This window comes from Burkholderia sp. 4M9327F10 (assembly GCF_005503145.1).
Classification (GTDB): Bacteria; Pseudomonadota; Gammaproteobacteria; order Burkholderiales; family Burkholderiaceae; genus Paraburkholderia.
In genome coordinates this window covers 1-57,671 of record NZ_SCNV01000055.1, presented here as the reverse complement: position 1 = coordinate 57,671, position 57,671 = coordinate 1, and the positions used below count along the sequence as shown (strand labels likewise).

Sequence of the window (57,671 nt, the reverse complement as noted above, 5' to 3'; positions counted from 1 at the left end):
AGCCCGCCACCTGAACTGCATCCCAAAGGCCGGATCGGTGTCCAGCTTCCCGGATGCGGTTCAGGCGGTGGGCTCTTCCCGTGCAAGACAGGTGGGCGGCGCATCCTGCGAGCGCCGCCTCGCCGGCCCGACCGGCGTTACTGCCGCTGATAGATCTCAGCGCCCTTCTTCATGAACTCGATCGACTTCACTTCCATGCCTTTCTTCAAGGCTTCGTCGTCGGAGACACCTTGCTGTGCCGCGAACTCGCGCACGTCCTGGGTGATCTTCATCGAGCAGAAGTGCGGGCCGCACATCGAGCAGAAGTGCGCGACCTTGGCCGAGTCCTTCGGCAGCGTTTCGTCGTGGAATTCACGCGCCTTGTCCGGGTCCAGACCGAGGTTGAACTGGTCTTCCCAACGGAATTCGAAGCGCGCTTTCGACAGCGCGTTGTCGCGCACCTGCGCACCCGGATGGCCCTTTGCCAGGTCCGCAGCGTGGGCTGCGAGCTTGTACGTGATGATGCCGGTCTTGACGTCGTCCTTGTTCGGCAGACCCAGGTGTTCCTTCGGCGTCACGTAGCAGAGCATGGCCGTGCCGAACCAGCCGATCATCGCCGCGCCGATGCCCGAGGTGATGTGGTCGTAGCCAGGCGCGATGTCGGTGGTCAACGGTCCAAGCGTGTAGAACGGCGCTTCGTCACACCATTCCAGTTGCAGGTCCATGTTTTCCTTGATGAGCTGCATCGGCACGTGGCCGGGGCCTTCGATCATCGTCTGCACGTCGTGCTTCCATGCGATCTGCGTGAGCTCGCCGAGGGTCTTCAGCTCGCCCAGTTGCGCTTCGTCGTTGGCGTCGTAGATCGAGCCGGGACGCAGGCCGTCGCCGAGCGAGAAGGCCACGTCATACGCCTTCATGATTTCGCAGATGTCTTCGAAGTGCTCGTACAGGAAGCTTTCCTTGTGGTGCGCGAGACACCACTTCGCCATGATCGAGCCGCCGCGCGAGACGATGCCCGTCATGCGCTTGGCTGTCAGCGGTACGTATTGCAGACGCACGCCGGCGTGGATCGTGAAGTAGTCGACGCCTTGCTCGGCCTGTTCGATCAGCGTGTCGCGGAAGATTTCCCACGTCAGGTCTTCGGCCTTGCCGTTGACCTTTTCGAGCGCCTGATAGATCGGCACCGTGCCGATCGGCACCGGGCTGTTGCGGATGATCCATTCGCGCGTTTCGTGGATGTGCTTGCCGGTGGAGAGATCCATCACCGTGTCGCCGCCCCAGCGGATCGCCCAGGTCATCTTGTCGACTTCCTCGCCGATCGACGAAGTCACGGCCGAGTTGCCGATATTCGCGTTGACCTTCACGAGGAAGTTGCGGCCGATGATCATCGGCTCGCTTTCCGGGTGGTTGATGTTGTTCGGGATGATCGCGCGGCCGCGGGCCACTTCTTCACGCACGAATTCGGCCGTGATTTCCGTCAGACCATTGGGGCCGAACGCGCTCGCGCCGAAGGCCTGGCCGGCATGCTGGCGGCCCATCATCGCAGCGAGCTTTTCGCCGTTCGGGCCGCTCTTCTTCAGCGTCTCCAGATACGCGGCGCGCTGCTGGTTTTCGCGGATCGCGATGTACTCCATCTCCGGCGTGATGATGCCTTTACGGGCGTAATGCATCTGCGAGACGTTCTTGCCCGCGACAGCGCGGCGCGGCGTGCGGTGCAGGCCCTGGAAGCGCAGGTCGGTGGTGGCCGGATCGGCGGCGCGCTCGCGGCCGTAGTCGCTCGTCAGCCCTGTCAGCGCTTCGGTGTCGCCGCGCTCTTCGATCCAGCGCTGACGCAGCGCCGGCAGACCGGCGCGGATGTCGATCCGGGCTTCCGGATCGGAGTAGGGGCCCGACGTATCGTAGACGTAGACCGGCGGGTTCTTCTCGCCGCCGAAGCTGTCCGGCGTATCCGACTGGGTGATTTCACGCATGGGTACGCGGATATCCGGACGCGAGCCGGTGACGTAGATCTTGCGGGAATTCGGCAGCGGGGCGACAGCGGCCGCATCGACATGAGCGTCGGCGGAAAGGAACTTCGGATTGGCGTTCATCTATTTCTCCTGTGTCGACCGGAGTTCGCGTTTTCGGGCGCGACTTCGGTGCCATGCAAAGCTATGTGGGGCGGCTAAGCAGGAGACGAGATGGAAGTTGTCGGAATTCACCAGAGGATAAGGCGGTGCAACGGTGGCGAATTCCGTACGCTTCCCTGCGCTGGCATTATCCAGATCAGGTTCAAAGGGTATTTCTCACCCACGCAGCACAGGCCTCCAACCCCTGTGCGACGCAGGACCCCCGCGTTAGCAGGCCAAACGATACACCGGCTCGCCGGTGCTTGGCAACCAATCTCGAAATCGGCAGCGCGCCTTCACGGCTTACCTTACACGCTGGCAGGCTTATCTCTATTGGGCGGCGCACGGTGACGCGCCGCAGCATGAAAGCTCCAACTTCCCGCAAAAATATTTTCGAAACCGCTGTCATAACCGCCGGCGACGTTCGACTAACGTGCAGATTTCCTCATGGAGCCTGCCATGCCTTCCGTCACCCGCCGCTTTGCCGACTCGCGCCTGTTGCGCGCCGTTGCAGTGCTTGCCGCGCTTGCCACGAGCGGCGTCGCTCAGGCGGCTGCATCCATGTGCACGGCGCACAGCCCGGCTCACCGGGTCGCCCTGGTGGAGCTCTACAGCAGCGAGGGCTGCAATAGCTGCCCGCCCGCAGACCGCTGGCTGAGCCAATGGAAAGACAGTGGCGCGTCGCAGGGCATCGTGCCGCTCGCCTTGCACGTGGACTACTGGAACGGCCTCGGCTGGACCGACCGCTTTTCGCAGCATCGCTTCACCGAGCGCCAGCAGAACCTGACCGATCTCGCCGGCGGCCACACCATCTACACGCCGGAAGTCTTTGTCTCGGGGCGTGAATTGCGCGACTGGTCGCAACCGGAGAGCTTTGACGAACGTATACACAAGGTAATCGCAGAGCCCGCGCAGGCCGATATTGCGCTGGAACTGGCGGCGCCCGCGCAGGGTGTCAAAGGCTTCGGCGTCGACGCGCGCTTTACTGCAAAAACTGCCGGCAGCGGGCCGTTGAACGCGTACGTGGCGGTCTACGAAAACGCCCTCACTTCGCAGGTGCGCGCCGGTGAAAACAATGGCGCGACGCTGCATCACGAGCGTGTGGTGCGGCAGTGGATCGGTCCGGTGCCGCTCGCGGCAGGCAGCGCACAGATTCGCCGCGACATCACGCTCGACGCCGGCGAAGCCGCGGACGCCAATGCGCAACCCGGCAGGTTCGGCGTCGTGGCCTTTGTTGAAAACGCTGCCACCGGCGAGGTATTGCAGGTAGCCGAACTGGCGGCCTGTCATTGATACCTATCGCGGCCCGCAACCGCTTTGCATGGGACCGGAGTCACGCGTCAAAGCGCGCGCTCCGGTCGATAGAGGAGATTCACATGGCCACCCCGCACGCACTAGCCGACACGGCGCCGCCCACCGCGCCGCGTAGCGGCACGATTCACCCGGTCTGGGTGCGCGTCACCCATTGGCTCAACGCGCTCGCCGCAATCGTGATGATGCTGTCGGGCTGGCGCATCTATGACGCGTCGCCGGTCTTCAGGAGCTTTACGTTTCCGCCTTCGCTGACGCTCGGCGGCTGGCTCGGCGGCGCGCTGCAATGGCACTTCGCGGCGATGTGGCTGCTGGTCTTCAACGGCCTCGTGTATCTCGCGCTCAACCTCGTCAGCGGCCGTTTTTTCCGCAAGTTCCTGCCGCTCTCGCCGCGCGCCATCCTGCACGACTTCATTGCCGCGCTGACCGGCAAGCTTTCGCACGCCGATCTGCGGGTCTACAACGCGGTGCAGAAATTCGCCTACGTGTTCGTGGTGTGCGACCTGATCGTGCTGGTGCTCTCGGGACTTGCCATCTGGAAGTCGGTGCAGTTTCCGCTGCTGCGCGAACTGATGGGCGGCTACGACAACGCACGCGTCGTGCATTTTTGCGCCATGTCGCTGATGGCGGCTTTTATCGCCGTGCATCTGGTGATGGTGGCGCTCGTCCCGCGCTCGTTGCTGGCGATGCTGCGCGGCCGCTAAGGAGAGTCCCATGACCCCATCAGACAAAAAGCCGGTCCGCCGCATGCCTGCGGGCAAGCTCGACCGCGAATCGATCCTGATCGACGCACGCCGCGAGCTCGCCTTGCCGTCGCGGCGCCTGTTCGGCAAGCAGTTGCTCACGCTCGGCGGCCTGTCGATGCTGACCGGCTGCTCGCTCTCCGACGACAAATCGGTGAATGCGTTCCTCACGGCCGTCTCGCGCCTGAACGACCGCGCCCAGGCGTTCATCTTCGATCCGCAGCAACTGGCGCCCACCTATACCGAAGCGCAGATCACGCGGCCGTTTCCGTTCAACGCGTTTTACGACGTCGACGAGGTGCCCGAGGTCAATGCTGCGGACTACCGGCTGAACGTCAGCGGCCTTGTTACCGGCCAGCGCACGTGGAGCCTGCCGGAACTGTATGCGCTGCCGCACGCCGAGCAGATCACGCGGCATATCTGCGTGGAAGGGTGGAGCGCGATCGGGCGCTGGGGCGGCACGCCGTTCGCCGATTTCCTGCGCCGCGTGGGCGCCGACACCACAGCGAAGTATGTCGGCTTCAAATGCGCCGACGACTACTACGAAAGCATCGACATGGCGACCGCCCTGCATCCGCAGACGCTCCTCACGTTCGAGTACGACGGCCAGCGGTTGCCGCCGAAATACGGCTTCCCGATGAAGCTGCGCATGCCGACCAAGCTCGGCTACAAGAATCCGAAGCACATCGTCGAGATGTTCGTCACCAACACTTACCCCGGCGGCTATTGGGTCGACCAGGGCTACAACTGGTTCGGAGGCTCCTGACGCGCGCGGGTTGGGCCCGACCCGCGAGGGGCAGAAGCTTCGGAAACACACCGGCATGACCGGTTCTATCAATTCACAACAAATGGAGTGATCCCATGAAGAAGTATGCAATCGCAGCACTGGCAGTCGCGTTTCTGACGAGCGGCACCGCAGCTTTCGCACAGGCGAGCGGCGCCATGTCGAACGACGCCATGTCGCACGACACCATGAAGAAGGACAGCATGTCGAAAGACGCGATGGGCAAGGACACGATGTCGAAAGACGCCATGTCCAAGGACAAGATGAAGAAGAGCGGCGATGCAATGGGCATGAAGCACGAAGCTTCAGGCGCCATGGCCAACTGAAGCGGGTTTTCCTGACCCGCGCCGCTGCGGCAAGGTCAGGCTGGAGCATGGCCCCGGCCTGACCGTGTTGCGGATACAAAATTTACGATTCTTTCATGGACGCCCAACGGCGTTCCTGCATAATGCTGCGGTGCGCGCCGAACGGTTGGCGCGCCGGGGTGTTTTGCCGCGGCTTCCCGGCCGTGCGGCGAACACCCGCTGCCCTCAGGCGGCGCAGGGAGCACAGTGCATCGTGACGGCCCAGCCGCCTTGACCGGGCTGGTTTGCCGTTCCACGTTCTTCTCCCTGTTCGACCACCATGTCTTCCAGCCTTGCCTGTCAGGCCGCATTCGCGCTGCGGCGCCCGCCGTCCGCCCATCGGGCCATAAGCGCAGGCGCAGCCACTCGAACGGTACGGGTGGGCTGAAGACATGCCGCTGTCGCTTCCGAACCGCTTCCCGTTTCGTCTTCCCCGCTCCCGCACCGGCCGGATCGCGCTCGCGCTCGCGGTCGTCTATATCGTCTGGGGCTCCACCTATCTGGCGATTCACGTTGCGCTCGGCTCGTTTCCGCCGCTTCTGCTGTCCGGCTTGCGCAACCTGTTCGCGGGAATCGGCCTGTTTGTGCTCGCCGCGCGCCGCAATCCGGTCTGGCCGAGCGCGGCCGAGATCCGCAACGCCGGGCTGGTCGGCACGATGCTGGTGGGGTTGTCGAGCGGCATGCTGGCCTACGGGATGCGCACGGTGGGCACCGGCACGGCTGCCGTGATGGTTGCCACCGTGCCGCTGTTTGCAACCATCATTGCAGCGTTCGCGGGACGTAAGATAGGGCGCGGCGACTGGTTTGCCGTGGGCCTCGGCCTCGTGGGCATTGCGATTCTCAGTCACGGCGGCGGCACGTCGGGTTCGGCCGGCGGCAGCCTCGCTATTCTCTGCGGCGCGCTTTTCTGGGCCGGCGGCGCGCATCTGGCCGGGCGTCTGACGCTGCCCTCGGACCTGTTCCTGTCCACGGCGCTGCAGATCGGCCTCGGCGGGGCGATGTCGACGATCGTCGCCGTGGTCTCCGGCGAGCGCATGGCCGAGGTGCACTTCCTGCCGGTGCTGGCGTTCCTTTACCTGATGCTGGTGGGTACCATGGCCGCGTATGTCGCGTACGGCTACCTGATCCGCCATACCAGTCCGATCATCGCCAGCAGTTGCATGTACGTGAATCCGGTGGTGGCGGTCGCGCTCGGTGCGCTGCTGCTGGGCGAGCCGGTGACGAGCGCGACCGTGATTGCGACCGTGGTGATTCTCGCGAGCGTCGGGCTGTCGTTCTGGTTTGATTACCGGCGCCGCGGTCTGGCGTGAGCCGCGCACGTGCGGGCGTGGCAGTTCACGGCTGCCGAGGTGTTCTCACCGTTGCTTCAAATTGCCGCCCGCACGGCTTTGCTACAACCGTGCCGCCAGTTCCGCGCCCTCGCGGATAGCCCGCTTCGCGTCAAGCTCGGCGGCGAGCGCCGCGCCGCCGATCACGTGATAGCGCGGGCCGCCTGTAGGCGGGGTGGCCGGTTGCAGATCGCGCAACGAATCCTGGCCGGCGCAGATCACGATCGTTTCCACTTCCAGCCACTGCTCGACGCCTTCACGCGCGATCTTCAGGCCACGCTCGCTGATCTCCAGATACGACACGCCATCGAGCATGCGCACGCCGTTGCGTGCCAGTGTGGCCCGATGGACCCAGCCCGAAGTCTTGCCGAGCCCCGCGCCGAGCTTGCCCGCCTTGCGCTGCAGCAGCCAGATGTCGCGCACCGGCTGCGCGGCGCGCGGCGTTTTCAGGCCGCCGCGCTCGCGTACCGCCAGATCGACGCCCCATTCGTCGAGCCAGGCATCGCGCGGTTGCGGCAGCGGCTCGCCCGCGCGATGCAGCAGAAACTCGCTGACGTCGAAGCCGATGCCGCCCGCGCCGATCACCGCCACACTGCGGCCAACCGGCGCGCCGCGCAGCACCTCGACGTAGGTCAGCACATTCGCCCTGTCAATGCCGGGAATCGCCGGGCGGCGCGGCACGATGCCGGTGGCGAGGATCACCTCGTCATAGCCGCCGGCGGCGAGCAGGGCGCTATCCACACGGGTGGCGAGCCGCACGTCGACGCCATGCCGTTGCAACTGGCTCTGAAAATAGCGGATCGTTTCGCTGAACTCTTCCTTGCCCGGCACGCGCATGGCGAGATTGAACTGTCCGCCAATGGTTGCGCCCGCATCGAACAGCGTGACGCGATGCCCGCGCGAGGCGGCCACGGTCGCTGCCGACAGACCCGCCGGTCCTGCGCCGACGACGGCAATCGAACGCGGCCGCTGGTTGTCCGCGAGCGGCCGGTACACCAGTTCGGTTTCGCGTCCCGCACGCGGATTGACGAGGCAGCTTGCGCGCCGGTTCTGGAACGTGTGATCGAGACAGGCCTGATTGCAGGCGATACAGGTATTGATTTCGTGCGTGCGTCCTTCGGCGGTCTTTACCACGAAGTCCGGATCGGCGAGCATCGGCCGCGCCATCGACACCAGATCGCCCGCGCCCTGGGCGAGCAGATCTTCGGCCAGCTCCGGTGTGTTGATGCGGTTCGACACGATCACCGGCACCTTGACGGCCGCCTTCAGGCGCGCGCTGAGCGGCGCAAAGGCCGCACGCGGCACCGAGGTCACGATGGTCGGCACGCGCGCCTCGTGCCAGCCGATCCCGGTGTTGAACATCGTGACGCCGGCCGCCTCCAGCGCTTGCGCGACCTGCACGGTCTCGTCCCACGTGTTGCCGCCTTCGACAAGGTCGATCACCGAGAGCCGGTACACCACGATAAAGCGCTCGCCGCACGCGGCCCGCATGCTTTCGACAATCTCACGGGCGAGCCGCATGCGGTTCTCGAGGCTGCCGCCGTAGGCGTCACTGCGCTGGTTGGTACGCGGACAGAGGAACTGGTTGAGCAGATAGCCCTCGCTGCCCATGATCTCGACACCGTCGTAGCCGGCGCGTTGCGCGAGGCGTGCGCAACGGGCGTAGTCGCGCACCGTCTTCGCGATGCCGGCAAGCGTCAGCGCGCGCGGCTTGAATTTCGAAATCGGCGACTTGAGGGCCGAGGCAGACACCACGAACGGTTGATAACCATAGCGCCCCGCATGCAGTATCTGCAGCGCGATCTTGCCGCCTTCCGCATGCACGGCATCCGTCACCAGGCGGTGATTGCGCAGATCGAATATGGAGTTCAGCGTGCCGCCGAACGGTAGCAGCCAGCCTTGCCGGTTCGGCGAGATGCCGCCCGTGATGATCAGGCCGGCGCCGCCTTGTGCGCGCTCCCGGAAGTAGGCGGCGAGCTTCGGGTAGTTCCAGAAGCGGTCTTCCATGCCCGTATGCATCGATCCCATGACGACGCGGTTGCGCAGGGTCGTGAAGCCGAGATCGAGCTCGGAAAGCAGGTGGCGGTAAGACATGCGGCGGACCTGGGAGAAGTGGGGTGCGCCCGAACAATACACCGCCGATCACGCCAGGTTGCCGAGGGAAAATTCTAATTGGCCGCGGCGCTCAGGAAGTCGTCACCGGCTGTGCCGGCCGGCGCGCATGATTCCAGCCTGCGAGGCCGGCGAACGCGAGGCCGGCGATACTCACGCCCAGCCATCCGAACGACGGCCAGACCGCGGCGCCCACTGCCGAGCCGGCCGCGCCGCCGATGAAATAGGCCACCATGTAGACCGTATTCACACGGCTGCGGGCTTCCGGCGAGAGCGCGTAGATGCGCGACTGGTTGGAAATCTGCGCGGCCTGCACGCCCACGTCGAGGATGATCACGCCCACCACCAGTCCGGCGATGCTCGCGCCCGACAGGCCAAACACCACGAACGACACGGCGACGAGGACGATCGACAGCGAGATGATCGTGCGCGGCCCGCGCCGGTCGGAGAACTTGCCGGCCAGCGGTGCGGCAAGCGCCCCCGCCGCGCCGACAATCCCGAACAGCCCGGCGGCCTGCGGTCCGAGATGAAACGGCGCGCCGGCCAGCAGCAACGCCAGCACCGACCAGAAGATGCTGAAGGCCGCGAACATGCACGCACCGGTGAGCGAGGCTTCGCGCAGGCCGGGATGCTCGATGATCAGATGCCACATCGACACCATCAGCTTGCCGTAGGGCAGCGTCGAAGTGGGGCGGCTCTTCGGCAGGCGCAGCCAGATCACCAGGGCCAGCACCAGCAGCGCCACCACGGAGGCGCCAAACACCGCGCGCCAGCCGAAATATTCGGCGATCAGGCCAGCCGCGGTACGCGCCAGCAGAATCCCCAGCAACAGCCCGCTCATCACCGTGCCGACCGCGTGGCCGCGGCCCGAGGGCGGTGCGAGTTCGGCGGCGAACGGCACGGCCTGCTGCGCGATCGTGCCCAGCACGCCGATTGCGAGGCTGGCGCCGATCAGCACGGTCAGATTCGGCGCGCTTGCGGCAATCACCAGCGCAACACAGATGCCGGCGATCTGCAGAAGAATCAGCCGACGCCGGTCGAAGCGGTCGCCTAGCGGCGCGAGCAGCAGCATGCCGGCAGCGTAGCCGAGCTGCGTGACGGCCGGCACGACGCCGACCCACGACGCGCTGTGCGGGAACGACTTGCGGAAACTGTCGAGCAGCGGCTGGTTGTAATAGATGTTTGCGACGGACACACCCGCGATGACGGCGAGCAGAAGCAGCAGGCCGCGCAACGTGCGATCGGCGGTGACGGATGAGGCGGAATCGGAGGTGGACATAAGCAGGGCTTTCAATGAGCGGCCTGGAGGGATGCGTCCCAGGCGAGCCGATCATACCGGAGCGTGGCAGATCGTGCTGCCGGGCTGCCAGCCCGCCTGCCGACCGCATGCAGTTTGCGTCTGCCGCAACCTGCCCCGACGGGCACACCGTAAAAATGAGATGGTCGTCCGGTTTCGGTCCGTACAATCGCCCGGCCTCGTGGTGGGGCGATCGGCAACTTTGGGCGCGGCACGGCACAACATGAACAGATATGAACAGGAGACAGGGCGGCAACCCAAGGGCTTCGGCGGCTGGCTGCTGCTCGCGCTGCTTGGGCTCGCGGCCATGGTGTGCGCCACCGTCATCGAGTTGCACGATCCGCTCGAGATGATGCTCGAATGGGAACTGCTCGCCGTGTTCGTGCGGCCCGAAACTCAGGGCTGGTATCGCACCGTGCTTGCGATAGTCGGCATGGACGTGGCGATCGGCGTGTTCATCGTGGCCGGCGCGGGCTGGCTGCTGCTGCTCGCATGGCGCCGCTCGGTGCGCTTTCCCGTGCATCTGCAGGTGTGGCTGCTTGCCATCGTTGTCATGCGCACGATCGCGTGGCTGCTCGGCGACCATATGACCCATGCGATTGCGATCGCCGTCACGATTCCTTGCGATAGCGTTGTGATCGCCGTCGTGGCAGCGGCGCTGGTGATTCCGTATGTCAGGCAATCGCGCCGCGTGCGTCACACCTTCACCGCGCGCTGATCCGCGCCGCGTGCAAGGCGCGGCAAGTCAATTCTTTTCGGCAGGCGCTCTCGTACAATAGCGTCCACTGTTCCAGGTGGACTGCCGATGAAGCTCGCGATGTTCAGGTTGCCGCATGCCGTTCCAGCGCGTCTTGACGCGCCTGCCGTCAGTCCCAGTGCATGGTTGCGCCGCATCCTCCCACGGCGAGCCGCCGTAGCGGCTCTTCTTTGCGCGCTCACGCTGCTGCCAGCATTGCCGGTCCTTGCCACGCCTTCCATCGCACAGTTTGGAGAGCCGCGCTACCCGGCAGGTTTCACCCATTTCGACTACGCGAACCCGGAAGCACCCACTGACGGCGCCCTGAGCTTCGCCAACTACAACGCGCTGCAAAGCTACGATTCGCTTAACCCATTCCTGCTGCGCGGCGCGCCGGCCCCGGACATTCTCAACCTGATGTTCGATACGCTGATGCAGCGCAGCTGGGACGAACCGGCCTCGGAATACCCGCTGATCGCGGACGATGTTCAGGTGCGGGCGGATCTCACGTCGGCGACCTTCCACATCAATCCGGCGGCGCGCTTTTCCAACGGCGAACGCATTACGGCCGACGACGTCAAGTATTCATTCGATGTGCTAACCAGCCAGAAGGCCTCGCCACTCTTCAATTCCCAGTTTGCGATTATCAAAAGCGCGACCGTGCTCGATGCGTCGACGATCCGCTTCGATTTCAACCATGCCGAACGCGACGCACCGCTGATCGCGGGCGACCTGCCGGTGTTCTCGCCGAAGTGGGGCATGCGGCCCGACGGCACGCGCCCGCCGTTCGACCAGATCGCCAACGTGCCGCCGGTTGCCAGCGGCCCCTATCTGATCGAGCGGCGCAGCAACGACAAGACAATCACCTACCGGCGCAACCCGGCTTACTGGGCAGCGGATTTGCCGTCGCGGCGCGGCATGTTCCGCTTCGAACGCGTGACGTTCCAGCTCTTTCTCGACAACTTCGGACCGCTCGAAGCGTTCAAGGCGGGCAATATCGATGTCAATATCGAGGGCAGCGCCACCATCTGGGCGCGCCGCTATGTCGGCCAGAAGTTTCGCAACGGCGAACTGAAGCAGGGCACGTTTCCCAACGGGCCTCCGTATATGCAGGGCATTCTGATCAATGTGCGCCGGCCGATGCTTCAGGACGTGAGGGTGCGCCACGCGCTGACGCTCGCGTTCGACTACGACTGGATGAACCGGATGATGTTCTACGACCAGTACCGGCGCTCGACGAGCTATTTCGATCCGGACACGTTCGGCGCGAGAGGCATGCCTGGCCCGAAAGAACTGGCGCTGCTCGAGCCGTATCGCGCCAGCCTGCCGCCTGCCGTATTCGGCCCGATGCTGACGCAGCCGTCGACGTTGCCGCCCAATTCGCTGCGCGGCAATCTGCGCGCGGCACGCGACCTGCTGGCCAAGGCGGGCTGGCACTACCGCGACGGCGCGTTGCGCGATGCGAACGGCACGGCCATGCGCATCGAGGTGCTCGACGACGAACCGGGTATGGACCGTCTGCTGTTGCCCTACATGCAGGCGCTGAACACGCTGGGCATCCAGACCGAGTGGCGCGAGGTGGATAGCGCGCTGTACCAGCAGCGGCTCGACAGCTTCGACTTCGATATGACCACCGGCGGCTATCTGCCTATCGCGGTTCCCGGCGTGGAACTGCTGCGCCGCTTCGGCAGCGCGGCGGCTGCGGAAGTGGGATCGGAGAACTATGTGGGCGTGCATTCGAAGGTGGTGGACGCGCTGATTCAGGCGGCCTTGTCCGCACAGACGCTCGACGATCTCGAGACGGCCACTCGCGCGCTCGACCGCGTGCTGATCAATGCGTACTACGTGGTGCCGGAGTTCTACGCGCCGAATGCGCGCATTGCCTACAAGACGACCTTCGGCTGGCCGGCTGTTCTGCCGAAGTCCTATCGCGACACGGACTGGGTCATCGACTACTGGTACGTCAAACCGCACGGGGCGGTGACGGCCGCGGCGTCTGCTGCGCCGGGGCCCGCGGCGCACTGAGCAGGTGCCGGCCGCGCGGCTTCTAACTCGCTGCGCTTATCAGACCGAGCGCTTCCATGAGCGGAAAAGGTCGAGCAACGCTTGCGCTTGCCTCGACAGGGTTCCCGAGCGGCACCACACTGCCCCGACATCCATCGTAGGGATGGGCACGCTCAAATCGCGGCGGCTGATGCGGTTTCCTTCCAGCGACCACGGCCGATAAACCAGATCCGAAAGAATGGTGACGCCCTCACCGAGAGCGACGAGACTTCGCACGGCTTCGATGGACTTGCTCTGCATGCGTACGCGAGGCTGAAGGCCGTATTTACCCCAGTACTTTCCGACTGTCTGGACATGTTCATCCATGTCGAGCAGCAGGTAGTTCTCCTGAGCTACGTCTTCCAGCGTGACCCGCTGGGCTTCCTGCAGGGGGTGATCAGGGGGAGTCCAAAGGCGTCGTGGCGAGCGGAGCATCGTTTCGCCCTTTAGTTCGGGCAGCAATGCCGTGTTTGAAACCAGCAGCAGGGCGATATCCAGCTCGCGGTCGACGAGGCCCTGTTCAATGGCCTGCCGCTCGCGCTCGACGATCTGGATCTCGAGGTTGGCGAAACGCTGGCTCATCGTCGATATCAGGGCGGGCATCAGATACGCCGAAATGGTTTCCGTCATGCCGATATGAACGCTGCCGGCAATCTGGCCAGGTTCTTCCTGAGCGGCGAGGACCGCATGGTCGATGGAAAGCGTAGCCTGCTGGACGTGACGCAGAAAGCGCTCGCCGGCTTCTGTCAGGTGCACGCCCTTCGCATGCCGCTGCAGCAGGGGCACGCCAACCGCGTCTTCCAGATTCTGCAGCGCCACGGTCATGGAAGACTGCGAAACGTTGGACAGACTGGATGAGCGGGAAATCTGCCCCGTATTCGCAACAGAAATAAAGTATTCGATCTGGCGAAGAGTGATGTGCGTGGCCAAGATGTCCGCCGCTGTTGAGGAGAACCCAAGGCGCGAATCATAGCACCGCCAAATCAGCCTGAACGGGGCGTGGCGCCGGGAACGCAGGTATCGAAAAAGTATATATCGCGACATGCGAAATATGAATTTGGAATCAAAATTCTGGCCGCATACGATCGGAGCGATCAACAGGAGATGCTGCTGTGATCGAGGTTCAGGAGAAAAAGGGTTATTGCACGTTATGCCGCTCCCGGTGTGGGACGTTGAACACCGTGCGCGGCGACATGCTGCTCCAGGTCCGGCCCGACACGTCGCATCCGACCGGCAGCGCGATGTGCATGAAGGGCAAGGCCGCGCCGGAGCTCGTGCATAGCCCTAACCGGGTTCTCTACCCGATGCGCCGCACGAATCCAAAAGGCGCGGCCGATCCCGGATGGCAGCGCATCAGCTGGGATCAGGCGCTTTCTGAAATTGCCGCGAAGCTCTCGTGCTTCAAGCGTGAAAGCGGGGCGGAGTCGGTGGTGTTCGGTGTCACCACACCCAGCGGCACGCCGATGAGCGACAGCATCGACTGGGTGGAGCGCTTCATATGGTCGTTCGGCAGCCCCAATATCTGCTATGCGACCGAGATCTGCAACTGGCATAAGGATTTCGCACACGTCTTCACGTTTGGCTGCGGCATGCCGACGGCCGACTATCGGAATGCCGAAGTGATCCTGCTGTGGGGCACGAACCCGACCAACACGTGGCTTGCGCAAGCCGATGCGATCGGCAAGGGGCGGCGTAACGGAGCCAGGCTGATCGTGATCGACCCGCGGCCGACCGCGCTCGCCAGAGAAGCGGATGTCTGGATGCCGGTGCGTCCCGGCACGGATGGCGCGCTTGCCATGGGTATCGCACGGCAGATGATAGCCACCGGCAATATCGATCACGCGTTTGTCCGCGAGTGGAGCAATGCCCCGCTGCTGGTGCGGGGCGACACTGGGCGTTTTCTGCGCGAACGCGATTTCGATGCCGACTCATTGCAGAACCGCTACGCGATCTGGAATGCCTCGCGTAACCGTGTGGAACTCGTGGGAGAGGAGGCGCAAACCACCGCAAGCGATTTCGCGCTGGACGGCGATTACACGGTGTCTGTCGTGAGTGGCGCCCGCTCGGCCACGGTCCGGTGCACCCCCGCATTCGCGCTCTATAGAGGCGCGCTGGACGAATACACGCCGCAGCGCGTGGAGGCGTTGACGGGCGTGCGCGCCGCAGATGTGGTTGCTGTGGCGAAGATGCTCGCACCTGGGCAACGCATCGCTTATCACGCGTGGTCCGGCGTCGGACAGCACACGAACGCCACCCAGACCGAGCGCGCCATTGCGACTTTATATGCGCTGACCGGCGCGTTCGATACGCGCGGGTCCAACCGCGAGTTCACGAAGCAGCCGGCCAATGCCGTCAGCACGTATGCGCTTTTGAGTCCGCAGCAACGGGCCAAGGCGCTCGGACTCGACGAGCGGCCCATTGGACCGCCCGCGCAAGGCTGGGTGACCGCCCGCGACGTCTACCGGGCCATTACCGAGGGCCGACCCTACAAGGTACGTGCCTTGTTTGCTTTCGGTACCAATGTCGTCATGTCGCAGGCGGATGCTGGCGCGGCACACGAAGCGCTGTGCGCGCTCGATTTCCATGTGCACTGCGACCTCTTCGAGACGCCCTCGTCACGCTATGCAGACATCTTTCTTCCTGTGAACACGCCGTGGGAACGGGAAGGGTTGCGCGTCGGCTTCGAAATCAACGAGAAGGCGGTTGAACTGGTGCAATTGCGGCAGCGAATGGTCGAGCCGCGAGGCGAGAGCCGCGCCGACTATGACATCGTGCTGGACCTGGCGGTCCGGCTCGGCATGGGCGATGCGTTTTTCGGCGGCAGTATCGAGGCCGGATGGAATCACATTCTTGCGCCCCTGGGCCTCGATGTGGCTGAATTGCGCAGCCATCCCGAGGGCATTTATCGGCCGCTGGTCCAGCACGAGAAGAACTATTCGTTACAGACGCCCGATGGCGTGCGTGGATTCAGGACGGAGACGCTGCGCGCGGAGCTGTACTCCGAAAAGCTCTTGCGCCATGGCTACCCGCCTGTTCCGCAATATGTCCCGCCTCAGCACGGCAACGACGGGGACGGCGAGCGCGCGAAATACCCCTATGTGGTTACGTCGATCAAGAACGGCTATTACTGTCACAGCCAGCAACGCAGCCTTGCCAGCTTGCGTAAGCGCGCACCCTATCCGGTTGCGGAACTGAGTGCGCAACTGGCGTCCGAAAAGGGCATCGCGGTCGACGACTGGGTGGTGATCAAGACCTCGAACGGCTCGGCGCGTTTTCGTGCTCGCATCGTGCCGGAGCTTGCGCGCGATGTCATCGTTGCCGAGTACGGTTGGTGGCAGGCGTGCGATGAAACAGGCATGCAGGCGCTTCCGGCTGAAGGCAAGCAAAACAGCAATTTCAGCAACCTGGTTTCGTCGGCAAAGCTGGACCCGTTGAGCGGCTCTTCACCGCTGCGCTCGATTCCTTGCGATGTGCGGCTCGACCCGTCGGTCGATCCGGCGCGACGGGGCTGGCAAGGCTTCAGGGACTTCGTTGTGGCATCGGTTGCCGAAGAGGCGCTTGGGGTCCGGACTGTCACGTGCGCCGCAGCCGACGGCGGTCCGTTACCCGACTATCTTCCGGGCCAGCATATCACCGTTCACGTCCCCACCCTGGGCGATGACGGTACGACCCGCGCGTATTCGCTGGTAGGGCCGGCCGTTGAAGCGGATCGTCGAACCTATTCGATCTCGGTGCGGCACCAGCGCGGCAAGACGGCGCAGGGCGAAGCGTTCGAGGGCGTGATGTCGGGCTATATCCACCGGGCATTCGAAGTGGGCCACAAGGTGTCGTTGCGTGCGCCGGGCGGGACGTTCATTGTTCCTCCCGTGTCGAGGCAGCCGGTGGTGATGTTTGCAGGAGGCATCGGCATTACGCCGTTTATTTCGTGGCTGGAATCGGTCAAGGACCTTGAAGAGGCTCCCGAGTCCTGGCTTTTCTACGCCAATCTGAACAGTGCAACGCACGCTTTCCGCGGCCGGATCAACGAACTGCAGAAGAGGTTGCCACGCCTGCGCGTGGTCAATTGCTATAACAAACCGCAGGGCGAGGTCCTTGGCCGCGATTACGAAATGAGCGGCTATCTCACAGCGGAGGTGGTCGACGGGAATCTGATCGAACGCCGCGCAAGATTCTATCTTTGCGGTCCCGAACCGATGATGGATTCGATTACGGCGGGTCTGGTTTCACGGGGCGTACCGCCGTTCGATATCTTCAAGGAGGCGTTCCGCTCGCCGTCCAGACCGCGGCTCGATCCGGCGCAGCGCTTTATGGTCGAGTTCATCCGCTCCCATAAGAAGGCGCTATGGACACCTGAGGAGGGGAGTCTGTTGTCCTTTGCAGAGCGCCTGGGTGTTTCGATGCCAAGCGGCTGCCGCGTTGGGCAGTGCGAAAGCTGCGTGGTGAAGGTCAGCGCAGGAAAAGTCGAGCACATGTCTGGTCATGGCCCGGATGAGGCAGGCATGTGTTTCGCGTGCCAGGCGATACCGGTTAGCGAAGTGGCAATCGAAGCGTAGGGACGCAAGCGGCGAGTTTCCATAGAGGTTCGTGACACGGCGTGGATGCACCAGACAGGCTTGCTCTGGAGGATCTGGCTGCGATAGCGCTCGCCCGGCGGCAGCGCATTTGATCTTGTTCGTCAATAAGGAAGGAGGCCAGAATGAAACAACTGTCTCAAACGGAAGGCACGGCAGTGCCTGCGATGGAATTCGCAGGCAAGCTCGAACGCATGGCGGCGGGCGTGACGCGGTGGTCGGAGAAGTGGTTTCCGGACGCGTATATCTTCGCGGCCATCGCTGTCATCGTAGTGGCGATTGGAGCGCTGGCGATCGGTGCCCCGGTCCAGCGGGTGGCAACGGCCTTTGGGGATGGTTTCTGGAGCCTGATTCCTTTCACGATGCAAATGGCGGTGGTCGCCATTTCGGGTTATGTCGTTGCAGTATCGCCGCCCGCTTCCAGGGCGATTGCGTGGCTCGCCCGTCTGCCGTCGGGTGGGCGCGGCGCGATTGCATTCGTCGCCTTGGTCAGTATTCTTGCCTCGCTGTTCAACTGGGCCATCAGCCTGATTTTCAGCGGCCTCCTTGTCCGGGCGCTCGCGCAGAGGAAGGACTTGCGCCTGGACTATCGGGCCGCGGGCGCGGCCGCCTATCTCGGCATGGGCGCCACGTGGGCGTTGGGTTTGAGTTCGTCGGCCTCGCAATTGCAGGCCAACCCCGACAGTCTGCCAAAGGCGCTGCTGGCGATTACGGGCGTGATCCCTTTCTCGGAGACGATCTTCCTGCCGCAGTCGATGTTGATGGTGGCCGTATTGACCGTGGCGTCGCTGTTGGTCGCCTGGCTTTCCGCACCGGCAGGCAACCGTGCGAAGACCGCCGCTGAACTGGGCGTGATCCTTGACGACGGGGATGTCGCACTTAGCAAGCCGGCGCGTCCGGGTGACTGGCTCGAATACAGTCCGCTTGTCACGATCCTGATTGTCGCGCTCGGTGCGGTTTGGGCGTGGCACGAGTTCACGACGAAGAACCCGGTGCTGGCCATCTCCAACCTGAATACCTACAACTTCGTGTTTCTCCTGCTAGGCATGTTGCTGAACTGGCGTCCGAGACGGTTTCTGAATGCAGTGGCCAGGTCGGTTCCTTCTACCGCGGGTGTGCTGATCCAGTTTCCGCTGTATGGAGGAATCGCTTTCATTCTCACCAAGGCTGCGGCCCCGTCAGGCCTGCCGTTGGCGGAGCACCTGTCGCAGTTCTTCGTGGCCATCTCCTCGCATGCATCGTTCCCGGCGGTGATGGGTGTGTATTCGTCGGTCCTGGGCTTCTTTGTCCCGTCGGGCGGCGGGAAGTGGATTATCGAGGCACCCTATGTGATCGAAGCAGCGAAGACCCTTAACGTGCATCTTGGCTGGGCGGTCACGGTGTACAACGCTGCGGAAGCCCTGCCGAACCTGATCAATCCGTTCTGGATGCTGCCGCTGCTTGGCGTCCTGGGCTTGCGGGCACGTGATGTGGTCGGCTTCACGTTCACGCAGCTCGTTGTCCATTTTCCGCTGGTGATTTTCATGCTGTGGGCGTTTGCCGGGACGCTGACATATCATCCGCCTGTCATGCCTTAAGCGCCGCAAGCGGGTCTTCGGGCGGATGATGTGCGTCGCCGCGGCCGCTCATTGTCGTTTATTGCCGCTCGACTAATCGATCAGCGCCCCCTCCGGCTCATAGAACGGATAGGGGCCCTCGGCGGCATCCACATACGCGTGATGGGTGACGAGTCCGCTTGCGGCGTCGTAGCGATGCAGCGCGAAGGCGGGCGGTTCGAGCATGAATGCGGAGGGTGCGTCAGCGCGCAGGTCCAGCGCAACCTGATGCGCGGGCGCCGGCACGGCCGAGGCAATTGTGCCGCCGAAGCGCACGAACATGGGCCGGTGCACGTGGCCGCAGATCACCCGTTCGACATTCGGATGGCGCGCGATCAGCGCCGCGAGCTTCTGCGCCGCCTGCGGGTCGAGACGCAGCGCATCCATATGCCCGATGCCGCACTCGAACGGTGGATGATGCAAGGCGACGATCACCGGCTTGCCTTGCGCTTCATCGAGCTGCCTGGCGAGCCATGTCAGACGCGCGTCGCACAGGTTGCCCGCGCTTTGACCGGGCACGATCGAGTCCAGTGCGATCAGGCGCAGCGGACCGATATCAGCTGCGTAATGTACGAAGTCGCCGCCCGTGCGCAACTCGGCGCGGTCGCTGAAGGCATCGCGCAACGCCGTGCGGTCGTCGTGATTGCCGACCAGCAGGTAGTAGGGAATTTCGAGCGGCGCGAGCAACGCCTTGAGGTGTGCGTATTGCTCCGGGTCGCCCTGGTCGACGAGGTCGCCGGTCATGATGACGACATCGGGACGCGGTTCGAGTGCATTGAGCGCTGCGACGCAGCGCTCGAGGGCCGCGCCCGTATCGACGCGGCGGTAAGCGAGCGCGCCGGGTCGTTTGATATGCAGGTCGCTGATCTGGGCTAGCAACATGGGGATGTCCTTGTGAATTCGCTGGGATTCGCGTGGGGTGCCGCGGTTTTTCGCAATCAGGTTAGCGCAATCAGCGCTTCGGGTGCGATTGAAATGCCGACCGGTGTACCGCGCGCCAGTTCGACGCGGCCCGCCACGTCGACGATCAGCGCATCGGGCGCCGCGCCGCCGATCGTCAGCCGCGTGCGCTCACCGAGAAACGCCGCGCCTTCAATGGTGCCGCGCAGGTGGGCGCTGGCCGGATCGGCGAGGTAGGCGTCTTCGGGCCGGAAGAACAGTTCGTGTTGCCCCGCCGACGTTGCGCTGGCCGTGTGAGCGGGTAGCGGCACCGCGCCGCCCGTGGTGCTCAGCGCGCCGTCGCGCCGCTCCCCGGCGAGGCGGTTGATGGTGCCGACAAACTGCGCCACCGCGCGGTTGGCCGGCCGGTAGTAGATATCGCGCGGCGTGCCGATCTGTTCGATACGGCCCGCACTCATCACGACAATGCGGTCGCCCAGTTCCATCGCCTCGGCCTGGTCGTGCGTCACGTAGACGGTGGTGATGCCGAGTTCGCGCAGCAATGCATTCATCTCGCTGCGCAGGGCGTCACGCAGGCGCGCGTCGAGAGCGGTCAGCGGTTCGTCGAGCAACAGCACGCGCGGTTGCATCGCCAGGGCGCGAGCCAGCGCCACACGCTGGCGCTGGCCGCCGGAGAGCTGGTCGATCGGCTTGTCGGCGTGCGCGGTGAGCCGCATCATCGCGAGCAGTTCGTCCACGCGTTGACGCGTGATGTCCGCCGCCACGCGTTTGATTTTCAGCCCATAGCCGATGTTGCCGCGCACCGTCAGGTTCGGAAACAGCGCGTAGCTCTGGAACACCATGCCCACCTGGCGCTTCTCGATCGGCAAGGCGGTGACGTCTTCGTCGCCGAAGGCAATCTGGCCGCCTGCGTCAGGTGTTTCGAGGCCGGCGATCATGCGCAGCGTGGTGGTCTTGCCGCAGCCGGACGGCCCGAGCAGCACGAGGGTTTCGCCGGCGCCGATCTGCAGGTCCAGCGGCTCGAGCACGCGGGTGCCGCGAAACGTCTTGGCGCATTGCGTGAGCGTGATGGGTACAGGAGCGAGTTTCATGGCGTGTCGTTGGAGCGGGTTGAACGTTGCGGGGCTGGCTTGCTGCGGGCCGGCTTGCTGTTGCGCTGACCGGTGGCATCGACGCCGAGCCATTGCATGGCGACCAGCAGCGGCATCGTCATGATGAAGAACAGGATCGTGTAGGCGCTGCCGATTTCAATGCGCAGCGACGCATAGGTATCGGCGAGGCCCACAGGCAGCGTTTTGGTGTCGGGCGTGTGCAGCATCCACGTCAGGTTGAATTCGCCGATCGAGAGCGTGAGCACCGCCAGCGCTCCCGCGACGATGCCGGGCCGCACGTTCGGCAGCACGATGGTCAGAAAGCGCTGCATGAAGCTCGCACCGAGGCTGGCGGCGCCTTCTTCGAGCGTACGCAGGTCGGCGCTTGCGCAGACCGCGGCGACCGCGCGGACCATGAACGGCAGCGTGAACACCACATGGCCGACCACGATGAACCAGACGCTCATGCGGAACATCGTGAAGCCGCCGTAGACCACCAGCAGCGCGAGTGCGGACGCGAGACCAGGCAGGGCGATCGGCAGCACCAGAAACTCCTCGATGATGCGCGACAGGCGCGTCTTGCTGCGAGCCAGCACGTAGCCGGCCGGCACACCGGTGAGCAGCGTGATGACGAGCGTCGCGGCTGCGACTTCGAGCGACAGGAACACCGAGCCGTGATATTGGGCCCACACCTCGACGAGCCAGCGCAGCGTGAGTCCGCTCGACACGCCCTTGAAGTAGTTGACGGTGAGACCGGCCAGGATCGACATCACGACCGGCACGATCAGGAACGCACACAGCAGCAGTGTGACGAGCCATTGGCCGGCCGCGAGCAGCGTGCGCGACGACGGGCGGGGCAGGGCGCGGCGCCGCGTCGTGGGCGCCGAGGGCGGCGCGGCCGGCGGCCTGGCGGTATGGGGCACGGAATTCATGGTGGTGTTTTCATACGGGTTGAGAGCGCCGCAGCGGACGCAACTAGTGCTCGCCTAGGCGCTCGCGGCGACAGCCGAACCGGTGACGCTGCGCGCGAGCGCCAGCACCAGCCATGTAACGAGTCCAAGCACGATCGAGAGGCCGGCGGCCGTCACCATGTTCGCGTTGAGCGTGAACTCGGTGTAGATGGTCATGGGCAGCACGTCGATATCGGTGGCGAGCGTAAAAGCCGTGCCGAACGCGCCCATCGAGGTGGCGAAGCACACCGCACCCGCGGCGATCAGGCCCGGCGAGAGCGCCGGCAGCACGATGTCGCGCATGATCTGCCATGGTGACGCGCCGAGCGAGCGGGCCGCCTCCTCCAGCGAGGCATCGAGCTTGGTCGCCGAGGCCATCACCGTGACGATCACACGTGGAATCGAAAAGTACAGGTAGCCGAGAAACAGGCCGCTCATCGAGTACGCGAAGACCCAGCGGTCGCCGGTCAGCTTCAGCGACAGCGCGCCGATCAGCCCCTGACGCCCCGCCAGCATGATGACCATGAAGCCGACCACCACGCCGGGAAACGCCAGCGGAAACGTCAGCAGCGCGAGCAGCGTGCGCTTGCCGGGAAACTCGCGCCGCGCGAGCAGCAGACCCGAGATCACCGACAACATCAGCGTGGCCGCCGTCACCGCCGCGGAGAGCAGCACGGTTGCGCCGAGGCTCGTCATATAGCGCGAGTTGGTGAGCATCGCGCGATAGGTCTCGAAGGCGTGGCCATTGCCGCTCAGTTGCGCGAGCGCGCCCATCGGCAGCAGCCAGAACGCAATGAAAACCGCCAGCGCCGGCGCGATCAAAGCGATGCGCCAGCGCAGCGGGAACGTGACGTCGTTCAATGCATCACCTGCAGATACTGTTCGCCGAAGCTTTGCTGCTTCTCGGCCATCTTGCCGAAATCGACCGCCTTGGCGCGGGCGTAATCGTTTGCGGGCAGGAACTTCGAGGCGGCTTCCGGGCTCATCTCATTGGCCCGAACCGGGCGCAGGTAAGCATTGGCCCACAGCTTCTGACCTTCGTCCGAGAGCACGAAGTCGAGCACCTTCTTGCCGTTCGCTTCATGCGGCGCGCCCTTGACGAGGCTCATCACGTACGGTACAGAAATCGTGCCTTCGGCCGGAATCACGAATTCGACGTTGGCCTGATCCTTGTATTTGGCGCGGTAGGCGTCGAAGTCGTAGTCGAGCAGGATTGGAATTTCACCGGAGAGCACGCGCGCATAGGCCGTCTGCTTCGGCACGATCGGCGCGTTGGCCTTGAGCTTGCGGAACCAGTCGAGACCCGGCTGGAAGTTGTCGAAGCTGCCGCCCAGCGCCTGGTTGACTGCCACTGCGCCAGCATAGCCGACAAACGCGCTCGACGGATCGAGGTAGCCGATCATGCCTTTGTACTCAGGCTTGAGCAGGTCGGCCCATGAACGCGGCACCGGCTTGCCTTCGAGCGCATCCTTGTTGACGAAAAAGCCCAGCGTGCCCGAATGGATCGCGAACCAGTAGCCTTGCGGATCCTTCATGTTGGCGGGGATGTCGTCCCAGTGAGCCGGCTTGTACGGCTCGATCACGCCTTTGTCCTTCGCCTGGAAGGCCGAGGACACACCCAGGTAGACGACGTCCGCCACCGGGCTTTTCTCCTCGGCCATCAACTGGGCGATGGCCTGGCCGGAGTTCTTGTTGTCGAACGGCACGCGAATGCCTGTCCTCGCCTGGATGGCCTTGATCTGGCTTGCCCAGTCGGCCCATTCGGGGGGGCAGTTGTAGCAGATCGCGGTTTCGTCGGCATGGGCCGCGACCGGCGCGGCGAGGCCCGTCAGTGTCGCGGCGCAAAGGGCCGAGACCGACAGTACGGTGGCGCTCGTGCGGCACAGGGTGCCCAGGGAACTTAGGGTGCTCAGGGAGCGGATCAACGTGCTGGTCAGGGCGCCGGTCATGGAGCGCATGAGAGGACCAAAACTGGAGGAACGGCGAGTCACAACGAGTCTCCTTGGAAGGAAAGGTGCGAGAAGCGGTGCGTTACACGGTCGTACCGCGGCGGGAAGCGCGAGGCGGCCCGCCGCGTGGGGATTGCGGCAAAGTCCAGAGGCAGCGCGCGGCTGGATGCGAGAGCGCGATGCGTCGGCACGCGCGAGCCCTGGTGTGGCCATTACGTCAGCGGCTGCATGGAGCGCTGGCGCGACGTATCGCCGACGCTGCTGCTAGTGCTGGAAATGGCGGCGATGGTGGCGCCTTCGCGCAGCGAATGCGGCAGCGTCAGCGACAGCGAGGCGTCCGTATAGCTGCCGTCGATGCGCGCCAGCAGCCGCTGCCAGGCCGAGCAGCCAATTTCGCGATTCGGCGCGCAGATGCTGGCGAGCGGCGGCTGCAGCAGCTCGCCCACGGCGAGGCCGTCGAAGCCGAGAATCGACATGTCGCCGGGGATCTGCAGGCCTGCCCGGCGCAGGCCGCGTATCACGACCATCGCCAGCAGGTCGTTACTGCAAAACAGAGCGGTGGGGCGGTTCATGCCGCCGGCCAGATGCGCCAGCACGGAAGGCACCAGCTCGTCGGCGTTGAAATCGATTTCAAGCGCTGGGGCGGGTGCGAGCCCCGCCTGCTGCATGGCCTGCGCATAACCGAGGTGGCGCAGACGCGCGCGGTCCGAAGCGGCCAGCGTACCCGCCAGCATGAGGATGCGCCGATGGCCGTGGGCAATCAGCATACGCACGCCGTCGTAGGCGGCGAGGCGGTTGTCGACCGAAACCGACGGACGGCGTACCGTGTCGTTATGCATCAGCACGTAGAGCAGGCCGGCGCGGTCGAGCTCGTCGAGCAGCGGGTGGGTGTCGGCGTCGGCCACGGTCAGGATCAGGCCTTCGACGCGGTGTTCCCGCAGCGTTTCGATGGCGCGGCGCTCGCGGTCGGCGTCGTACTGGGTGGTCATCAGCATCAGCCGGTAGCCTTGCGCCGAGGCCAGTTCGTCGATGCCTTGCAGGCATTCGGCAAACACCGGATTGGCGAGCGTGGGCAGAATGACGCCGATCAGGCGGGTGCGCTCGCCGCGCAACTGGCGGCCAAGCGGGCTGGGGCGAAAATTGAGGGCGTCGATCGACTGGCGAACCTTGTCGAGCGTGACGGGGTTGACGGTGTGCGGCGCGTTGATAGCGCGCGAAACCGTGGCAATCGAAAAGCCTGCGTGTGCCGCGACATCCTTGATGGTGGGGGTCATCGCTGTGGTTTCCGCTCGGGTTGTAAACGTTTTCGTGAGGGAAATTATCGCCATTCATTGTGACTATGCGATGAATCGGACGGCACAATGGGGGCGCGCGTTTGGTGCGGCCGCGGCGCAATGGTAGAATCGCGTCCGCCCTTGCCGGGGTGATGAAATTGGTAAACATAGCGGACTTAAAAAATTGAGTGCCCGACCGGAAACGGCCGGTGCAGAACCCCTCAAATTCGGTGAAACCCCTGGTTTCGCGCCAGGCGCGCAATCGAGGCAACGCCGAGCCAAGCCCGCCGTCGCAAGCATGCGAGGGTGCGGAAGGTGTAGAGACTAGACGGGGGGCGCCTAAGGTGGCCGGTGCTGGCGGTTTGGCAGCGCAGCGTAGCCGCGATGGCGAAGGCATAGTCCAGCGCACGAACGAGGGTGCCGCCCGGCATCCTTGGCGCCGAAAGGCGTGGTGTGAAGAAAATCCGCCGCTTAACAGCTTGCCGGTTCGAGTCCGGTCCCCGGCACCAGATGTTCTTCCTGAAAGTGCCGATCCAATTCGGCAACTTGCCTTTGCGGAAACGTGCGCGTTTCTTTTTCCGCCTCGTTCCCACGTTGCAGATGCGCAACCATGTTGCGGCCGTCACCCCGCACGCGACCTTCGCAGTCGCGTGGGTACAGCGCTGTCAGCTTAGACAAGCCGGCAAGTCCGGCTAGATTCGAATTTCATTGATAGATGCCGGGTGTACGGGTCCATACGATGGTTCGCGAGTACGATCATCCAGGAACGACGATGGACCGGCAGCTTGGGGGACGTGGAGTCGGGCCAAAGCGTACGACGTTGACGATGAGTTGTGAACGCGTACACGATCGATGAAAAGCCGGGGCGTTGATGCCTTGACCTCCGTTTGGGCGAGCGCAGTCTATATCATTGATTTAATCCGATTCTGAACTGTCGGAGGCAAGCTGGAAATGCCAATGCTGCGCATATCGAACCGTTGGGTCGAGGTTCGTCTGCCTGGGTCTGTTAGATCAGTTCTCCTGCGCAAGAGCGATTACGCAGAAAATTTCGATTTTCGTTTATAGAAATTTGACGTTTGTCCGGCTAATCTCGACCCATCTGCGGTACAAGGAACGTGTCCGCCAAACCAGGTGAATAAGAAAGCCGCACGTGGACTGGCGGCAGTGGCTATTCAGGAGACCAGAAGTGATCGGGGGACCAGTGAAGGTAGTGGTAGCGGATGATCATCCATTTATTATTTTAGGAATCCTTAAGGCAATCAAGGGCGCGGAAATCGACGTGGTCGGAACGGCGAACAGTCCGGCTGAGCTGTTCAAGCTGCTCGAACATTGCCCATGCCATGTGATCCTGACCGACTACTCCATGCCTAATGGAAAATCCGTCACTGGGTGGGAATTCCTTGCTACCTTGTCGAGTGCCTATCCGTCGATTCCAACCATTGTCTATACCGAATTTTACGATCCGTTCCTGGTCGGCAGTCTTCGGCTCAAAGGCATAAGAGGTCTCGTCTCGAAGCGTGATGAGGTCGATGAATTAAAAGATGCCATCTTGCAGGTCGCAAACGGACAGCCATACCTTTCGCCGCTTGTGCATGATGCCGCTGAGATTTTTTTAGTAATGCCTGAGTTCCGACCCTTTCTCGGACTGACTCGACGTCAGATGGAAGTCGTAGGTTTGATGCTCTGCGGCTGTTCCGTCAGCGAAACCGCGAAACTGCTGCGCCGTTCCGTGAACACCGTCAGTGCGCAGCGAAGCGAGGCATGCCGGCGGCTTGGGTTCGCGTCGGAGAGCGAAGTGTACCGCTTTGCGGTGACCCACAGGTTGCGGCTTGACCATACTCTTCCTGGTATCGAGGGAGGCTGTCGTCAGCCAGCCCCGTTTGCAAGGTTTCACCGGCCGGAAACCCGTCACCAGTTTTGACGCCCATGGCGATGCTGTCGTCAGGGCAATGCCTGCGCCGCCGTCCCTCCCATCCACCGCTTTGCCGTGCGCTCTGATAGCCGCAGCTCACGCGGCACGCTTGCAGTAATTCACCAAACGCAGGCGGTGTCTGCTCCCCACTCGCTCTCCGAGTTTCGAACTTCGTTTATATCGCGCGCAGGTCCGGATTTCTATCATCCACGTGGGATTCGAAGAGCTGCCGCCCCGTTCGTCCATGTAGCCCATGCGGGTGATTGACTACGCCGGGTAATGGCTGCCGCTGAAAGCAGGCGCTTCGTAGTTTGCCTGCCTCGCGGTATCAACTTTTCACCGGTAGCTCCACAGGCTGTCTGTCGACGGATGCGATGTGTCACGCGAATGGCGCCGCATTCGAGTCGCATGTCTTTTGGAGTTTGGTCTTTTTCACTTTTTTGATTTTTTTGAACCATGAACAAGAATCGGTTTCGCACAATATTCAGCAAGCGACTGGGCATGCTGGTCGCAGTTGAAGAAACTGCAACGAGCCAGGGCAAGCGTCCGGGCGAGGGCGCAGGTGCAGATGCGGGTGCAGCAGACGTTGAGTTTGGTGTTGTTTCGATCATGAAGGCGCTGGCCGCGGCGCTGATGGCTACCGGCGCGACGGTGAGCTTCGCGCAGAGCCTGCCGACCAACGGCCAGGTTGCGGCGGGCCAGGCGAGCATCTCGCAGAACGCCAACACGATGACCATCAACCAGGGCACGCAACGCACCGTGATCAACTGGGACACGTTCAACGTGGGCGAGCCCCTGCGGGGCAAGTCGATTGTTATCTGGAGTGAGTTCGGACTGGGCGACGAAATTTTCTTCCTGCGCTTCGCACGCATGCTGCGAGAGCAGTGTGGCGCCGCGCGAGTCACGGTGGTGTGTCAGCGGCCGCTCGTCAATCTGTTCATCGCCGCGGGCGAGGCGGACGCCGTATTCGACGTGAACCAGACGGACCGCATGCCCGAACATGACTTCTGGACCTTCCCGCATGCGATTCCGGTGCACTTGCCGCTGCAGCTCGATGGGTTGCCGCAGTCAGTGCGCTACCTGCGTGTGCCGGAGGGCACCGTACAGCCGGCATTGCCTGGTCGGCCCGGTGCGCTGAAGGTCGGCATTGTGTTCAAGGGTAATCCGACCCATGAGAACGATGCAAATCGTTCCTTGCCGTCGCTGTCGGTGATGGATGACCTCTTCCGTATTGAGGGCATCGATTTTTACAGCCTGCAGAAAGGCGCCGGCGCCGATGAGGCGGCGGACCATGCGTCGCGACTCGCTAACTTTTACGACGTAGGCGCGGGGGTGGGCAGTATGGATGAAACCGCGGCCGCGATTGCCGCGCTGGATCTCGTGCTCACCGTGGACACTTCGGTCGCGCATGTTGCGGGAGCAATGGGCAAGCCCACATGGCTGTTGTTGCCGTTTTACGGCGACTGGCGTTGGCATTACACGCGTGAGGACAGTCCCTGGTATCCCAGCATGCGTCTGTTCCGCAGGCGCGCCAACTGTGACTGGTCCGAGGTCATGGCACGTGTCGGCGGTCATTTGCTGCAACTGAAAGAAGACCGGATGAGTCATTCCACGAGGGAGCAAGCATAATGGGACATCCTGTCGACAGGTTGATGAGCGGCCTGTTTCTGGCCGCGTTGGTGACAATGTCCGCGCTCTTCGCGTTGTCGATGATTCCGGTCGGTTCGTTCAATGACGGACTAGGTCTGTGGCACGTCGCCGCCGGGCTGGCTGTCGCCGCATGCATCGTGTTTCCCCGGCCGCTGCTGCTATGCACGCTGCTGCGCGCAAAGCGCAGTCCGTTTCTGCTCGACGTGGACGTGAACAGCATGCTGATTGGCCGCGTTATGGGACTGGTATTCGGGGTGTTGGGCACCGTGTGGCTGTACCGGCTGACCGGGTGATGTACGCCTATGTGCGAGCGGTATGCCCAGGCTCGATCGCGGCCTTCAGTTCCTGTCAGGGTGGTGGCCCGTAAGGCTTGCCACTCCCCCGATTGCGATGCGGGCATGCAGAAGCTTTGAACGGTACTTCGCGCTGGGCGTGTCGTCTGGATGCGCTAGCGCCTCAATTTCAGCGATTGACTGAGCCGGGATCTGGCGCTAATTGCTTGCATGTGCCGATCGATTACAATGAAATGGACGTTAGACGTCCCAGGGCGAGAGGTCCATGGGCGGCCCTGACGTTGATCGCGCGACCCGACCATCAAGCAAGGGGACAAGCAGCCATGCTCAGTACGCACATAAAACAGGCTGATCGCAAAGTTCGCGTGGCCGTTGCCGACGACCATCCCGTCATCGTGCTGGCAATTGCCGATGCCTTTGAATCGTTGCCTGGATTTCTGGTCGTGACTCGCGCTCACTCCGGTGCTGAGTTGCTTCGCGAGCTCAAGGTGCAGCAGGTGGACCTGATCGTGACTGACCTTGTCATGAACGGCGAGGAGGACGAACTGGACGGTCTCCGGCTAATTGAACGACTTCGCCGTGACTACCCTGAGGTTCGCATTGTCGTGTTTACCATGCTGACGAGCGGCGCAATGTTTCACGAATTGTGCAAGCTCGGTGTGGCGGCAATCGTCGGGAAAGAGGATGCCGCCCACGAACTCGGGAGGATCTGCCAGCTCGCGCTTGTTGAAAAAGAACCGATTCTGTCGCCGACAATACGTGAGCGAATCGCAAGAGAGGGAGCGACACAGCAAGATTTCTCCCGGGTCCAACCGTTGTCTCCCAAAGAACTCGAGGTGGTGCGTCTTTTCTCGCAAGGAATGTCCGTTACACAGATTGCGAAAACACTGAAGCGCGCTGTACCCACCATAGCGACCCAGAAGCGCTCGGCCATGCGAAAGCTGCACATCGAGAATCATGCGGATCTCGTGAAGTATGCCGCGGAGCGCGGACTGGCGTGATGGGGGCGGTTCTTTGCCGGTTCGGGGATTTTTCCTCTTAAATAATTCGTATTCCTTAGAAGATGGATGGTCGCGAGCACTGTCTCTGCGTGATCCGCTTTCGACCCGGTTCCGCTCCGTGTCAAAATACTCGTGTTCGCCCCGAGCCAATAAACGGAGACAAACTTGACCAGGAGCACCGTCTCGACCACGGAAACATGGCACATGGACGACGCTACCGCGGGCGTCTGGATTCGTGCTGCCCACCTAGGCCGGAAAATAAAGGTGGAGAAGGGCGTCACGATCTATCGCCAGGGCGAACTCGGTTTTACCTTCTACTTTCTGCTCTCCGGCCGTATCCAGGTTTCGATCTTCCAGAGTGACGGCGCCGAGTTCATGCTCGAAATGATGGGGCCGTGGGCGATGTTTGGCGAAAGCCCCGCTATGGACGGCTTCCCGCGAATTGCTACCGCTATCGCCGCCGAGAACTCCGAACTGATAGAGTTTGACATCCGGGTTATCACTGAAGTGATTCCGTCCTGTCCAGAACTTGCTATTTCTCTGATGCGCATCGTTGCACTCAAGCAGCGGATTCTTGCGTCCCGAATCCAATACCTTGCGCTTTCAAAGCCAGAAATGAGAATCGGTGAACTACTGGGTCGGCTGGCTGACCTGTATGGCGAGAAACGAGAGGGTGGGACGCTGATATCCATCCCCCTGACTCATGAGCAGATCGCTGCAATGACTGGGGCAACCCGCGTCACCGTCACGCGGGCATTGAAGCGGCTGACGACGCTCGGCGCGATTGAACTTCGGCAGCGCCGTATCTGGGTACTGGATCCGTCGAAACTTCTCGGTTGACTTTGTAACTCGCTATACAGACGGCAGACCAAGCCCTCGCATAGAGTGTGGCACGTTGGATTCCATTTCCCGTACTACACCTGTTGAGAGAAGGACTGTCATGAGTCAGATTCAGCGCCTGCGTCTTCCCGAAGACGATGCCACTTTCGGAAGCAATCGTATTTTCGACCTGTTCCAGTACTCGCCAGCTGTGATGGCCAACGGACTGGCCTTTATCGCCGGCCAGATCGGCGTGCGTGCCGACGGATCGATCCCCGAGGACCCGAAGGATCAGATCGACGTCGCATTCAAACGCATCGAAGCGGTGCTCAGGCACCTTGGGCTCGACTTTACGGATGTGGTCGAACTCGTTTCCTATCACGTCGATGTCGGCTCGCAACTCGCTGCGTTCCGCGAGGTGAAGGAACGATACATCCGCTCCGACTTCCCCGCGTGGACCATTCTCGGTGTGGCGTCGCTGGCACGCGCGGAGCTTGTAGTTGAAGTCAAGGTCGTCGCCGCGACGCGCAAGTAAGCCACTGCTTCGTTTGCAGCATCGCATGATTTAACCGGTAAGGATTCGGTGTCATAAATTATAGTAAGGACTATTACTTAATATTATGAATGCACCAGTAAAAACTGATGGATTTGCATTTGTCGAATTCGTCTCGTCGCGTCCGATGGAACTCGTGGACCTATTCGAACGCCTTGGATTCCGCCTCCGCGCCAAGTCCATGAGCGGCATGTTTCTCATGACGCAAGGCACGGCAACTTTCATCGTCAACGGCAATCCGAACGTGTTCGAATCTCGCCACGGCGCGTCAGTACGCGCGATTGGCATTCGCGTCAATAACGCGAAGCTCGCCCACGAACTGGCACTCTCCGGCGGCGCACGTACAGCTTGCGCCGCAACGGAAGGGGTGTTCGCTGTCGACACGCCGACGATTCTCGGCATCGGCGATAGCCTCGTGTACTTCATTGACCGTGACTTCCGGGAGACTTTTTCGCTTCCAGTTGAAACGCGAAACACGCCCGCGGGTGACGCCAACATTGTGGCGGTCGACCACACGTCGAACATTGTCCATCCCGAGAACCTCGATTTGTGGGCCAACTTCTACCGCGACACGTTTGGATTTACGCAGAAGCAGTACCTTGAGGTCAAAGGGCACATGTCCGGAATGCGAGCCCGTTCCATGGTGAGTCCGTGCGGCCGCGTGTCGATTCCAGTGGCCGCTGCCGCACACGACCAACCCGGCGTGCTGAATCAGAATGATGAATTTATCCGCGACTACGGTGGAGAGGGGATTCAACACATTGCACTGTTGACTTCCGACATTGAAGATACGATTCAAAAACTCAATGCCGCCGGCATCGAGTTTATGGCCGCTCCGTCGCAGCGCTATTACGCCGGGATTGACGCGCGTCTTCCGGGGCACGCTCTCGACGTCAAGCGCCTCGCGCGACGAGGGATTCTGGTCGACGGCAAGGGTCCACAGAAGATTCTGCTGCAACGTTTTACGAAGCGTCAGATTGGGCCGGTCTTCTTCGAGATTATCGAACGCCGGGGTGAGGACGGTTTTGGCGAAGGCAATTTCAAAGCCTTGTTCGAATCGCAGGAGCAGGATCAGCAGCAGCGCGGCGCTCGCTTAGGGCCGACCCGTTTGTGACGCTTCAGAAATGCCCGCAGGCACACCGGGATCCGGACGGTTCAGTTGGCTGGGCGGGTGTTGAGTCCCCTCAAGCGCCAGACTTTCCATGGGAAGTGTCGTCGCAGCATTGATCGTGTCAATGTAGCTGAAGTGGTAGCGGTCATAGGTCGCCTGCAATCTTCCGAAACCATGATAGAAGTCGCCGTGAACAGCGGTCCAGAGGCCCAGCGGGTAGTGCGCCCGTTCAAAACATGCTTCCTGCTGATTCGCACTGTAGTTGTCGTCATTGAACATGAAATCTTCAGTGGTTTCCGGATCGCATGACGCCATCGCCAGGGCGCAAAAAAATGCTGCAAGAACGATCCCAACTATTGGTGCGCGCATGTCGAATCACATCATGTGGTAATGGTGGATACAGACTCACGCAGGACAGCAAAGTTTTTTGACCTGACCTTACCGTTTGTTTCTGACGGAGGGCTTTCGTGCTTTGCAGTCCGGTGGAGGTGGCGTTCGATACGCCACGTTCCCCTCTGCTGGCTGACCCACCCTAAAACAAGGTGCGAATCCCCACCCGCACCGCAGTCGAAGATTGTCCCGAGCCGACATAGATGCCATTGGCAAACACCGGTGCAGCGCCCCCGCCAAGAAACACCGGCGCCGCACCGCCTGTGGCACGCAGATACGTCGCGCTGGTGTACACGTCGGTGCGCTTGGATAAGGAGTAGTCGAGCAGTAACGTCGCGTTCTGCCACTTTTGCGAGCCGAGCTTGCTATACCAGTAGCCGCCCATCACCGTTGTTGCCGGCGTGAACTGGAACGTTTCATTCACTTCATAGGTGGGCATCGAGCCGCTGTCGTTGGCGATGCGGAAATGCGTGTCGGTGAAAAGCAGCCGCGTCAAACTGACGCCAAAGTGATAGCTGCCGCCTACGCCCAGGCTGCTGACACTGTCCGCAAGAACCGGCGTGGCAGGCAGGTTAGGGAAGAAGGTGGTGCCGGCCTGGCTCGGTCCGTTCAGACCGAGGTCGTGTGTGTCGGTGTACGCGGCGCCCAGGTCCAGCGGCCCGTGCGAATAACGCATGCCGAACGCAATGACCCGTCCTGTTCCAGCCGATACGGATTGCGAAGGAAACGCATATAATGCGCCGGCCTGAAATCCCGCGTAGTTCGATGACGTGTATTTGACGGCATTGTTGATGTGCAACGTACCTGCCAGATGATCGAAATCGCCGGGATGCCACGAGTACTGACCGGCGGTTGAGCCCATCGCAAACTGTGTGAGGTTGTCCCAGAAGAAGTCGTACTGCTTGCCGAGCGTGACCCTGCCGAACCTGTCGTTTGCGATGCCCAGCCACGCCTGGCGGCTGAACAGCACGCCCGATTGCACCATCGTGCCGGAGTAAAGATTGAAGCCGTTTTCCAGGTCGAAGATGACTCGCGAGCCGCCGCCGATATCCTCGATACCGCGCAGGCCCCAACGGTTCGACTGGATCGATCCGTCGTTGGCGACGAATGCCGAATGACTGTTGAGATTGCTGAAGTAGGTAATGCCCGCGTCGATAATGCCGTACAGCGTCACGCTGCTTTGCGCGTGAACAGCGGGGCTTGCCATTGCAAGAAAGGCAGCGGTACTCAAGGCGTACTTTTTCATTGATAGTCTCCGATCGTTATTTTTTCAGGCAAAACGGCGCCCTCCCGTGCTAAAGGGATATCTGTTCCCGCCTGGGGACGCCCGGTGGGCCTCCGGGCGCGAGTGACGTTGCGGTGTGGGCGTTATCCGTCGAAGCGGAATAGCGTCGAGTCCGTGCGGAACCGGACGCTTTCGCTCAGGCTATTGCTGACGACCAGGTAATGTTGATCGCCGACGGCAAAGCTCGCGGCATCGGTTGCGCCGGAAGTGGCGAACTCGCCGACGAGGTCAAAGCGGTCCCGTTGCCACCTGAAAATCTCCGACTGCTGCAGTACAAGCGGCGCTTTAGGTGTTCCCGTGATAAAACATACACGCACCAGATAGTGGCCATGCCTTCCGTCGATCAGGCACAGTTCGCGTCCACCCGCACCGCCTAACGTTTGTACGTCGACGAACTGCGCGCCATCGAAGCGATACAGCGTGGTGTGTTTAAGCAGATTGGCGTGCAGCATCCATAACGCGCCTTGCGCTTCAAAGAAGCGGAAGGCGCGTCCGCCGTTTTCGCTGAACGTTTGCAGCGGTGCGAACTGCGTGCCGTTCCAGCGCAGCACCCGGGATCCGCTTACGTGATCCGCGTACGCAAGATAATGCTCGCCGCCAAAACTGACGAATGCCCAGTTGTAACCCCACTGTCCGTCGAAAGTCTGAAACGGCTCGAAGCGCTCGCCGTTCCATTCGAACAAGCACGAATCGCGTGGATGTTTGGGCACGACGCCATCCACCACCACGCCTTGCGCCAGCGCGAGAAAGTGTCGCGAGTCGAACGAGAAGGCAACCCACTGCTTTGCCGCGAATACAGGAAAGCGCTGCAGCGGCGCCCATGCATGAGCGATGCGTTCGTACACGACGGCATCGGTATCGAGGTCGTACGGTCCCTTGCCGGTGCGAATTCCTGCTGCCGCGAGAAAACGCCGGCCGTCGATCTCGAAGTATTCGAGATCTTCGCCGCCGGGTAAGGGTAGTGTTTCATGCGCGACGAAGCGGCCGTCCTGCCAGCGGTAGATGGGCGCTTCAATGTCGCTGTCGCCGGCGTTCATGTACGGCGCTTCGCCGGGGATGTCGCGGGCGAGTTGCGGCACCGCGAGGAAGATTCCCTCGTCGGTCGTAAAGACCTCTACGGCGCGCGCGCCGCTGGTGGGCAGTTGTTGCAGCGGCGTGAGCAGACCGCTACCCGATTCAATGTTTGCCATTAGCGGCTTCTCCCAACTCAGTACCAGCGATTGCAAAAGACCTGCCCGGCGCGACCGGTCCATTTTCTTCACGCGGTCGCAGCCGGTTGGCGAGTGCGATACCGAGCGCAGCGGCTATAGCGAGGCCGGCCGCCAGCAGGGAGAGGGTGTCGAATGGTAGATGCCGCGACAGCAGGATGCCGCCGACCACCGGCCCGATGATCGAACCGAGGCGTCCAATGGCGAGCGCCCAGCCGATACCGGCTGCCCGCACCTCGGCGGGAAAAAGATGGCTGGCGATAGCGGGAAAGGTCAACTGCCCGCCAACCAGAAACGCACCCACCGCAAACAGCATCGCTAACGCGAGGTTTCCTGCGCCGATAATGTGGCCGAGCGCCACAGTCAAAACCGCACCACCCAGAAACGACAGCGACACCGGCACGAATGGCCCGCGCTTGCCGACAGCGGTCGACAGCACGAGCGCGCCACCGACCGCGCCGAGATTGAGCACCACTGAGCCAAGCGCCGCGCGGCCCGGTTCGACACCGCTCATGTTCAGCATGGTCGGCATGAAGCTGACCAGAAAGCCGGACAGGATCATGCTCGACAACACACCGAACCAGAGCGCCAACGTTGCCGCGAGCCGTCCGCCAGTGAAGAGGCCGCCAATCATTTGCAGGCGGCTTGCTGTCGGCTGCCGTTGTGTTGCAGTCTGGTCGTCGCGGGGGAGGGCGCGTGCGGGGATCACAAGCAGCACTGGAATCAGCACAAGCAACGCAAAGGCTCCGCCCATCAGGAAGACACATTGCCAGCCGAAGCGCACCATCAAGGCCGCGGTAATGGCTCCACCCACCACCGCGCCAAGCGGAAAGCCGATGAACATCAGAATCACCAGTGTCGAGCGGCGTTGCGGCGAACTGCTTTCGGCCGTGATCGCTGCGACGGGAGGGATGGCGCCGCCCATGCCCAGGCCGCCAATGAACCGCAGCGTGGCCAGCATCGTCGCTGACGTCGCAAATGCACATCCCAGCGTGAAAACGCCGGTGATGCTGAGCGCCAGCAGGAGCATCGGCCTGCGCCCGAAGCGATCGGCTAGCGGCCCGACGATCAGCGAGCCCAACACCGTGCCGATGAACCCCGCACCAAAGATGCGGCCAAGGGTGGCGTGATCGATCTGCAGCGATCTGGCGAGTAGCGGTGCGACAAATGACAGCATCAGCGTGTCGAAACCATCGATCATCGATACGGCAAAACACACGAGCGTAATGCGCAGCACGTGGTTGACCGGCAGACCTGCAGACGGCTCTCGTGCAAGTGGATTCATGAGGCGTGTCTCCTTCATCAAGGGCGTTTTTTTGTGGTCCGCGCGGATGCCCTGCCGCGCGGGTCGTGTCGGCTCTCCTGCTGACGCGCTATCAGGACAGCTCGCGACGCGGATATGTCACGTTCGTAAAGCCGGGTATATCAACGTTTTGCGCCTGGTTGCCGTTGCTGTGCAACTGGTCGACGATGTAATCGGCGACGCAATTGGACAGCAGCTGGGTGGGGTCCTCCATGATGCGTCGCAGACGCGCGGCGGTCGCGTCGCGGTCGTCGATCGACGTGATTGGCGGCATGCCGTCAGCGGGCGAGGGATCGAATTGGTAAGGGCGCTGTTCGGGAAAGAGGGCGCGGGCAACGTCGATACTCGCGCGGGTGTTCAGCCACAAGTCCCTGTACGTGCGTTCCAGTTCCGCGAGTCCTGCCGCATCGGGTAACTCGGCGACCGAGAACGACGGCGCATGCGGCGCGACGAATATGCGCTCCGGCAGCAGCGTGCGGTTCGAGGCGCACCACACCAGATAGCACATGTTGTTGGTCGCCCACGTGGTGCCGGCCGTCGGCCTGCCCGATTGGCCGCTGACTAGCACCATCAGACGGTTCCAGTCGATTGATTGTGCGCGCAACCAGTTGCCGATGCGATAGACGATGTCGAGAAAGGCGAGCCCGAAGGTCGCGAACATCACGTCGTTCATCGGTATCGGCAAGGCGTTCGTGGGCGATGCGGCGAAGTACGCGTCGTTCAGGTACGCGAAGCTCAACAAAGAGTGATCTTTCTGGGCGCGATCGAGCAGATCGATCGTGACACCGCAGGTGTAGTCGACCAGATCGGCAATCTTTTGCTCGTGCCCGGCGAAGCTATCGACGGCGACATGATCGCGCCACAGCGCGAGCGAATTCGCCGCGCGGGTTTGCTGGGCGTGGTCGCGCAAGCGCGCCGCGTCGCTTTGCCAACTGCCGTCGTGCGGCGACACTTCTCGCATGCGCGCCAGATACGCAAGCGCCAGTGGCAGATGCGAGACAGCCGTCAACTCGATAAAGCCGCGGGTCGATTTGCGAAAGCTCTCGATGGCCGGTGCGCGCCCCGCGCCCGGAAACAGCACGATATCGCTGCCGGTGGACACCAATAGCGGATCGTCGCGTTGCTGTTGCGCCATCTGCTGTGTGAGATGCGCGCCAATACTCTGTGGGTCCGACGTGAACGCGCGAAACAGACCGGCGAACGCTGCGTTGGGTTGGTAGGGCATGATGGATTGGGCCGCCTCAATAATCGAACAGACGCGCGGGATTGTCGGACAGAATCAGCTTCTGCACAGCCGGGTCGCCGGTCCATGCGCCCAGCAGATTCAGCAGTTCGCCGGTGTCGCGGGTCGAATCCGGAATATGCGGCCAGTCCGAACCCCAGATCACCTTGTGCGCAGCGGCCTTGATGATGGCCTCGGCCATGGGTGCGACCGCCTCGTAACCGCGATGTTTGGCGATCCGGTAAGGTGCGCTCAGTTTCAGCCAGCAATGGCCGTCTTTCAGCAAACCAAGCAGGCGTTCGAAGTCGGCCGGCGTCAGGCCATCTTCTTCGAGCATGTAACCCATGTGGTCGATCACGAACTCAGTCTGCACGTCGGCGAGAAACGGAATCAGATTGCGTACCACCCAACCGGGCGCATAGAACTGCACATGCCAGCCCAGGCTCGAACAAAGACGTGCCATGCGTGCGATGTATTGCTGGATGTCGCCGGTCGGCAGGCCCGAGCGTGCAAACAGGTCGAGCCGCACCGCGCGCACGCCTGCCGCATGGTAACTGTCGAGTGTCGCGGCATCGGTTCCCTCGTCGATCATTACCACGCCGCGTGCAATCGAGCCTGCGACGTGCAGCGCATCGATCATGCAGCGGTTGTCGGTGCCGTAGAAACTTGGCTGCACGATCACGAAACGCTTGAGCTGCAATCTGCCCATCAACTGCAAGTAATACGCGAGCTTACCGTCGGGCAGCGTGTAGTGCGGATGCGCCACGCAGGGGTATTTGTCGAGTGGCCCGAACACGTGCATGTGCGCATCGCAGGCGAGCGGCGGCATGATGAACGACGGGCGCGACAGCGTTTCGCAGTCGCGCATCGGAGTGGAAATCAGCGGGGTTTCTGCCATGGTAGAAAAATAAGGTTTATTAAAGAGCGCGAGCCTGTTCCGCGCGTTCGCGCAGCGCTGCGAGGAAAACGTCGCTGTCGATGCCGCCGAAGATGAAGGGGGCCGCACCGTCGCGGCGCAGATCGTTCAGCGCTTCGCACTCCGGCATCCCGCCGACGATCACGACCTTGCCGTGCCGCTGCGCCGCGGCGATCACCTGGCGGCAGGCTGCCACCACCTCGGGGTGGGCCGACTCGCCGGTGTGCCCCATATCCGCCGAGAGGTCATTGCAACCGAGCGCCAGCACGTCTACGCCATCCACCGCGGCAATCGCATCGGCGGCCTCAACGCCGGCACGGCTTTCGATCAGCACCTTGAGTACGGTCGCCTCGTTAAGGCGCCGGTTCATTTCGCGCGGGTGGAGTTTTTCGTAATGCACATAGGGCAGCGTGGCGAGCTGCGAGCGCTGCCCGAGCGGCGGAAAGCGCGTGGCGATGACCGCATCGCGCGCCTGCTGGGCCGTTTCGACGCGCGGCACGATGATGCCGAGCGCACCGCCGTCGAGTACCCGGTTGATCGTGCCGTAGTCGCGTTCCGGCACACGTACCCACGGCATCAGGCCGAGGTCGACGGCGCAAGAGGCGAGCTGGGCGACCGTATCGACCGGTAGCGAACTGTGCTCCATATCGATCCAAATCGTGTCATAGCCGGCAGCCTTGGCCCAGCGCACGGCATCCGCCGTCCGCGATGCCCGGATGCCCAGCGCAATGATCTTGTGCCGCTCGCGCAGACGTTCGACCAGTTCCGCACCGTTCATGTCGTCTCCATCGTTGTGTTGGTGGAATACAGTATCGTCGCTGGGACAGTTTTGATCTATTCTCTGAAATCAACTTATTGATTTGCAGAGTAAATCAGTGAATATCCGGCACCTTGAGTATTTCGTGGTCCTCGCGCAGGAATTGCACTTCCGGCGCAGCGCGGAGCGGCTCGGCATCACCCAGGCTCCGCTCAGCCTCGCAATCCAGGCGCTGGAAGCGGATCTCGGCGCGCGGCTCTTTCACCGCACCCGCCGCAGCGTGGCGTTGACCGAGGCCGGGCTCGCGCTGCTCGACGACGCGCGGGCGATTCTCGCGCGCATTGAACACGCGAAGGAAAGCGTGTGGGAGACCGTCAGCGGCGACGTTGGGCGCCTACGCGTGGGTTTTACCAACGCGTCGACGCTGTCGCCGTTTTTTCCGCGCCTGATTCACGCGTACCGGACGCAACGGCCGAAGGTCAATATCACGCTGCTGGAGTTGTCGTCATCGCTGCAGATCGAGGCGCTCGAGCAGCGCGAGATCGATGTTGGCTTGCTGCGGCTGCCCGAAAGTGTGCTACCCACCGGTCTGGTGTTCACGCCGTTGCTGGAGGAGCCGCTATTGCTTGCAATGCACGCTGGACACCGGCTCGCCAATGCAGGCTCGATCAAGCTTGAAGATCTGCGCGACGAGCCGTTTATTGCGTATCCGCGGCAGGCGGGGGTAGCCGTGTATGAGCAGACAGTCGCGTTATGCGCGAAGCGTGGCTTCGAACCTCAGGTCGTGCAGGAAGCGCAGCAGGCTTCCACGCTGATTGGGCTGACCGCGACCGGGTTGGGCATTGCGCTCGTGCCTTCGTCGCTCCAGGCCATCACCGTGCCGGGGGTTGTGTTCCGGCATCTGGACGAGACGGATACCGTCACCGCGCTGTATATCGCTCACCGGTATCGCGACGCCAATGCGCGGGCCATGCAGTTTGTGGAGCTGGCTCTGGGTCTTCGATAAGCGCGTTCGCTTTCGTGCCCCGGGGGTAGGGTTTACAGATAAAAAAACACCCCTTCGAGAAGGGGTGTTCAATCGGGGTGTTCAATCCAGCAGACATCTTCAACGCCTCAGTCATCCTCTTGAGGCGAAGAAGCAATCAGCCGCGCGCCGCGATTACTGAGCCAAAGAAGTGTTTACTTTGGTGAAATCCAGGCTGCCGAAACCGGTGTCGTCGTCAAAGCCAGCCTTGGCGTTGTAACCGTGACCGCTATAGCCGTTGTTGCCTGAGGTCACATCGTGGATCGACGTCTTGTTGCTCGGGAAGGTCTGATAAAAACTGGCCGTCGGCAAGCTCAGGCTGTTGTTGTTGGCCGATTCGACACGCGCCCAGCCACCGACGAAAATCGGCGAAGCGAGGCTTGTGCCGCCAACGAGCTGATTCGTCTGGCCATTGATGACGATATAAGCGCCGGTTGCGGAAGCCGCATCGAACGCAACGTCCGGTACGACCCGCTTGGTAACCGAGCTTCCCAATGCCGCCGTTTGCCAGCTCGGCGCGGTTTCAAACAGACTGACGCCACCCCCGGTTGCCCAGATACGCACGGCGTTGTCGACGGGGTTGCCGTTGCTGTCGAGATCGGCATAGGCCACGCCTTCGTTCCACACGGTTTCGCCTGCCCACGTGGTGGTGTTGGTGGTCGACAAGGTCGTACCGCCTACGGCGACCACGTACGGTGAGCTTGCCGGCGTCGACACGCTGTACTTCGACAGGTTGATGGTGGTCTTGACGCTGCTGCCGTTGTACGTGCCGATATAGCCGGGCGCTCCTTGTGGCGAAGTGGACCACTGATACACGCCGGCGTCGCCCGCTGCCACGGAGAATATCTGACCTTGGGCCACTGCCTGCTTGAAGACCGCATCGTCGGCTGCCAGCGAGCCGTCCGAGTTCGCCGCCGATTCGTCTTCGCCTAACGAGACGTTGATGACCTTGGCTACATTGTCGGTCACGGCCGTGTTGTAGGCCGAGGTCAAGGTCGCGTCGGTCAGGCCGTCGTCATTGCTGTCACCGTTGATGGCGGCGTAGAAAATGAGCTGCTGGACTCCGCCCGAGGTGCCGATGATGTCCTGGCTATCCAGATCCCACTCGCTCGGATCGCCGTCGTCGGCGAGCGTACCCTGGCCTCCCGGCACCACCGAGGTGTTCACGGTAGGCAGACCCGCATTCGACGTGAAGGTGTTCAGATCCGAAATCGTCTGGGTCATGTCGCCCCAGGTAATGATGCCCACCGTGGTGTTGGTGGCGGCCGGCAAGCCGCTCGCATCGTAGATCTTGGCAAAGTCCGTCGGCTGGTGCCCAACCTGCGCCGCAGCCGCGTTCGTCTTGGTCTTTTCGGGTTCAATGGCCAGATTGGCCGGAACCACACGATGATTCAACCGATGCGGTACGACTGCGTTCTGCAAGCCGAGCACGGAATCAACCGACGAGCTCAACGACGCGGGGATCAGCGCTGCCGAGTCGTTGGCGAACGCCTGCTTGCCGCGGTACGTAAAGCGCTTCAGGCTCGCGTGAAAGCCGCTCTGCGCATTATTGGCATTGCCGTCCGCCGAAACCAGCAGGTTATTTGGCGATACCGTGATATTGCTGAAACCGTTGGCCTTCAGGTGAGCGACGACTGCCTGAACCTGGGCATCGGTCGGTGCGAAGCGGGCCTTGAATTGCTGCGGCGTCAGATATTTGTGGTAATTCGCGCTACCCCGCTGGTTAAGCTCGAGCAGCAAGGCGTTGAGCTGATCATCATTACGGCCTTTCAGCACCACCGTAATATGCAGCGGCTGGCTGATTTCAAGCGGCGTGACCAGAGTGTTGCTGAGTTCGGCTGCGGTATTGCCGAGCGTATAACCGGTGGATGCGGCGGCGGCATTGCTCGCCTCGGGCTGCACCGCCGTACTGGCAGCTTGCGCGGAGGGCACGAGGAAAGCTCCGGTCCGGGTCGCAACCCAGGAATCCGCCGCCTGCGCGGACATGGGTATCAGGGTCGCGGCAATGGCCAGGGGCAATAGCGCCCTGGTGAAATCTCTGGAAAATACACTATTGACTTGCATAACCTTCTTCATTGTTTAAGCTCCAGGATAGTGGCGAAGAACCAGCATATCGATACATTGAAAGCATGATGCAATTCGTATAGCGCACGCATGAAGGCATGTAATCTCACGCATTACCACAGTAAGAACCAGGTACCTCAGTTCGGCATAAACTATCTCCCGTGTGAATTTTGGCTGTGAATTGTAAATTTGTTATTTAAGTTAGGATTGCTATTTATATGGTATGAGCCGATTTTGAATAAAAAATTCTGGTGCGTGATTTTTTGTGAAAAATTAATATCCGGCGCCGATAAATCCGCCATTGATACAATCTTCGGATATGAATCCGATACCGCCTATCGAGCTACCTTGCCCTGCTTGATCCAGTCGAAATAATGCAGCAGATGCCTGTCGGATAAGCTCGACAGACTTCGTGTTCCACAGCGCCAAACCAATTCGCCAAAGTCGAAATGAATATATATTTATTCGGAAAATAAATATTCCCTGTTCGCAGTTCTCCACAAACCACCAAGGTGGACCTGGTAAATACTGCCGTCACTATGGAAAACTTTTCCGGGTGCGATTTATCCGCGCAACAATGCGCGCTGCATGAATTATCGGTGAACCTCGCTGGCAGGTATGGATTCTAATAAGGAGGTGACAAATGGGTTTTGAGTGGTCAAAAGATAGGAGGAAGAAATCTCGCTGTCAAACTTTTTTTGATAGAACTTGGAATTTCTTGAAAGATTCTTCGGTGTGTTTTGTAATGTTAGGTAAGTTTAATGTAAATATATGCGAAATCACGGTAGCCAACGCAAGACTGGCGTATGAAATTGTTAAATCCATTTAAGCGCGGCATGCGTTGCCGTTTTACCGGGTCCACCCGCAACGGTCGTTTCTGTGAGAGCGCCGCTGCCGATGACATGGCATGTGCCACAGGGGCGTGAGGCCGGTAAGGTGTGCGTGGTGGGGTGCCTATCCCCGCGCGTCCTGAGGGGAAGGGCAAGCTAGCTTCAGATATTCCGTCGAGGAATCGGGCCTCGCTTGGTTAACATACAAACCGCCCGGCCGGTTTACCTGTACGAGGCATGGTGTTAGGCTGGCGCTTCACATGAGAAGCGTCGTTCAGCCTGAAGAAGCGCTGGCATGCCCGGCTACTTTTCTTCCAGCAACATGCGCGGCGCAGCCACCCCTGAGACATCATGGATAATCCAACCCGTTCCGAACGCTCCCGCCAGGCCGCCATTCAGGCGGCGTTCACGATCATTGCGCGTGACGGCCCGGGACAGCTCACGTTCGATGCGATCTCGCGGGAAAGCGGGATCAGCAAAGGCGGGCTGATGCACCAGTTCCGCACCAAAGGCGACGTGCTGAAAGCCTTGCTCGAGCACGACATCGACCATTTCGACGCGTTTTACCGCCGGTATCTGACGGCCGAGGGGGCGACGAAGACCGAGCCGAATCTTGCCGCGGAAATCGCCACCATGCGCGAAGCCAGCGGCAGTCACAACGCCGGGGGCTTCGCGATTCTCGCGGCGCTGGTCGAAGACCCCGCACTCCTGTCGGCCATGCGCGATCGCAGCGGCGCGAAGGTCAAGCATATCAAGGCCGAGGCGGCCGACCCCGACCTGGCGCTGCTGCGCTGGACGGCCGCCTGGGGGCTGTTGTTCACCGCGCGGCTTGGCATGAGCCCGCTTTCCGACAAGGAGCGCGCGCGCCTGTTCGAGCGCCTGCTCGACGAGAGCCGGTGGACGTCGTGCACCGAGGCGCCCGTCGAAGTGAAAAAGAAGCCGCGCATCACCCGCGCGCCGAGCCGCACCTAAGCTGCCGAAGAACGGAGCGCCCCAGCCTGCGGGCGCTCCTGGCAGACTCCTCATAGCCCTCTCCCGAAGCAGTTTTTTCGAGGCTCATCCAAGAAACAAACCGTCTGGTCGGTTTACATCTTGAATTGGCGGTGTTAGTCTGGCGCCTCGATACGAACTGTCGTTCCTGGGTCTCCGAGAGAGCAGGGGCGAAACCGCAACCGGAGAAACACATGCTCAAGTCAATCAAACCGCTACACCTGGTGCTGGCGGCTCTCTGCGCCGCTCTGATGGGGTGCGCCAGCGTGACACCCGTCGCGTATTCAGGTCTCGCTTCGGCGCCGTATTTGCGGCCCAATTCGCAGGACGATTCCGGCCGCGTGCCGTACCGCTTCGCACCGCAGACCGAGTGGCAGAAGTACACGAAGCTGATCATCGACCCGGTGACGATTTATCAAGGCGCGGATAACCAGTTCGGCGACATGCAGGACGCGGACAAGGCGGCCCTCGCGAGCTACATGCAAACCGAGTTCGCGGAAAAATTGCGGACCCGTTTCGAACCGGCAACGCAGGCCGGTGCGGGCACGCTGCGCCTGAAGCTCATCCTGACTGGCGCGAAAACCAGTACCCCGGTGCTTAGCACGTTCTCGCGCTTCGATATTGCCGGCAGCTTGTACAACGTGACTCAGACCGTGCGCGGCAAGGAAGGCGCTTTCACCGGCTCCGTGATCTACGCGGTCGAGATCTACGATTCGTCGAGCAACCGGCTGCTCAGCGCTTATGTGACCAAGCAATATCCGAATCCCTACAACATCGGTGCGAGCTTCGGTTCGTTGAGTGCGTCGAAGACCGGGATTGAGAAGGGGGCTGACGCACTGGTTGCGCAATTCAAGTAGTCGAATCCGGGGCGGGGTGGGGGACCCAGAGCGCACGTTTGAACGCGCGAGCACCGCCCCTGGGTGTCAGAGGCGCCTGCTGCGCTCATGGCTCCCGTGCCCGCTTGCCGATGCCGAAAATGAATACAGCCCGCTTGATCGCCTGTCACGAGTGTGACTATCTCCAATGGGAGCCGCGGCTCGTCGAGGGTGGCGCCGCGCATTGCCGGCGTTGCGACGCGCTCCTTTACCGGATGCCCGTGAACCACAACCGCGCCCTGGCGCTCGCCGTAGCCGCTGCCGTTCTGTTTGCGGTGGCCAACTGCTTTCCCGTGGTCGGAGTCCAGTTCAAGGGAACGCTTGTCGAAACCACGCTGTTCGGGGCGGCTTCGGCGCTGTATGCCGGGGGGATGTGGCCGATAGCGGGTCTTGTGTTCGTGACGACGCTATTGATGCCGTCGCTGAATCTCGCGGCACTGATCTATCTGCTGTTGCCCTTGCAGTTTGGCGGTTTTCCCCGCCGGCCCGAGAGCGTCCTGCGAGTGCTGCGGCACATTGCTCCATGGGGAATGATCGAAGTGCTGATGCTCGGCATGCTGGTCGCGCTGGTCAAACTGCAGCACATCGCCACGGTCGTTCCTGGCATTGCCATGGCGGCATTCGCTGCGGTCATGGTGCTGCTGGCTGCGGCGTCGGCGGCGTTCAATTCGCGTGACCTCTGGGCGCGTGTGGATGCCGCAAGAGGGCCGGCGGGCATGGCGCCCGTGCTGCCTGCGGCAACCACGAGCGCTACGGCGGCCCGCGCGGGCTGCTTCGTTTGTCGCGACTGTGGCCTGCTCTCGCCGCCTGCCGCTCATGCCCGCGATAAGCGCAGTCCTCGCCGCTCAAGCTGTGCACGTTGCGGGGCTGCGCTGCATCTGCGTAAGCCCGCCAGTCTCGCGCGCACCTGGGCGTTCCTTCTCGCTGCCATGGTTCTGTACGTCCCTGCGGTCGTTTTGCCGGTCATGGTGTCGAGCACCCTGTTCGGCGTGCGGGTGGACACGATCCTGAGTGGGGTCGCGTATCTCTGGACTTCGGGAGCATGGCTTCTCGCAGTCGTGGTTTTTATCGCCAGTATCGTTGTGCCCATGCTCAAAATTCTTTCCCTGGCCTATCTGGCCTGGAGTAGCCAGTTGCGCTCCGCGCGCCTCCCACGTCAGCGTTCACGTATCTATCGCATGGTGGAACTGGTCGGCCGCTGGTCGATGCTCGATATCTACGTCGTTACGATTCTCGTGTCGCTGGTGCAGTTCGGCTCGGTGGCCACCATCGATGCCGGGCCAGGCGCCATGGCCTTCGGCGCGGTCGTGGTGCTGACGATGTTCTCCGCGTTGTCGTTCGATCCGCGCCTGATCTGGGACGCGGTGGAGCCGCAGGATGAGTAAGCAGTCCGAAGTCACAGACGGTGCGCACACTCCCGGCTATCCGAGCGCCGTCGCGGCCGGGCGGTCGCGATGGCGTATCCCGCTTGTGTGGCTGGTGCCGTTTGTCGCGGTGCTGATCGCGGGCTGGCTGGCGGTGCAGTCGATCATGCAAAAGGGCCCCACCATCACCATCAGCTTCGTCACCGGCGACGGCATCGAGGCGGGCAAGACCCGGATCAAGTTCAAGAATGTCGATATCGGCACGATCGAAAGCGTGGTCCTGTCCGACGATCACAAGACCGTGCTCGCCCGCGCCGAGATGTCACGCAGCGCGGCCGGCCTGCTGGTCGACGATACGCGCTTCTGGGTGGTCCGGCCGCGCATCGCAGGGGGCAACGTATCCGGCATCGGCACGCTGTTGTCAGGCTCGCACATCGGCATGGACGTCGGCACATCGCCAAAGGCGCGGCGCGACTTTGTCGGTCTCGAGTCGCCGCCGGCTCTCGCCTCCGGCACGCCCGGACGCGAGTTCGTGCTGAAGAGCGCGACCATCGGCTCGCTCGATGTCGGCTCGCCGGTGTTCTTCCGCCGCCTGCAGGTCGGCCAGATCGTCTCCTATGCACTCGACCCCGACGGGGCAGGCATGTCGATTCACGTGTTTGTCAACGCGCCTTACGACAGGTACGTCACGGACGACACGCGCTTCTGGCACGCGAGCGGTGTAGATGTGACGCTGGACGCGACCGGTGTGAAGGTAGACACGGAATCGCTGATCTCCATTCTGATCGGCGGCCTGGCATTTGAAAACCCACCCGACACAGCCAGTACAACGGAAGCCGGGACGCGCCACGAATACCGGCTCTTTGCCGATCGCGCCGAGGCCATGAAGCGGCACGACGCGCTCGTCGACAAGTACGTCCTCAACTTTACCGAGTCGGTGCGCGGCCTGGCCGTGGGCGCACCGATCGATTTCCGCGGCATCGTGATCGGCGAGGTATCGGGTATCTCTGCGCATTTCGATCGGGCGACCCGGCAATTCAGCATTCCGGTCGAGGTCAGCATCTTTCCCGAGCGGCTGATTTCGCGCAAGGACTGGGGTGCCGGCGCGAGTGGCAGTGGGGGTAAGGATCAGGGCGACAGCGGCACTATCGGATCGCAACGCAAGGCCTTTGCCGACTACCTGGTGTCGAAAGGGCTGCGTGCGCAACTACGCACCGCCAGCCTGCTGACCGGGCAACTGTATATCGCTATCGACTTCTTTCCCGAAGCGCCGAAGGCCAGGGTGGACTGGAGCAAACCGACGCCGCAACTGCCGACCGTGCCGGGCAACCTGCAAAGCCTGCAGGACTCCATCGCGAGCCTGGTCGCCAGGCTGAACCGGATTCCGTTTGAAGGCATCAGCAGCGACCTGCGCAAGACGCTCGGGGATGCCGACACGCTGCTCAATACCATCAACACGGAGGTGGCGCCCGAGGCGAAGGCGACGCTGAGCTCGGCGCGCGAGACACTCACCGCGGCGAATCGCAGTTTGCAAAGCGACTCGCCACTCCAGCAAAGCACGGTCGAAACCATGCGCGAACTGTCACGAACCGCCGTCTCGTTCCGCTCGCTGGCCGAGTATCTCGAACGGCATCCCGAAGCGCTGCTTCGTGGCAAAACGGAGGACAAATGATGCGCGCCATTCCCCGTGTTTCGCGTGTTCCGTTGCGCGTTACGTTATTCGCTTTGGCCGCGATGCTGCTGACGTTTTGCAGCGGCTGTGCAACCTCACCCGCTGCGAGTTTCTACACCTTGAACCCGGTTCGACTCGCCGGGCCGTCTGCCGATCCAACGCCCTCTGCCGCGCCGCTGATGATCGCGATCGGCCCGGTCACGGTGCCTGAACTGGTCGATCGCGCACAGATCGTCACCCGGGTGGATGCGAACCGCGTCTCCATAGACGAGTTTGCGCGCTGGGCCGATCCTTTGACGAGCCAGATTCCTCGCGTCCTGGCGGCGGATCTCCAGCAACTCATCCCGGGTGCGATCGTCTCGACCTATCCGCAGCGTGTGGACGATAACGCGTATCGCGTCTCGATCGACGTCCAGGACTTCGATGCGCAGGTGCATGGCACCGTAATGCTGGCCGCGATCTGGTCCGTGTTGCCGCCGCGGCACGGGCAGCCGGTCAGCGGCCGCACGGTGACGCAGGAAGCGCTGAGCGGGCCGGGTTACGACCCGCTCGTCAAGGCATACAGCCGGGCGCTTGCGTCGGTGGCGGCTGATATTGCGGTTGCAACGCGCTCCGCGAGACTCATTACACGTTAGCCAAAAGATGCTCAGGCCGTGGTCGACACCAGCGTTCCGGTCGTCTGCATATGCGAATGCCCCTTGAGGTTGTCGGCAAGCGTTTGCACAAACGACTGCAACGTGGTGCCCGAACCGCTATCGCCGAGCGAACTCAGCAGCGACTGAAAGTCGGTCTGTAGCGTCGACGCCTGCGAAGACGATGAGGACGACGAGGACGAATCGCCGCTCGCGTCCGAAGACCCGGAACTGGTGCTCGAGGCCGTCGTGCTGCCGGAACCCAGTTGCTGCGCGAGCGCATTCAGCGCGCCGCCAATATCGCCGTAGGACGAGGTGACCGAACCCGCGGCCGAAGCACTGCTGCTACTGGACGTGGACGCGCCGCTGCCGTCCGGCTGCTGCAGCGAACCCATCGCCTGAAACAGCGCGCCAAGAAACGTTTGGAGTGCGACAGAAACCGCGCTGGCCGAGGTGGCGTCGCTCGTTGACGACGTCCCCGTGCTTGCCGAGGTGGAAGAGGTCGATGCCGTGCTGGAGGTGCCCGAGGTTGCGGAAGTGCTGGAAGCGGCGGTGCTGGACGAGGTGCCGGACGTGCTGCTGATCCCCAATGCGGAAAGGGCGCTCTCGAGCGCGGTCAACAGCGGATTGCTGCTGGTCGAACTGGTCGACGAAGACGCGGAAGAGGCCGACAAATCCGACGCTTCATGCCCCGAACCGCGCCTCGCGTGGCGCGTGGTGTCGACCGAAATCGGGTTGGTGCCGGTCTGTGCACCGTTCAGACTCTGAATACTCATGATGAACACACTCCTTACGGGTTGAGTCCTTAGCGTAAGGGGTGGGAATAAATTCAAATGCCTGGTAAGGGGCTGATTCGTCCTTCATCTCGGCTGCCGGTAAGGGGCGGAAAGTTTCGCATGGGAAACGGACCGGATTTGCGCAGTTTGCCCCCTTGACCGCTCGTCCGAAACGTGAACCTTGGGTCAGCCTCGCATCGCTTTTTGATTATGCCGATCGCATTAACACGCTGTTATTTTTAAAGCCATACTCATTGAAACGTGAATCGCTTAAAAGAAGTTCGCAAACGATTGCTGAGGAATGGAAAGAAAAAAACAAAAAACAACTCGAATTCAGGGTTAATCCGGTATAAAGCCTGCATCTTTTTTTGCCGATATACCGTGTGCAGTGGCAGTGAAGCGCAAGGGCGGCGACGCGAAAGATCGCTTGCAGGGAGGCGCTTTGCTGGCACGGCACTCCAAATACATTACTGAGAGAAAGCACGGCCGAACTCCTCCAGCCAGGTGAGAGTCCCGGCGTGCTCTGATTTTTCACGCGCGTTCAACGAGGAGAACGAAGTGGAACATTCAACGCCCGAGCGGCATCTGGAAATCAACGAACTCAGTGCGGTCAGCAGCGCGCTAAATCGTGTTCAGGCAGTGATCGAATTCGATCTGCACGGCATTATCCTGCACGCCAACGACAACTTCCTGAAGACACTGGGTTACACGCTCGACGAGATCCGCGGTCAGCATCACCGCATGTTTTGCGAGCCTGCTTACGCCGAGAGCCTCGCTTACCGCCAGTTCTGGGAGAAGCTCGCGCGCGGCGAATTCGATCACGGCGAGTATCAGCGCCTTGGCCGGGGCGGCCGGGAGGTGTGGATCAACGCCTCGTACAACCCCATATTCGATGCCGACGGCAAGCCTTACAAGGTCATCAAGTTTGCTACCGACATTACCGCCACGCGCCAGCAGAACGCCGAATACGAGGGCAAGGTGCGGGCGATCGATCGCGCCCAGGCGGTAATCGAGTTCGATCTGTCCGGCCACGTGCTGTCGGCCAACCAGAACTTCCTCGACACGCTCGGTTACCGGCTCGAAGAGATTCAGGGCAAGCACCACCGCATGTTCTGTGACGAGGCATACGCGGCGAGCGCCGCGTACCGGGATTTCTGGGCCAAGCTCAATCGCGGCGAATTCGATGCGGGCCGCTACAGGCGGGTCGCCAAAGGTGGCCGTACGGTCTGGATCCAGGCCACCTACAACCCGATTTTCGATGTGAGCGGCCGCCTGCACAAGGTCATCAAGTTCGCCACCGACGTTACCGCCCAGGTCGAACTGGAAGAGCAGGTCCGGCGCCGCGCCGAGGACGATCAGCGCAAGGTTGCGGGGCTGCTGCAGGCAGTCAGCCAGGCCGCCGCGGGCGATCTGACCGGCACGGTCGAGGTGACCGGCAACGACCCGATCGACCAGCTTGCCGCCGGCATCAAGCGGATGATGGACGATCTGCGCGGTGTGATCGGCAAGGTGGTCGAATCCGCTGGCGGCTTCTCGGCCTCGTCGCAGGACATCGCCGGGCGCGCCAATACGGTGGCAAGCGGAGCCCAGTTGCTGGGTGCGACAGTCGAAGAGATGAACGCCTCGATCGAAGAGCTGACGGCGTCGATCAACTCGATTGCCGACAACTCGCGCAGCGCCGACAACCTCGCCAAAGACACCCAGCAGGAAGCCGAGCGCGGCGCGAAGGCGGTGGCCCGCTCGATCGAGGCGATGGAGCTGATCAACAAGTCGTCGGAAGACATCAGCGAGATCATCAAGGTGATCGGCGAGATTGCCAGCCAGACCAATCTGCTCGCCTTCAATGCGGCGATCGAGGCGGCACGCGCCGGTGAGCATGGCCTGGGTTTTTCGGTCGTGGCCGATGAAGTGCGCAAGCTTGCCGAGCGCTCGTCGCAGGCGACCAAGGAAATCTCGAAGCTGATCAACGAATCGGTCAAACGGGTCGCCCAAGGCAGCGAGATCTCCAGGCAGGCGGGCGAGGCGTTCGACAAGATCGTCTCCGGCGTGAGCCGCACCACCCATGCGATCTCGGAGATTTCCTGCGGCGCGGACGAGCAGTTGATCGCCGCCCGCGAGGTCAGCGCGGCGATCCAGCAGGTCGCCGAGGAGACCGAGAAATCCGCCGGCGCCTGCGACACGATTGCGCGAGCCAGCGCCACGCTGATGCAGGGCGCGCAGACGCTCGACCAGACCGTCACGCGCTTTGTCGTTTAACCGCGCTGTTTGAACCGGGAGGCACCGTGGATATGGAGCGAGAGGTCGATCAGGCCACCCGCCGGGCCCTGTTCGACCAGGTTCGGCGGCATACCGGCATCGTCATGGGCGAGCGCAAGTGGACCCTGCTGGAGGGCCGCTTGCGCCGGCGTCTGCGCGAGCTGGAGCTGTCCGCGTACCGGGATTACCTGCAGGTGCTGGAGGCGAAGCCCGACGAGGTGCGTGATTTCATCGATCTGGTGACCACCAACGAAACCTCGTTCTTTCGCACGCCGCGCATCTGGGAGTACTTCGCCGGGCAATTCCTGCCGCACTGGCATGCGACGCGCGGCGATACGCCGTTGCGGGTCTGGTCGGCGGCCGCCTCGAGCGGCGAGGAGGCCTATACGGTGGCGATGCTGTGCGAAGAGTTTCGCAGCCGGCATCCGGCGTTTCGCTACCGCATCCTGGCCACCGATATCGGCGATGCGATCCTGCGCAAGGCGGCGGCCGGGCATTTCCAGGGGCGCAGCATCGAGGGGCTCAGGCAGACGCGTCCCGAACTGCTGGCGAGGTATTTCAGCGCGGTGGACGGCGGTTTCTCGGCCGGCCCGGTGCTGCGCGCCAACCTCACGTTCCGCAAGCACAATCTGCACGAGCCGGCGCGCGAGATCGGCGCGATGGATGTCACGCTGTTGCGCAACGTGCTGATCTATTTCGACACCGACGGTCAGCAGATCGTGCTGGAGAACGTGCGGCGCACGATGGCCGCCGACGGGTTGCTGATTGTTGGGGAGTCCGAATCGCTTAGCCGCTTCGAGATGGGCTTCGCCTTCGAGCAACCGCTGATCTACCGCAACGAGGGCCGCCCGTGAACGATGCCCGCGAAATCCAGGTGCATATGTGCGCGCTTGCCATCGGCCAGGGGAACGACGTGCTGCGCGCGACGCTTGGCTCGTGCGTCGGCATAGGCCTCCTGTGGCGCGAGCGCGCTATCTACGGCCTCGCGCATTGCCTGTTGCCCGACGCACCGGTGCGGCCGCCCGGCAGCGGCGCCAAATACGTGACTCAGGCGATCCCGTCCCTGCTGGCGCTGATGCAGGTGCAGCGCGCCTCGTATGACGCACTGGAAGCGGTGCTGGCGGGCGGCGCGAATATGGTCCACTACACGCGCCGTCCCGCCCATCCGCCGATCGGCGAGCAGAACGTCCGCACCGCCCAGCAGTTGCTTGAAGCGCTTGGCGTGCGGGTGGTGCATGTGGATGCCGGCGGCGAGTGCGGCCGGCAACTGCTGATCGATTGCCAGCAACACACGTTCGTTGTGAAAAAGATTGCCCGCACTCTCTGAACGAGGGTTTCATCATGGATATCAACGCTACATCTGCGGCCGACGCTGCAGCAGAACGCGCGGTTGAACCCGCAGCCGAGGCTGCCGTTGAGCTGTACGGCTCGTTCCACCTCGGCGGCACCGAGCTGGCTCTGCCGGTTGCGGCCCTGCAGGAGGTGGTCGGCTATCCGGCGGCCGTTACGCCGGTGCCGCTCGCACCCGGGCATCTGCTCGGCATCTTCAACCTGCGCGGCACGCTGATTCCGATTGTGGACCTGCGGCAGTTGCTGCATTTACCGGACGATGCCGTACGCGCTGCCAGCAAGGTCGCGATCGTCGAACTCGGCGACGCCCGCGTGGGCCTGCAGTTCGACACGACCGGCGAAATCCTGCGCGTGCCGGCGGCGCAGAAGATCGTCTTCGATCGCGCCGATCATGCGGCGCCGATTATCTGCGGGGCGCTGAAACTCAACGGCGGCGAGCGCATCCTGCAGATTCTCTGCGCCGCGGCGCTGCTCGGCCTGCCCGACGTGCCGCAACTGCACCACCGCGCCACGGCCCCCGAGCGGCGAGCGCAGCAGGCGCAGCGGCGCCAGACTGTCTCGTTCCGGGTCGCCGATGCCCATCTGGCGCTGCCGATGGCGGCCATCCAGGAGATCATCCGCGTGCCGGCCATGCATCCGTCGCCGCTCGCCGACGCGATTTGCATCGGCATGCTGAACCTGCGCGGCACCACCGTGCCGGTGATCGACTTTGCCCGCTTCATGGGCCTCGCACGTGACGGCTCGGCGGCACCGCAACCGGCTGGAACTGCGGACGAACGGCGCATCGTCGTGCTCAACCAGCGCGACGTGCATGTCGGCCTGCTGGTCGACGAAGTGCGCAGCATAGTCGGCTACCGCGACGACGAATTGCTGGCGATGCCGGTTTATAGCCGCCGCCATGTGACGCTGTTTGCAGGCTGTCTTGGCAATGAAGGGCGCGACAGCATCATCCTCGTGAATCCCGAAGCCCTTTGCAGCCACGAGCAGATCACTGCGGTGGCCCAGGGCCATCGCGAGCTGTACCGCGACCGCACGCAGGCGGGTGGCGTTCCAGGCGGTCACCTGGGCGGCAAGGCCGGTGACAACGCCGGGCATGGCAGGCGTGGCGCCGGCGGCGCACGCGAGACCTATGTCACGTTCCGCCTCGGCCATCTGCTGGGCGTGCGCATCGGCCAGTTGCGCGAAGTGATCGACTATTCGAGCGAAGTGGTCGTCACGCCGGGTGCGCCGCCGTACGTGCGGGGCGTGCTGCATCTGCGCCGCGAACTGCTGACGGTGGTCGACGTGCGCGCCCTGTACGGCATGCCGCCGTACGACGACCTTGGCCACGCGAAGATCCTGATCGTCGAGTATCGCGGCGAAAAATACGGCCTCGTGGTCGACGCGGTGGACAACATCGTGACCATCGAAGCGGCCAGCCGCATTCCGGTGCCGGCCATGCTGACGCGCCAGCTCGGCAACGGCTGGGGCAACGGCATGACCGAGGCGGTGGAATTGCCGGGCCGCGGCACACTGATGCTGATCGATCTGGCCACGCTGTGCGAACGGGTCGCCGCGGAGGCGCAGGTGTAACGGTCCGCAGAGCGAGGGGCGGGCCAGACAGCATGCGGCTCGCGAGAGCGGGCGCGCGGCCGGATCTGCACCGGCGCCGCGTGCCTTATCTGCGCGAACCGGGCTATGCCGCAAGCGGCGCCGGCCGATGATCCATCGAGTAGCCGTTCTCGACGCCTGGCAGAATCTCGACGATTTCGAAGTAGAAATCCCAGAACGGTGTGCTGCGCAGTGCCTCGACGACGTTCTCATAGGCGCGGTGGCTGGTCGCATCCCACACCCAGACGTCGGTGACGATGCTCGAATAGAACTCGGTGTCGTAGACCCGCAGGCGCACCTCATCGGCGTACTGCTGCAGGATCGGCTGGAGCCGCTCACGCAGCAGGCGTGTCTGCTCGGCTGCGGCAAGCTCGAGCCATTCGACACGGGTTCGGACGAGCATGAAAACAGTCAGGGGAGTGGGCAGGTTGGTTGCGCCGGCTTCGCGTGCTTGCGGCGCGTGAGTGGGAGAGCCGTTCATGGGAGACATCCTTGAGGGTGGAGGAGAGGATAGAATATGAGCAAGCACTCGCATTCACTACTCGCTTTCCAGCCATGACCCGAACGTCTCGCCAACCGCCGCTCGCGCCCCGCAAGGCGCCCACTCAACGGCGCGCCGCCGCCACCGTCGAGGCGATCCTCGAGGCGGCGGCTCGCATTCTCGAGACGCAGGGGCTGGAGGGCTACACCACCAATGCGGTCGCCGAGCGGGCTGGCGTCAGCATTGGTTCGCTCTACCAGTATTTTCCGCATCGCGATGCGCTGACCGCGGCGCTGATCGAGCAGGAGACCGCCGCGCTGGTTGCGCAGGCGCGCGAGGCGGCGCGCGGCGAAACCTGTGCGGCGGTGCTGCGCGGCCTGATCGATGCCGCAGTGGCGCACCAGATGCGCCGGCCGGCGCTCGCGCGGGTCATCGACTTTGAGGAGCGGCGCCTGCCGATGGGCGAGCGCAACGAACGCGTCGCCGGCATGCTGCAGCGGATCATGGTCGAAGCGCTGCAGCTGCACGATGCGCCTGCGGTGGCCGACCGCGAGCAGGCCGCGCAGGACGTGCTGGCGCTCGCGCACGGCATGATCGATGCGGCCGGCGAGCGTGGCGAGACCGACGCGCCTGGCTTGCGGTTGCGCGTCGAGGTGGCGGTGCGCGGTTATCTGGTCGGCATGGCGTGCGCCGGCTAGCGCGGCAGCGGCGCTTACTGGTCGGCCACCGGTTCTGCCGGCGTCTGTGCGAGTGTCGCCAGCCTGCAGAACCAGTCGCCGCTATGGGGTGGGTATTGCCAGCGCGTGTCCTGCTTCAGAACAGTGGCGCACTGGTCATGCCAGGTAATCCCGGGCTCCGCGGCTGTGCATTGCAGGGCGAGGGCGCTCCCAGCAGTACCCGCATCCGGTTGCGCATGGACGAGTACGCGCCGCCCCGCATCGTGCGGCAATTCGCGCAGTTCGGGGGCTGGCGCGGGTGCGGTCGATGGGTCGGATGGGTCGGGTCGGTCGGGTTGGTCCGGCTTGGGTGATTGAGATGGTTGGCCTTGCGGCAGGCTCGCCAGCAGGCGCTGCAATTCCTCGATGCGCCCGCTGTACCAGGTGCGCAGGCACGCCTCGTCGGCGCAGTTCGCTTCGCGCCATGCCCATTTGCTGTCGCTGTCGGCGCGGAATGCCTTGGGGTTGGCGACGCTGCGGCGTGCTTGCCGGTACAGCTTGCCGAGCTCGTCATCGAGCTTCGAGAGATCGGCTCGATGGCAGATCAATTGCTCCGGGACCGAGCGGCCCTTGTTGCAGTCGAAGCTGGTCGCATGGGCCGACGGGTGGTTGAGCAGCAAGCTTGCGAGAATCACGGTGCGGAAAATCTTCATGGCGGTCCCGGCAAAACGAAGGTTCAGTCATGCGCTGAATGATCGTCTGAGTTGGAATCTCGCAGCCCTCAAAAAAAGGACCAGTTTGCGATCTGCTTACCAGACGTTTCGTGTCTCGCAGATTGCCCGCGCCAACGGTGCGCGGGCAGCGCGCTGCGATGTTCATCGCAATGCGGTAGGCTTGTTCTCGCCGCGATAATTACAACCGCTCCGTCCACAGGAGGCCGCAATGCGAAGGCAGTTCATACAGTGCTGTTATGCAGGGTTGACCGGTCTGTTGCTCGTGCCCACCGCGGCCTTCGCACAGGCGCAGGCTGTCACTAACGGCTCAGTGAATCTGCGGGCCGGTCCCGCGCGCGACTACCCGGTCGTGTCGCAACTGCCGGGCGGCGTGCCGGTCACGGTAATGGGGTGTGTGGCAGGTTACACATGGTGTGACGTTGCACTCCCTAACCTGCGCGGTTGGGTTTACGCTGGGCGTCTTGACTATCCCTATCAAGGCAACCCGGTTCCCGTTCTGAACTACGGCACCGTAATCGGCTTGCCGGTCATTACGTTTTCGATTGGCGCGTACTGGGGCAACTATTACCGCGGCCGGCCGTGGTATCGCGATCAGGCACGCTGGGCCCATCACCCGCCGCCCCGGCCGCCACGACCCGGCGCCGGCCGTCCGCCGGGTCCGCCGCCGGGTGGGCCAGGCGGCAGACCTCCCGGCAAGCCGGGCAATCCAGGCAGGCCGCCCGGCAACGCGGGGGGCAAGCCGCCGGGTGCCGGTGGACGCCCTCCTGGTGGTCCGCCGCCAGGCGCAGGCGGGCGGCCTCCCGGCGGCCAGGGTGGCGGCGGACCACCAGGAGGGCGTCCAC

The 57,671-nt window shown here is 62.7% G+C and carries 52 protein-coding genes and 1 riboswitch; of the genes, 31 read left to right on the top strand and 21 right to left on the bottom strand.

All coding sequences use genetic code 11. The features are described from left to right. Positions 1-137 precede the first annotated feature (137 nt). Positions 138-2,069: a phosphomethylpyrimidine synthase ThiC gene (gene thiC, locus FFS45_RS32925; RefSeq protein ID WP_137958822.1), complete on the bottom strand. Its 1,932-nt coding sequence runs from the start codon at positions 2,067-2,069 to the stop codon at positions 138-140. Positions 2,070-2,203: 134 nt separating this feature from the next. Then, positions 2,204-2,322, bottom strand: a riboswitch (TPP riboswitch). A gap of 224 nt (positions 2,323-2,546) precedes the next feature. Here thiC and FFS45_RS32920 point away from each other — a divergent pair. From FFS45_RS32920 to FFS45_RS32900, 5 genes are all read left to right on the top strand, one after another. Further along, on the top strand, positions 2,547-3,380 hold the full coding sequence (locus FFS45_RS32920; protein ID WP_137958821.1) for a DUF1223 domain-containing protein: 834 nt from the start codon (positions 2,547-2,549) through the stop codon (positions 3,378-3,380). Positions 3,381-3,463: 83 nt separating this feature from the next. Then, positions 3,464-4,102 (top strand): cytochrome b/b6 domain-containing protein, encoded by a 639-nt coding sequence (locus FFS45_RS32915; protein ID WP_137958820.1) that lies wholly within the window; start codon positions 3,464-3,466, stop codon positions 4,100-4,102. Between the two features lie 10 nt (positions 4,103-4,112). After that, entirely contained in the window at positions 4,113-4,907 is a 795-nt protein-coding gene (locus tag FFS45_RS32910; protein ID WP_137958819.1) for a molybdopterin-dependent oxidoreductase, read from the top strand. Positions 4,908-5,002: 95 nt separating this feature from the next. Further along, a complete protein-coding gene (locus tag FFS45_RS32905) occupies positions 5,003-5,251 on the top strand; it encodes a pentapeptide MXKDX repeat protein (protein ID WP_137958818.1) in 249 nt (82 codons plus the stop codon). A gap of 410 nt (positions 5,252-5,661) precedes the next feature. After that, complete coding sequence (locus tag FFS45_RS32900; RefSeq protein ID WP_137958817.1) at positions 5,662-6,579, top strand: EamA family transporter; 918 nt, start codon at positions 5,662-5,664, stop codon at positions 6,577-6,579. Positions 6,580-6,660: 81 nt separating this feature from the next. Here FFS45_RS32900 and FFS45_RS32895 read toward each other — a convergent pair whose 3' ends face one another. Beyond that, entirely contained in the window at positions 6,661-8,691 is a 2,031-nt protein-coding gene (locus FFS45_RS32895; RefSeq protein WP_137958816.1) for an NADPH-dependent 2,4-dienoyl-CoA reductase, read from the bottom strand. A gap of 91 nt (positions 8,692-8,782) precedes the next feature. Then, a complete protein-coding gene (locus FFS45_RS32890; protein ID WP_137958815.1) occupies positions 8,783-9,988 on the bottom strand; it encodes an MFS transporter in 1,206 nt (401 codons plus the stop codon). Positions 9,989-10,229: 241 nt separating this feature from the next. Here FFS45_RS32890 and FFS45_RS32885 point away from each other — a divergent pair, with 241 nt between their 5' ends. Both FFS45_RS32885 and FFS45_RS32880 read left to right on the top strand, forming a co-directional pair. After that, positions 10,230-10,724, top strand: coding sequence for a DUF2569 family protein (locus FFS45_RS32885; protein WP_137958814.1), 495 nt, complete (start codon positions 10,230-10,232; stop codon positions 10,722-10,724). A gap of 87 nt (positions 10,725-10,811) precedes the next feature. Further along, the gene (locus FFS45_RS32880) at positions 10,812-12,767 is read left to right on the top strand and encodes an extracellular solute-binding protein (RefSeq protein ID WP_137958813.1); all 1,956 of its coding nucleotides are present in this window, start codon (positions 10,812-10,814) and stop codon (positions 12,765-12,767) included. 39 nt (positions 12,768-12,806) lie between these two features. Here the strand turns inward: FFS45_RS32880 and FFS45_RS32875 are convergent, their stop codons facing one another. Then, positions 12,807-13,715 carry a LysR family transcriptional regulator gene (locus tag FFS45_RS32875; protein WP_137958812.1) on the bottom strand — a complete coding sequence of 303 codons (909 nt, stop codon included), beginning with the start codon at positions 13,713-13,715 and terminating at the stop codon, positions 12,807-12,809. A gap of 185 nt (positions 13,716-13,900) precedes the next feature. Between FFS45_RS32875 and FFS45_RS32870 the strand changes: the two genes are divergently transcribed. After that, positions 13,901-17,338: a molybdopterin-dependent oxidoreductase gene (locus tag FFS45_RS32870; protein WP_137958827.1), complete on the top strand. Its 3,438-nt coding sequence runs from the start codon at positions 13,901-13,903 to the stop codon at positions 17,336-17,338. 143 nt (positions 17,339-17,481) lie between these two features. Continuing rightward, positions 17,482-18,933 carry a TIGR00366 family protein gene (locus FFS45_RS32865; protein WP_137958811.1) on the top strand — a complete coding sequence of 484 codons (1,452 nt, stop codon included), beginning with the start codon at positions 17,482-17,484 and terminating at the stop codon, positions 18,931-18,933. A gap of 72 nt (positions 18,934-19,005) precedes the next feature. On the opposite strand, the gene FFS45_RS32860 is transcribed toward FFS45_RS32865, so the two are convergent. The 6 genes from FFS45_RS32860 to FFS45_RS32835 form a co-directional block, all read right to left on the bottom strand. Next, entirely contained in the window at positions 19,006-19,833 is an 828-nt protein-coding gene (locus FFS45_RS32860; protein ID WP_137958810.1) for a phosphodiesterase, read from the bottom strand. Between the two features lie 56 nt (positions 19,834-19,889). Next, positions 19,890-20,942, bottom strand: coding sequence for an ABC transporter ATP-binding protein (locus FFS45_RS32855; RefSeq protein ID WP_137958809.1), 1,053 nt, complete (start codon positions 20,940-20,942; stop codon positions 19,890-19,892). Next, positions 20,939-21,874 (bottom strand): ABC transporter permease, encoded by a 936-nt coding sequence (locus FFS45_RS32850; RefSeq protein WP_137958808.1) that lies wholly within the window; start codon positions 21,872-21,874, stop codon positions 20,939-20,941. Before FFS45_RS32850 ends, FFS45_RS32855 begins: the two co-directional genes overlap by 4 nt. A gap of 54 nt (positions 21,875-21,928) precedes the next feature. Beyond that, positions 21,929-22,753: an ABC transporter permease gene (locus tag FFS45_RS32845; RefSeq protein WP_137958807.1), complete on the bottom strand. Its 825-nt coding sequence runs from the start codon at positions 22,751-22,753 to the stop codon at positions 21,929-21,931. Next, the gene (locus FFS45_RS32840) at positions 22,750-23,829 is read right to left on the bottom strand and encodes an ABC transporter substrate-binding protein (protein ID WP_137958826.1); all 1,080 of its coding nucleotides are present in this window, start codon (positions 23,827-23,829) and stop codon (positions 22,750-22,752) included. The genes FFS45_RS32845 and FFS45_RS32840 overlap by 4 nt, the downstream gene beginning before the upstream one ends. Positions 23,830-24,053: 224 nt before the next feature. Then, the gene (locus tag FFS45_RS32835) at positions 24,054-25,115 is read right to left on the bottom strand and encodes a LacI family DNA-binding transcriptional regulator (protein WP_137958806.1); all 1,062 of its coding nucleotides are present in this window, start codon (positions 25,113-25,115) and stop codon (positions 24,054-24,056) included. 453 nt (positions 25,116-25,568) lie between these two features. Between FFS45_RS32835 and FFS45_RS41930 the strand changes: the two genes are divergently transcribed. The 8 genes from FFS45_RS41930 to FFS45_RS32795 all read left to right on the top strand — a co-directional run bounded on the left by FFS45_RS41930 (position 25,569) and on the right by FFS45_RS32795 (position 32,457). Further along, on the top strand, positions 25,569-25,811 hold the full coding sequence (locus tag FFS45_RS41930; RefSeq protein WP_171029816.1) for a hypothetical protein: 243 nt from the start codon (positions 25,569-25,571) through the stop codon (positions 25,809-25,811). A 490-nt stretch (positions 25,812-26,301) separates the two neighbouring features. Further along, on the top strand, positions 26,302-27,036 hold the full coding sequence (locus tag FFS45_RS32825) for a response regulator transcription factor (protein WP_137958805.1): 735 nt from the start codon (positions 26,302-26,304) through the stop codon (positions 27,034-27,036). A gap of 447 nt (positions 27,037-27,483) precedes the next feature. Beyond that, positions 27,484-28,656 (top strand): ESPR-type extended signal peptide-containing protein, encoded by a 1,173-nt coding sequence (locus tag FFS45_RS32820; RefSeq protein WP_137958804.1) that lies wholly within the window; start codon positions 27,484-27,486, stop codon positions 28,654-28,656. Beyond that, complete coding sequence (locus tag FFS45_RS32815; RefSeq protein ID WP_137958803.1) at positions 28,656-28,970, top strand: hypothetical protein; 315 nt, start codon at positions 28,656-28,658, stop codon at positions 28,968-28,970. Before FFS45_RS32820 ends, FFS45_RS32815 begins: the two co-directional genes overlap by 1 nt. 323 nt (positions 28,971-29,293) lie before the next feature. Then, positions 29,294-29,971, top strand: a complete 678-nt coding sequence (locus tag FFS45_RS32810; RefSeq protein ID WP_171029814.1) for a response regulator transcription factor — start codon at positions 29,294-29,296, stop codon at positions 29,969-29,971. 204 nt (positions 29,972-30,175) lie between these two features. After that, a complete protein-coding gene (locus tag FFS45_RS32805; protein ID WP_137958802.1) occupies positions 30,176-30,811 on the top strand; it encodes a Crp/Fnr family transcriptional regulator in 636 nt (211 codons plus the stop codon). Positions 30,812-30,911: 100 nt separating this feature from the next. Beyond that, positions 30,912-31,325, top strand: a complete 414-nt coding sequence (locus tag FFS45_RS32800; protein WP_137958801.1) for a RidA family protein — start codon at positions 30,912-30,914, stop codon at positions 31,323-31,325. 85 nt (positions 31,326-31,410) lie between these two features. Further along, on the top strand, positions 31,411-32,457 hold the full coding sequence (locus FFS45_RS32795) for a VOC family protein (protein ID WP_137958800.1): 1,047 nt from the start codon (positions 31,411-31,413) through the stop codon (positions 32,455-32,457). Here FFS45_RS32795 and FFS45_RS32790 read toward each other — a convergent pair. The 7 genes from FFS45_RS32790 to FFS45_RS32760 all read right to left on the bottom strand — a co-directional run bounded on the left by FFS45_RS32790 (position 32,437) and on the right by FFS45_RS32760 (position 39,556). Beyond that, on the bottom strand, positions 32,437-32,823 hold the full coding sequence (locus FFS45_RS32790; RefSeq protein WP_137958799.1) for a hypothetical protein: 387 nt from the start codon (positions 32,821-32,823) through the stop codon (positions 32,437-32,439). The two genes, FFS45_RS32795 and FFS45_RS32790, sit on opposite strands and share 21 nt — an antisense overlap. A gap of 163 nt (positions 32,824-32,986) precedes the next feature. Beyond that, complete coding sequence (locus FFS45_RS32785) at positions 32,987-34,090, bottom strand: porin (RefSeq protein WP_137958798.1); 1,104 nt, start codon at positions 34,088-34,090, stop codon at positions 32,987-32,989. Between the two features lie 122 nt (positions 34,091-34,212). After that, complete coding sequence (locus tag FFS45_RS32780; RefSeq protein ID WP_171029813.1) at positions 34,213-35,319, bottom strand: hypothetical protein; 1,107 nt, start codon at positions 35,317-35,319, stop codon at positions 34,213-34,215. Further along, a complete protein-coding gene (locus FFS45_RS32775; protein WP_171029812.1) occupies positions 35,306-36,622 on the bottom strand; it encodes an MFS transporter in 1,317 nt (438 codons plus the stop codon). The genes FFS45_RS32780 and FFS45_RS32775 overlap by 14 nt, the downstream gene beginning before the upstream one ends. A gap of 91 nt (positions 36,623-36,713) precedes the next feature. Then, positions 36,714-37,865: a DUF5624 domain-containing protein gene (locus FFS45_RS32770; RefSeq protein WP_137958795.1), complete on the bottom strand. Its 1,152-nt coding sequence runs from the start codon at positions 37,863-37,865 to the stop codon at positions 36,714-36,716. A 16-nt stretch (positions 37,866-37,881) separates the two neighbouring features. Beyond that, positions 37,882-38,760, bottom strand: a complete 879-nt coding sequence (locus FFS45_RS32765; protein ID WP_137958794.1) for an amidohydrolase family protein — start codon at positions 38,758-38,760, stop codon at positions 37,882-37,884. Between the two features lie 19 nt (positions 38,761-38,779). Next, a complete protein-coding gene (locus tag FFS45_RS32760; protein WP_137958793.1) occupies positions 38,780-39,556 on the bottom strand; it encodes an aldolase/citrate lyase family protein in 777 nt (258 codons plus the stop codon). A gap of 97 nt (positions 39,557-39,653) precedes the next feature. Here FFS45_RS32760 and FFS45_RS32755 point away from each other — a divergent pair, with 97 nt between their 5' ends. Further along, complete coding sequence (locus FFS45_RS32755) at positions 39,654-40,541, top strand: LysR substrate-binding domain-containing protein (protein ID WP_137958792.1); 888 nt, start codon at positions 39,654-39,656, stop codon at positions 40,539-40,541. A 153-nt stretch (positions 40,542-40,694) separates the two neighbouring features. On the opposite strand, the gene FFS45_RS32750 is transcribed toward FFS45_RS32755, so the two are convergent. Next, a complete protein-coding gene (locus FFS45_RS32750; protein ID WP_137958791.1) occupies positions 40,695-42,635 on the bottom strand; it encodes a S53 family peptidase in 1,941 nt (646 codons plus the stop codon). Positions 42,636-43,801: 1,166 nt separating this feature from the next. Here FFS45_RS32750 and FFS45_RS32745 point away from each other — a divergent pair. From FFS45_RS32745 to FFS45_RS32725, 5 genes are all read left to right on the top strand, one after another. After that, complete coding sequence (locus FFS45_RS32745; protein WP_137958790.1) at positions 43,802-44,425, top strand: TetR/AcrR family transcriptional regulator; 624 nt, start codon at positions 43,802-43,804, stop codon at positions 44,423-44,425. A 212-nt stretch (positions 44,426-44,637) separates the two neighbouring features. After that, positions 44,638-45,300 carry a DUF3313 domain-containing protein gene (locus FFS45_RS32740; protein ID WP_137958789.1) on the top strand — a complete coding sequence of 221 codons (663 nt, stop codon included), beginning with the start codon at positions 44,638-44,640 and terminating at the stop codon, positions 45,298-45,300. Positions 45,301-45,419: 119 nt separating this feature from the next. Beyond that, positions 45,420-46,703 (top strand): paraquat-inducible protein A, encoded by a 1,284-nt coding sequence (locus FFS45_RS32735; RefSeq protein ID WP_137958788.1) that lies wholly within the window; start codon positions 45,420-45,422, stop codon positions 46,701-46,703. Then, positions 46,696-48,354, top strand: a complete 1,659-nt coding sequence (locus tag FFS45_RS32730; RefSeq protein ID WP_137958787.1) for an MlaD family protein — start codon at positions 46,696-46,698, stop codon at positions 48,352-48,354. Before FFS45_RS32735 ends, FFS45_RS32730 begins: the two co-directional genes overlap by 8 nt. Beyond that, positions 48,351-48,989: a PqiC family protein gene (locus FFS45_RS32725; protein ID WP_249363022.1), complete on the top strand. Its 639-nt coding sequence runs from the start codon at positions 48,351-48,353 to the stop codon at positions 48,987-48,989. Before FFS45_RS32730 ends, FFS45_RS32725 begins: the two co-directional genes overlap by 4 nt. Before the next feature lie 11 nt (positions 48,990-49,000). Here FFS45_RS32725 and FFS45_RS32720 read toward each other — a convergent pair whose 3' ends face one another. Beyond that, positions 49,001-49,381, bottom strand: a complete 381-nt coding sequence (locus tag FFS45_RS32720) for a hypothetical protein (RefSeq protein ID WP_137958786.1) — start codon at positions 49,379-49,381, stop codon at positions 49,001-49,003. Between the two features lie 58 nt (positions 49,382-49,439). On the opposite strand from FFS45_RS32720, the gene FFS45_RS32715 reads away from it, so the two are divergent. From FFS45_RS32715 to FFS45_RS32690, 6 genes are all read left to right on the top strand, one after another. Beyond that, a complete protein-coding gene (locus FFS45_RS32715) occupies positions 49,440-49,754 on the top strand; it encodes a hypothetical protein (protein ID WP_137958785.1) in 315 nt (104 codons plus the stop codon). Between the two features lie 163 nt (positions 49,755-49,917). Beyond that, entirely contained in the window at positions 49,918-50,115 is a 198-nt protein-coding gene (locus FFS45_RS32710; protein WP_137958784.1) for a hypothetical protein, read from the top strand. A gap of 205 nt (positions 50,116-50,320) precedes the next feature. Continuing rightward, complete coding sequence (locus tag FFS45_RS32705) at positions 50,321-52,018, top strand: methyl-accepting chemotaxis protein (protein WP_137958783.1); 1,698 nt, start codon at positions 50,321-50,323, stop codon at positions 52,016-52,018. Between the two features lie 32 nt (positions 52,019-52,050). Next, a complete protein-coding gene (locus FFS45_RS32700; protein WP_249363025.1) occupies positions 52,051-52,872 on the top strand; it encodes a protein-glutamate O-methyltransferase CheR in 822 nt (273 codons plus the stop codon). After that, positions 52,869-53,345, top strand: a complete 477-nt coding sequence (locus tag FFS45_RS32695) for a chemotaxis protein CheD (RefSeq protein WP_137958781.1) — start codon at positions 52,869-52,871, stop codon at positions 53,343-53,345. The genes FFS45_RS32700 and FFS45_RS32695 overlap by 4 nt, the downstream gene beginning before the upstream one ends. Before the next feature lie 14 nt (positions 53,346-53,359). Continuing rightward, complete coding sequence (locus FFS45_RS32690) at positions 53,360-54,940, top strand: chemotaxis protein CheW (RefSeq protein WP_137958780.1); 1,581 nt, start codon at positions 53,360-53,362, stop codon at positions 54,938-54,940. 103 nt (positions 54,941-55,043) lie between these two features. Here the strand turns inward: FFS45_RS32690 and FFS45_RS32685 are convergent, their stop codons facing one another. Continuing rightward, entirely contained in the window at positions 55,044-55,439 is a 396-nt protein-coding gene (locus FFS45_RS32685) for a darcynin family protein (protein WP_137958779.1), read from the bottom strand. 74 nt (positions 55,440-55,513) lie between these two features. Between FFS45_RS32685 and FFS45_RS32680 the strand changes: the two genes are divergently transcribed. Beyond that, a complete protein-coding gene (locus tag FFS45_RS32680; RefSeq protein WP_137958778.1) occupies positions 55,514-56,137 on the top strand; it encodes a TetR/AcrR family transcriptional regulator in 624 nt (207 codons plus the stop codon). A 14-nt stretch (positions 56,138-56,151) separates the two neighbouring features. Here the strand turns inward: FFS45_RS32680 and FFS45_RS32675 are convergent, their stop codons facing one another. Beyond that, entirely contained in the window at positions 56,152-56,808 is a 657-nt protein-coding gene (locus FFS45_RS32675; protein ID WP_137958777.1) for a hypothetical protein, read from the bottom strand. A gap of 229 nt (positions 56,809-57,037) precedes the next feature. Between FFS45_RS32675 and FFS45_RS32670 the strand changes: the two genes are divergently transcribed. Beyond that, positions 57,038-57,671 (top strand): SH3 domain-containing protein (locus FFS45_RS32670; protein WP_137958776.1); only part of this gene is annotated, 634 nt, incomplete at its 3' end.

Bases quoted from the DNA above. Each gene is read 5' to 3' on its own strand.
- FFS45_RS32765 (WP_137958794.1), bottom strand. From the start codon at position 38,760: ATGGCAGAAACCCCGCTGATTTCCACTCCGATGCGCGACTGCGAAACG.
- FFS45_RS32815 (WP_137958803.1), top strand. From the start codon at position 28,656: ATGGGACATCCTGTCGACAGGTTGATGAGCGGCCTGTTTCTGGCCGCG.
- FFS45_RS32675 (WP_137958777.1), bottom strand. From the start codon at position 56,808: ATGAAGATTTTCCGCACCGTGATTCTCGCAAGCTTGCTGCTCAACCAC.
- FFS45_RS32905 (WP_137958818.1), top strand. From the start codon at position 5,003: ATGAAGAAGTATGCAATCGCAGCACTGGCAGTCGCGTTTCTGACGAGC.
- FFS45_RS32850 (WP_137958808.1), bottom strand. From the start codon at position 21,874: ATGAATTCCGTGCCCCATACCGCCAGGCCGCCGGCCGCGCCGCCCTCG.
- FFS45_RS32750 (WP_137958791.1), bottom strand. From the start codon at position 42,635: ATGAAGAAGGTTATGCAAGTCAATAGTGTATTTTCCAGAGATTTCACC.
- FFS45_RS32790 (WP_137958799.1), bottom strand. From the start codon at position 32,823: ATGCGCGCACCAATAGTTGGGATCGTTCTTGCAGCATTTTTTTGCGCC.
- FFS45_RS32700 (WP_249363025.1), top strand. From the start codon at position 52,051: ATGGAGCGAGAGGTCGATCAGGCCACCCGCCGGGCCCTGTTCGACCAG.
- FFS45_RS32890 (WP_137958815.1), bottom strand. From the start codon at position 9,988: ATGTCCACCTCCGATTCCGCCTCATCCGTCACCGCCGATCGCACGTTG.
- FFS45_RS32685 (WP_137958779.1), bottom strand. From the start codon at position 55,439: ATGAACGGCTCTCCCACTCACGCGCCGCAAGCACGCGAAGCCGGCGCA.
- FFS45_RS32855 (WP_137958809.1), bottom strand. From the start codon at position 20,942: ATGAAACTCGCTCCTGTACCCATCACGCTCACGCAATGCGCCAAGACG.
- FFS45_RS32900 (WP_137958817.1), top strand. From the start codon at position 5,662: ATGCCGCTGTCGCTTCCGAACCGCTTCCCGTTTCGTCTTCCCCGCTCC.
- FFS45_RS32920 (WP_137958821.1), top strand. From the start codon at position 2,547: ATGCCTTCCGTCACCCGCCGCTTTGCCGACTCGCGCCTGTTGCGCGCC.
- FFS45_RS32775 (WP_171029812.1), bottom strand. From the start codon at position 36,622: ATGAATCCACTTGCACGAGAGCCGTCTGCAGGTCTGCCGGTCAACCAC.
- FFS45_RS32770 (WP_137958795.1), bottom strand. From the start codon at position 37,865: ATGCCCTACCAACCCAACGCAGCGTTCGCCGGTCTGTTTCGCGCGTTC.
- FFS45_RS32835 (WP_137958806.1), bottom strand. From the start codon at position 25,115: ATGACCCCCACCATCAAGGATGTCGCGGCACACGCAGGCTTTTCGATT.
- FFS45_RS32915 (WP_137958820.1), top strand. From the start codon at position 3,464: ATGGCCACCCCGCACGCACTAGCCGACACGGCGCCGCCCACCGCGCCG.
- FFS45_RS32805 (WP_137958802.1), top strand. From the start codon at position 30,176: ATGGACGACGCTACCGCGGGCGTCTGGATTCGTGCTGCCCACCTAGGC.
- FFS45_RS32895 (WP_137958816.1), bottom strand. From the start codon at position 8,691: ATGTCTTACCGCCACCTGCTTTCCGAGCTCGATCTCGGCTTCACGACC.
- FFS45_RS32680 (WP_137958778.1), top strand. From the start codon at position 55,514: ATGACCCGAACGTCTCGCCAACCGCCGCTCGCGCCCCGCAAGGCGCCC.
- FFS45_RS32780 (WP_171029813.1), bottom strand. From the start codon at position 35,319: ATGGCAAACATTGAATCGGGTAGCGGTCTGCTCACGCCGCTGCAACAA.
- FFS45_RS32740 (WP_137958789.1), top strand. From the start codon at position 44,638: ATGCTCAAGTCAATCAAACCGCTACACCTGGTGCTGGCGGCTCTCTGC.
- FFS45_RS32725 (WP_249363022.1), top strand. From the start codon at position 48,351: ATGATGCGCGCCATTCCCCGTGTTTCGCGTGTTCCGTTGCGCGTTACG.
- FFS45_RS32800 (WP_137958801.1), top strand. From the start codon at position 30,912: ATGAGTCAGATTCAGCGCCTGCGTCTTCCCGAAGACGATGCCACTTTC.
- FFS45_RS32795 (WP_137958800.1), top strand. From the start codon at position 31,411: ATGAATGCACCAGTAAAAACTGATGGATTTGCATTTGTCGAATTCGTC.
- FFS45_RS32735 (WP_137958788.1), top strand. From the start codon at position 45,420: ATGAATACAGCCCGCTTGATCGCCTGTCACGAGTGTGACTATCTCCAA.
- FFS45_RS32820 (WP_137958804.1), top strand. From the start codon at position 27,484: ATGAACAAGAATCGGTTTCGCACAATATTCAGCAAGCGACTGGGCATG.
- FFS45_RS32880 (WP_137958813.1), top strand. From the start codon at position 10,812: ATGAAGCTCGCGATGTTCAGGTTGCCGCATGCCGTTCCAGCGCGTCTT.
- FFS45_RS32910 (WP_137958819.1), top strand. From the start codon at position 4,113: ATGACCCCATCAGACAAAAAGCCGGTCCGCCGCATGCCTGCGGGCAAG.
- FFS45_RS32690 (WP_137958780.1), top strand. From the start codon at position 53,360: ATGGATATCAACGCTACATCTGCGGCCGACGCTGCAGCAGAACGCGCG.
- FFS45_RS32810 (WP_171029814.1), top strand. From the start codon at position 29,294: ATGCTCAGTACGCACATAAAACAGGCTGATCGCAAAGTTCGCGTGGCC.
- FFS45_RS32885 (WP_137958814.1), top strand. From the start codon at position 10,230: ATGAACAGATATGAACAGGAGACAGGGCGGCAACCCAAGGGCTTCGGC.
- thiC (WP_137958822.1), bottom strand. From the start codon at position 2,069: ATGAACGCCAATCCGAAGTTCCTTTCCGCCGACGCTCATGTCGATGCG.
- FFS45_RS32860 (WP_137958810.1), bottom strand. From the start codon at position 19,833: ATGTTGCTAGCCCAGATCAGCGACCTGCATATCAAACGACCCGGCGCG.
- FFS45_RS32865 (WP_137958811.1), top strand. From the start codon at position 17,482: ATGAAACAACTGTCTCAAACGGAAGGCACGGCAGTGCCTGCGATGGAA.
- FFS45_RS32760 (WP_137958793.1), bottom strand. From the start codon at position 39,556: ATGAACGGTGCGGAACTGGTCGAACGTCTGCGCGAGCGGCACAAGATC.
- FFS45_RS32720 (WP_137958786.1), bottom strand. From the start codon at position 49,381: ATGGGTTCGCTGCAGCAGCCGGACGGCAGCGGCGCGTCCACGTCCAGT.
- FFS45_RS32785 (WP_137958798.1), bottom strand. From the start codon at position 34,090: ATGAAAAAGTACGCCTTGAGTACCGCTGCCTTTCTTGCAATGGCAAGC.
- FFS45_RS32730 (WP_137958787.1), top strand. From the start codon at position 46,696: ATGAGTAAGCAGTCCGAAGTCACAGACGGTGCGCACACTCCCGGCTAT.